The organism is Caulobacter sp. GW821-FHT09A05, from assembly GCF_059418465.1.
On sequence record NZ_JBWKPX010000002.1, the window covers coordinates 1 to 53,678 of the forward strand.

A 53,678-nucleotide genomic window follows, 5' to 3' on the forward strand; every position below is an offset into this window, starting at 1 on the left:
CCTTCGAGCCAGTCCGCCAATGATGATGTGTCAGCTATGTCCCCGAACACCCGTCAGGCATGTCCCCGGACTGAACACTTGTGCCCGGGACCCCTGGTTCAGCCGACGGTGAAGCAAAATGGCGCGCCGGCGCGCCACCCCTCTGCACCTGCGGCGGACAAAGGGGTCCCGGGCACAAGGCCCGGGATGACGGCTGAAAAAGGAAGCGGCTCACCGCCCCGCCTCCACCGCCGCGCGCATCTTGTCCATGCCCTCCGACAGGTCGGCGGCGATGGCCCGGCGCGCGCCCTCGGCGTCGCGGGCCTTCAGGGCCTCCATGGCCTCGGCGTGGCGGTCGGCGACCAGGCCGTCGGCGCCGACCCGGCCGAACACCACCCGCATGAACGGCCCGATCTGCAGCCACAGCCCGCCGGCCATGGCCAGCAGCACCTCGGCCCCCGCCCGCTGGTAGAGCGCGAAGTGGAAGTCGTGGTTGGCGGTCATGTAGGCGTCGACGTCGCCCAGCTTCAGGGCGTCGTCGATGGCGGCGTCCAGCTCGCGCAGGCGCTTGAGCAGGGCGGCGTCGGCGTGGGGCGCGGCCCGGGCGGCCAGCTCCGGCTCGACCCACAGCCGGGCCTGGGCCAGCTGGTCCAGCCGGTGGGCGGTCAGGGACGGGACGCTCAGGCGCTTGTTGACCGGATTGATCTCCAGCGCCCGCTCGGCCGACAGCCGCCGCACGGCGTCGCGCACCGGCATCGGCGACACGCCCAGCTCGGCCGCCAGGCTGCGCAGGGACACCCCGACCCCGGGCGCGATGCGGCCGGTGATCAGGGCCTGACGGATGGCCTCATAGACCTGGTCGTGGACGGCCAGGCTGTCGGCGAGGGGCTTGCGGGATCTTGTCTCAACCATCCGCGCCTCCTCTTTCAGCAGGGGTGGACAGGAGACCTCCAATTGCGATCACAATGCAAGGCCCTCCGGAGACCCGCCATGCCTGATTTCGGCCCGAACGACCTCGACGCCTTCTGGATGCCCTTCACCCCCAACCGGCGCTTCAAGGCCCAGCCCCGGATGCTGGCCCGCGCCGAGGGCATGCACTACGCCACGCCCGACGGCCGCCAGGTGCTGGACGCCACCTCGGGCCTGTGGTGCGTCAACGCCGGCCATAACCGCCCCAGGATCGTCGAGGCGATTCGCCGCCAGGCCGGCGAGATGGACTACGCCCCCAGCTTCAACATGGGCCACCCGGCGGCCTTCGCCTTCGCCAGCCGCATCGCCCAGATCACGCCCAAGGGCCTGGACCGCATCTTCTTCACCAATTCCGGCTCGGAGTCGGTCGATACCGCCCTGAAGATCGCCCTGGCCTATCACCGGGCCCGGGGCAAGGGGACCAAGACCCGGCTGATCGGCCGCGAGCGGGCCTATCACGGCGTCGGGTTCGGGGGGATCTCGGTGGGCGGCATCCCGACCAACCGCAAGTATTTCGGAAGCCTGCTGACCGGCGTCGACCACCTGCCCCACACCCACGGGGTGGCCGGCAACCTGTTCAGCCAGGGCCAGCCGAAGCACGGCGCCGAACTGGCCGACGCGCTGGAGGCCATCGTCGCCCTGCATGACGCCAGCAACATCGCCGCGGTGATCGTCGAACCCGTGGCGGGCTCGACCGGGGTGCTGGTCCCGCCCGAGGGCTACCTGCAGCGCCTGCGGGCCATCTGCGACAGGCACGACATCCTGCTGATCTTCGACGAGGTGATCACCGGCTTCGGCCGGGTCGGCGCGGCCTTCGCGGCCGAGCGGTTCGGGGTGGTCCCCGACATGATCTGCATGGCCAAGGGCCTGACCAACGCCGCCGTGCCGGCCGGCGCCGTGGCGGCCTCGGACGCGATCTACCAGGCGATGATGGACGGCGCCGACGCCGCGATCGAGCTGTTCCACGGCTACACCTATTCGGCCCACCCCCTGGCCTGCGCGGCCGGAATGGCGACGCTGGAGGTCTACCAGGAGGAGGGCCTGTTCCAGCGGGCCCTGGAGATAGAGCCCTACTGGCGGACGGCGATCCATTCGCTGAAGGACGCCCGCCACGTGGTCGACATCCGCGACTTCGGCCTGATCGCCGGCATCGAGCTGGAGCCGAGGCCCGGCGCGCCCACCGCCCGGGCGATGGCGGCGTTCGAGACGGCCTTCGACCAGGGCCTGCTGATCCGCGTGACGGGCGACATCATCGCCCTGTCGCCGCCGCTGATCATCGAGCAGGGCCAGGTGGACCAGGTGGTGGAGACGATCCGGGCGGTGTTGAGCAGGGTTGACTGACCCGGCGGTGGGACGCCCTCCGCCGCGTCGCCTCCCTCGAGCGGGGCTCTGAAAAAGCCTGTCATCCCGGACAAGCTCGGCGAAGCCGAGCGCCGATCCGGGACCGCCGGAAGCACTTGCGTTCACGCCCCGGTCCCGGATCTTCGCGCTACGCGCTCGTCCGGGATGACAATCGTTTCGAGACAGATGCGATGGCCCTCCCCCGCTGCGCTGGGGAGGAGAAGCTGTATAAGGGCCCATGGCCCTCACCGACACCCAGCTCGCCAAACCCGCCCCGATCAGCGCCAACGCCCTGATCCTGACGGGGATCTTCGCCGCCCTGACCTTCGCCCTGGCGCGGATGGACGCGCCGCCCGGCGTGCTGACCTTCGCCTTCGTGGTCGTCGGCTGGGTCCTCAGCGTGGTGGTGCACGAGTTCGCCCACGCCTTCGTGGCCTACAAGGCCGGCGACCACACGATCGCCCAGAAGGGCTACCTGACCCTGGACCCGCTGAAATACACCGACCTGGGGACCAGCCTGGTGCTGCCGCTGGTGGTGCTGGCGATGGGCGGGATCGGCTTTCCCGGCGGGGCGGTCTATCTGCGCGACGACCTGATGCGCAGCCGGCGCGGACGGGCCCTGGCCTCGCTGGCCGGGCCGCTGGGCACCCTGGCGGTTCTGGTCGGCCTGGCCGTCTGCCTGGGCGCGGACCGGGCGTTCGGCGTCGAGACCAGCCCGCTGTCGCGCGCCGCCGCCTTCCTGGCCTTCCTGCAAGGCTTCGCCCTGGTGCTGAACCTGCTGCCCCTGCCGGGCCTGGACGGCTTCGGCGTGATCCGGCCCTACCTGCCGCCGGCGGTCCAGCAGCAGGCCCAGAAGGTGGGCGGCCTGGTGTTCATCGGCCTGTTCCTGGCGATCTTCTTCATCCCCGGGGTCAACCACGCCCTGTTTCGCGTGGTGCTGACGATCACCGACCTGTTCGGAATCTCGCGGCCCGACATCGGCGCGGGGTATCGGGCGTTCCGGTTCTGGGAATGACCTGGTTCCTTGGCATTGTCAGCTTAACTTGGCCGGCGAAATCAAGCGCCCCGAGCGGCAACCTTCAGGCGGCAACGGCCTCATTCCAGATGCGCAGGGCTTCGCCGCGGAACTGGCGAAGAGTCTGGCGGCGGATCCGTTGAGGTTGGGTGTAGAAGGTGTTGTAGATCGCCGCATGGGTGGTGAGAAAGCGCTGGGCCGAGGCCTGTGATTTGAAGCCCTGCATCTTTCGCTCTCGTCGCCGGATCGGCAGATGGGAGTTTTCGGCTCGGTTGTTTTCGCGCAATCGGCCGGGACGGTGGAGGTCGGTCAACTCCAGCGCCTTCAACGCGGCGGCGTAGGAACTCAGCCCATCGGTGGTGATCGAGACAGGCTCTACGGGCTGATTTCGCAGCAAGCGCTTGAGCAGCTTCAGAGCGGCGTTCGTGTCGCGCCGATGCTGGATCACAAGGTCCAAGACCTCCCCCTCGTCATCGACCGCGCGCCAGAGATACATCCGACGGCCGCCAACCGAACAGACCATTTCATCCAGATGCCAACGCGGAGACGGCGCAGGGCGGCGACGCTTAAGGTTCCTGGCGATCTGCGGGCCAAACTTGATCGTCCAGCAGCGGATCGTCTCGTAGCTGGCCTCGATCCCGCGCTGGGCCAGCAGTTCCTCGACGTCCCGGAAGCTCAGGGTGAAGCGGAAGTAGAGCCACACGGCATAGCGGATGACCTCGGCCGGAAGTCGGTGACGTTTGAAGGATAAGGCGCGCATAACGCGCTCCTGCCCGCATCATCGCATCGCGTCCAGTCTCCGGCGCAGAACGGCGCGGCTAAGCTGACAACACCGCCTCCATCATCGCCGACGTCCCCGGCGGTCAATCCGCCAGTTCGATGATCGTCATCACGTTGGGATTGCGGCACAGACTCTGGATGGGAGACAATCCTTGCGCGATGTCGTCCCCCTGCTGTTCCAGATAGTAGGCCTTTGTCACGACATAGCCGTAAGCGGTGACCTTTCGCCCGCGAAGGGGCGCCGCCTCGCCGATCTTGCGCAGCGGGAACATGGTCGCGTCCATGCACTTGTTGCGGTCCCTGGCCTTCAACGCAGCCTTTGTCCTGTACAGCGTGATCGTCGTGCCAGCCACATCGAGATAGCCGACAACGGCGGTCCTCCCGGCGGCGCTTCCTTTCGCTGCGGCTCCTGCGTCGGCGCCCGGCATGGAACCGCCGATCGCCGCCAACGCGAAGGCCAACCACATCATGGACGTCGCTAGCATGGGTTCACCTTGGGCGCCGTCGGATTGTTCTTCGCATTGTACCTGTTGAGCGCGTTGCCCGCCAAGGCGCGATAGGCCTCGTTCGGCATGGAGCTCGCGTCGAAGCCCTGGGGGGTGAGTTTGTCGACGACGATCGTGCCTGGGATCAGGCCCGGTCGCACCACCGTCACCCCAATCTTGCTGATGGTGTAGTTGGGGATCTGCCGGAGCGCCACGGTGATGCCGTCCCCCGACCCGGGATAGGGGAAGTGAGCGCGGCCGGCGTCGATCTCCGACTGGATCGGGTTGCCTTCGTGGAGGTGCGTGATGAAGGCCAGCTGCTTGGTCGGATCGGGCTTGACCGTCGGGCCGGTCTTCGTGATCGGGCGGCCGCAGGTGTCCGTGGTGTCCACCGACTTGGCTTGGCTGTCCTGGACGCTGCCGTCGCCATAGCCGTAGTAGAGCGGCTCAAGCGGGTACTGATCGAAGTTGAACGCGCCGACGCCCTCGAAGCCGTTGTTGCGGAACGCCGTCACGACGATCGGGTCGAAGTAGAAGCTGTTGAAATACGCTGAGTTCAAGTACGCCTGGGCGGCATAGATCGCGCCTGGCGGAACCAGCAGGAAGGGGATCATGCCGCTTGGATCGCGGTTGTTGATCGGGTCGTTCAGCGAATAGGCGTACCAGTTCATGCCGGCGCTGTAGCCCAGGGGATCGGCCTGCATGAACCGCCCCAGTGACGGGGAGTAGATGCGGGCCTTGTAATAGGCGACGCCGTATTCGGGCAGCCAAGCCTGCCCCGTATATTGGAACCGGCCCCTGTTGCGGACGTCCGGGATGCCGAACTCGTCATACCGGTTCGTCGTGACGGCCGCGCCGCCGGCGTCGGTCATGGCCGTGATCGAGCCCCGCTCGGCTTGCACAGCTTCGAAAGCGATGGCCGCTTGCCGTTGCCCCAAACGCGGAAAGGCTAATGAAGAACCCTCGCCGCGGTGCAGCACGGTGAAGGCTATCGTCAAAGCCCGACTTCGCAAGTGTCCCGCCGAACCAAGCCAACGTGCCTCCAATAGCCAAAACGACTAGGCCAACGCCGATTGCGAGGGACGGGGTCATGCTGTGCATCGCCTTGCTCAATCGCATGTCGGGATAAAAGCGAAGCCTCTTCTCATAAGGCAACGCTTCCACAACTACACGGGGCGGACAAGGGGCATAGCCGGCAGGCTACGTTCTCCACCCTTCACCGACGTTGCGGACGCCTGCGGGAAACTCCAGGAATGCCCAAGAACGTCCGCGAAACGGCGCGCCGGATACGATTCGAACGGCTAGAGCGCGATTGAAGGCCTGTGTCGGTTGAGTGAAGTGTCCGCCCCCTCACCCGACCTCCTTCGGAGGCCACCCTCGCCCGCGGGGGGAGAGGGGTCCGGGGTCAGGCCGCCTTCACCCCCGGGCGAAACGTCGAGGCCGGCTTTTCCGCCTCCGCCGTCTGGACCAGGCAGCCGTACCAGCCCAGGCCCCCATAGGTCTCGTAGCCGGGGGTCAGGGCGTAGCCGATGGTGCGGTCGCCGTCGGCGTAGCTCCCCATGTCGCCGCCCGAGGTGTCGAGCTTGAAGGTCTCCTCCAGCACGCCCTTGCCGTCCGAGCTGGCCAGCACCCGGTGGTTCTGGTCCAGCAGCAGCACGCGCGAGCGGGCCCTCTCCTCCTCGGTCAGGCGCACGCCGTCGACCACCGCCTGGGCCTGGGGCTTCCAGTCGAAATGGACGCCCAGCACCCCCAGCACCCGGCCGTTGGCCTGGCCGCCCTCGCGGATGGCCGTGGCGTAGGTGGCGACCGGAGCGTCGTTCAGCGCCTTGACCCGCTCGATGTCGCAGACCGTGAAGTCGTCGCCCGACCGGGTGCGCAGGGCGTCGCGGAACCACGGCGCGTCGGCGACCGAGGCGTTGCGGGCGGCCGGATAGCGGTCGGGGCGGCCGCTGGCGATCACCCGGCCCGAGGGGTCGGCGATCCACAGGTCCAGATAGACGGTGTAGGCGTCGAGGATCACCTTCAGCCGCTGGCTGGCGTGGGTCGAGGCCTCGCGCGAGGGGGTGGCCACGCAGTCGACCACCGCGCTGTCGGTCGCCCACCAGCGCACGTCGCAGGTGCGCTCATAGAGGTTGCGGTCGATGATCTCGATGGCGTTCAGGGCCAGGTCGGCCAGGCGCTGTCCGCGCAGATGGCCCAGGATCGCGCCGCCGATCGCGGTCAGCTCGTCGAGGTCGGCGCGCACCTGGCTCTCCAGGGCGGCGGCCACCACGTCGATCTGGGTGGAAATGGTCTTGAACTCCTCGGCGACGATCGCGAAGCCGCGCCCCGCCTCGCCGGCCCGGGCGGCGACGATCAGGGCGTTGATCGCCAGCATCTTGGCCGAGCGGTTGACATAGGCGATCTCGCCGATCTTCTCGCCGGCCACCGCGCTCAGCCGTTCGCTGAGCTCCAGGATGCGTTCTGGACGGAGGCTGGCGTCGTCGCCCGCCGAAGGTCCTGCCATGATGGTTTCCCCCGAAACCGGCGGCGGGACCCGGAACAGCCGAATCACTCGCCAGACGAGCGAGAATGACACTGGTGTCAGCTTTCAGAACGGGGGTCGGACAATCCGTCGCGGTTTCTGACCGGCTCGGCGGCATGTGGCGCCGCGATTTGCCAGATTTGACGGCAATCCTTGCCTCATTAAGCATCACAGGCGACCACCTCTTTTGCCCGGCGATCGCCTCGAAGCCTTGCCACCGCCCGATGACACCGGTGGACAAGGGTTTTGGGACGAGGGATGCTGCCCCTATCAACCGCTCATCCCGGCGTTCGCCGGGATGAGCGGAACAAGAAAAATGGGGGGAACCGCATGCTTATCCGTACCGCCACCCTGGCAGCCGCCCTGGCCCTTTCCGCCACCGCCCAGGCCGCCCCGCGCGAGGTCGTCGCCTTCCCCGGGGCCGAGGGCGCGGGGCGGCTGGCGCTCGGCGGGCGCGGCGGGGCGGTGATCAGGGTGACCAACCTGGAGGACTCCGGCCCCGGCTCCCTGCGCGCCGCCGTCGAGGCCCAGGGCCCGCGCACGGTCGTCTTCGCGGTCGCCGGCACGATCCCGCTGAAGCGCGAACTGAAGATCGCCAACGGCCGGATCACCATCGCCGGCCAGACCGCGCCCGGCGGCGGGATCACCCTGCGCGACCACACCCTGGTGGTGGCCGCCGACGACGTGGTCATCCGCTTCATCCGCTCGCGCCTGGGCGACGAGAGCCGGACCGAGGGCGACGCGATCTGGATCAATTCCGGGCGGCGGATCATCCTGGACCACGTGTCGGCCAGTTGGTCGGTGGACGAGACCCTGTCGGCCAGCGCCCGCTACGACACGCCCGGTCAGGGCTTTTATGACCTCACGGTCCAATGGTCGATCATCGCCGAGAGCCTGCGCCATTCGATCCACGCCAAGGGCGACCACGGCTATGGCAGCCTGATCCGCGGCGGCGACGGCTCAAGGATCAGCTTCCACCACAACCTGTGGGCCAACCACCTGGCCCGCATGCCGCGTCCCGGCAACTACGAGGGGCCGGACAAGGACCCGGTCGGGGCGTTCTTCGAGTTCCGCTCCAACGTCTTCTACAACTGGGGCAAGGGCCATGCCGGCTACGACGCCGACAAGGCGGCCCTGGCGGCCTACAGCTTCGTCGACAACGCCTATGTCATGGGCCCCGACAGCGAAAAGCCCATCGCGTTCAACGAGAGCAACAGCCTGGCCAAGGCCTGGTTCGCCGGCAACAGCATGAACGGCGTCGTGCCCACCGATCCCTGGAGCCTGGTCAGCGGGCTGCAGGCCCCGGGCTGGCGCCAGGCCGGGCCGATCGACGTGGCGCCGGTCGAGGCCGACCCCGCCGCCACGGCCTATGAGCGGGTGCTGAAGGACGCGGGGGCCAGGGTGTTCCGCGACAGCGTCGACGCGCGGATCGTGGCCGGGGTGCGCGACAAGACCGGCCGGCTGATCGACAGCCAGGCCCAGGTCGGCGGCTGGCCGGCCCTGCCGGCGGGCGTCGCGGCGGTCGACACCGACGGCGACGGCATGCCGGACGCCTGGGAGACGGCGCACGGCTTCAACCCTAAACGGGCCGATGGGGCGCTGGACCGCGACGGCGACGGCTGGACGAACCTGGAGGACTATCTGGCCGAGGCGGCGAGGCGGCGGGGGTGACCTGTTCGGGCCCTCCTCGGGCGGAACCACCGCCCGAAACGGTTGTCATCCCGGAAAGCGCGGAGCGCTTGTCCGGGACCCAGGTGAGCCGCACCGCTTTGGCCCAGTCTCCTGGGTCCCGGACAGCCTCTGCGAGGCTTCCGGGATGACAACGGGTTACCCCGCCGATCCGCCCTAGCCGACCGGGCTCAGCACCTTGTAGGCGGGCTTGGCCTTGCTGGCGTCGCCGCTGGCGACGGTGAAGGAATAGTCGCTCCAGTAGATCTTCACGATGGCCGGCTGGCTGCTGTTGTACGACACCTCGTGCCATTCGCGCGTCGAGGAGAAGATGCTCAGATAGTAGACGTCGCCCGTCTGGTCCTCGAACGCCAGGTACATCGAGCCGCTGAAGGCGCCCTTGGGGCCCTGGGCGTCGACGCGGACCTGGTAGTTGTAGAGGCCGGCGATGGACTGTAGCTCGATCGCGAAGACCGTCCCGCCGTCATTGGCCACGACGCAGTTCTGGGGGGAATTGCCGTTGACCGTGGCCGACTGGTTGGGCTGCATGCCGCCCGTGGAGGTGGCGCTGTAGTAGCCGTTCGTGCACTCGCCGCAATCGCCGGTGAAGTTCGCTGTGCCGGTGGTCATGTCTCTTACTCCCTGTTTTGCCCGGCCATGCCGGGATGCTACCTCAAGTAACGACACCGAAAATAGTACTCTGGAGTTGCATCAAATGCAACCTTTGAGAGCTTAAGCATTAATTCTACTATAGGATGTAGTTAACGGCGAAGCATCCTGGGCGCCGCCCGGAAGGGGCGCCCTTGGCTTTGCCCCGTCCCGCGCTTTCCGCTACACCGCCCCCATGTCGCACAACACCTTCGGCCACCTGTTCCGCGTCACCACCTGGGGCGAAAGTCACGGCCCGGCCCTGGGCTGCGTGGTCGACGGCGTGCCGCCCGGCATCGCCATCACGGCCGAGCAGATCCAGGCCTTCCTCGACAAGCGCCGGCCGGGAAACGGCAAGTTCGTCACCCAGCGCCAGGAGCCGGACGCCGTGCGCATCCTGTCGGGCGTGTTCGAGGACGAGCGCACGGAGGGTCAACGCACGACCGGCACGCCGATCAGCCTGATGATCGACAACACCGACCAGCGCTCCAAGGACTATGGCGAGATCGCCCAGGCCTTCCGGCCCGGCCATGCCGACTATCCCTATTTCGCCAAGTACGGCGTGCGCGACTATCGCGGCGGCGGGCGCAGCTCGGCGCGCGAGACCGCCGCGCGGGTGGCGGCCGGCGCCATCGCCCGGCTGGTGATCCCCGGCGTCACGGTGCGCGCGGCCCTGGTCCAGATCGGCCCGCACGCCATCGACCGCGCGAACTGGGACTGGGACCAGGTCGAGCAGAACCCCTACTGGTCGCCGGACGCGGCGGTCATCCCGGTGTGGGAAGAGCACCTGGAGAAGGTCCGCAAGGCCGGCTCCTCGACCGGGGCGGTCGTCGAGGTGGAGGCGACCGGCGTGCCGGCCGGCTGGGGCGCGCCGCTGTACGGCAAGCTGGACGCCGAACTGGCCGCGGCCCTGATGTCGATCAACGCCGCCAAGGGCGTGGAGATCGGCGAGGGCTTCGCCAGCGCCGCCCTGTCGGGCGAGGAGAACGCCGACCAGATGCGGATGGGGAACGACGGCCCGGTGTTCCTGTCCAACCACGCCGGCGGCGTGCTGGGCGGCCTGTCGACCGGCCAGCCCGTGGTGGCCCGCGTGGCCTTCAAGCCGACCTCGTCGATCCTGACCCCGCGCGAGAGCGTCAACGAGGCGGGCGAAGAGATCGACCTGCGCACCAAGGGCCGCCACGACCCCTGCGTGGGCATCCGCGGCGTGCCGGTGGTCGAGGCGATGACCGCCTGCGTCCTGGCCGACGCCTTCCTGCGCCACCGGGCCCAGACCGGCGGCGGGGCGTTCGTTCCGGGGATGAGCGGGCGCTTCTAGCTCGCGCGCTCGGGGCCGAGACCCCGGCTAGGGTCCGGACTCAATTGGATCGTTGATTTTCAGTTGTCATCCCGGCCGAAGGTCCGCCTGGCGGACCGTAGGGCCGGGACCCAGGGGCGAGCGCACCGCGCCGGCCCCTGGGTCCCGGGATGACGACCAATTAGAGCGCCGATTTCGCTTGGGTGTCACCGACGCGCAATTGAGGACGGTCCCTAGGCCTTCTGGGCTTCCGGCCACTCTTCGGGCCGCAGGATCATCGTGGGACGCAGGAACGGCGAGCGGACGCGGTCGTAGTCCTGGATGTCCAGATTTCGGCAGATGATCTCAAGCAATTCCACCCCGCCCACCTCGGGCGGAGGCTCGTCATGCATCTGCTTCCAGAGCTCGAGAGCTTCGCGCTTGATGAGTTCGTCACGGGAGGCCATGTGGAATTCATATCCCTTCGGCGCATCAACTCTCGGCGGCGGGGTCTCGTTCCTAAGTTTTTCGTTGACAAAAGGTAACCAAGCGTCGCCGGCGTTAAGGATAGTCTGGCCCGAGGCGCGACGAAGACTCAGGGCCGGTCCGCTCGCCCGCGCCTTGGCCCGCTCCTTCGCCGCCGGCGCGTCACCTGGCGCGCACCTGGCCGAAATCCAACTTACGCTTGAAAACATTGAACTTTTCGGCGATTTCGATTGACCGTCCGCGCCAGCGCCGTAACGTTCGGGCGGCACGATCCGCTCGACGCGGCCGTCGAGCGAGCCAGCCGGGGGGCCCGTGCGCTTCGATCTCCTGAAGATCCTGCTGGTCGACGACAATCAGCACATGCGCCTGCTGCTGGCCGAGATCCTGCGGGCGCTGGGCGTGCGGCGGATCTTCGAGGCGCAGGACGGCGCCGAGGCGCTGCAGACGATGCGCGAGATCGAGATGGACCTGGTCATGACCGACCTGACCATGGGTCCGCTGGACGGCATCGACTTCGTCAACCTGCTGCGCAATTCGCCCGACAGCCCCAACCCGTTCGCGCCGGTCATCATGATCACCGGCCATTCCACGATGCGCCGGGTGGCCGAGGCGCGCGACGCCGGGGTCAACGAGTTCCTGGCCAAGCCGGTGACGGCGCGCGGCGTGATCCACCGCATCAACCTGCTGATCGAGCACCCCCGGCCGTTCATCCGCTGCGCCACCTATTTCGGCCCCGACCGCCGTCGCCGGCAGGACCCGGCCTTCACCGGCCCCTGGCGCCGCCAGGGGGATCCGGGGGTGGAGGATGTGTCGTACTGAACGGGCCTCCCCCATCCGGCCAGGGCTATCGCATATGGATTTGCTCTGAAAGAATCTGTCATCCCGGACAAGCTCGGCGGAGCCGGGCGCCGATCCGGGACCGCCGCAAGCCCTGAGCTCACGCCACGGTCCCGGATCTTCGCGCTGCGCGCTCGTCCGGGATGACAACCGTTTTGAGGCATATGCGATACCCCTGCCCATCCGGCCATACAGCGGCCATCGGACGCGGCGACCCTGGAGCCGTCCCGGGCTAGAACGCTCGCCCCACCTGCAGTGAGCTTGCCCCAATGTCGCGTCACATGTCCCCGCGTCGCCTGCCCCTCGTCCTGGCCCTGCTGGCCGTCGCCACCACCAGCCAGGGCTGCCTGGCCGTCGCCGCCGGCGGCGCCGTGGTCGGCGCGGGCGCGGCCGTGGTCGGAACCACCGGCAAGGTCGTGGTCGGCGCCGGCAAGGCGGTGATCCCCGGCGAAAGCAAGAAGGACCGCGAAGAGCGCGAGTTCAAGGAATGGAAGAAGTCGCAGCGGGACGGCTAGGGCCTCGCCCTCCGTCTACTGGTTCTTCACCGCCAGGCAGCGCTTGGCGCCGGCCTTGATCGTCAGGGTCTCGGCGATGGTCGAGGACTGGCCGCAGTAGTTGCTCAGGCGGGTCCGCGTGAAGTCGAAGACGATCGTGTCACTACGCCTGCGGGCTACCGCGACGTCGTCGTCGGTCAGCGGGAAGGTGGTGACGCCGTCCGGGCCGGCCACGGGCCCGCCCTCGGGGGCGAGGCTGCAGCTGGTGGCGTCGGACGCCCCCTTGGTCGAGGCCAGGTAGTCGAAGCCCGTCACCCGCTCGCCCTCGACCGTCGCCGACAGGTCGTGGGTCACCGGGCCCTTCCTGGCCGAGCACCGCCAGGTCTCGGCGCCGGCGACGGCGGGCGCGGCGGCCAGGACCAGGCCCAGCAGGACGGCGAAGACTCGATGGCGCATGGCTTCGACTTTCAGGCCTCCTCGGCCGCGATCGTCCCCGGCAGGTACAGCCGCATGGGCCGCACCTCGTAGGCCCCGCCGGGATTGGCCACGCCCAGCTCGCGGGCGACGGCCAGGGCCTCGTCCATGTCGGCGACGTCCAGCACGTAGAAGCCCAGGAACTGCTCCTTGGTCTCGGCGAACGGGCCGTCGACGACGAACGGGGTCTCGCTTTTGACCAGGGTCTTGGCGCTGGAGGTGCCCTGCAGCCGACCCGACGGCCCCAGCTTGCCCTCGGCGACCAACCGGTCATGGACGACCGACAGGCGCCCCATGACGGCGTCGTCCTGTTCCTGGGTCCAGCCCATGACCTCGGTCTCGTTGTTGTAGCACAGCAGCATGTACAGCATTCGCGGCCTTCCCCGGCGACATCGGCGGCGTAGGGATAAGGCAGGTCCGGGCAGGAAGGAAGACCGGTGTTTTCCGGAGGGTGGACGCCCCCTCCGTCGGCTTCGCCGCCACCTCCCCCGTTTCACGGGGGAGGAGAAGATCGGCCCGCTTCCTCCTCACCCGCAAGGCGGGGGAGGTGGCGCGATGCGGATACGCATCGTGACGGAGGGGGCGTCCGCGGCCTAGAGGCTCAGCGCGCAGCTCTCACCAATCGTCGGGCGGGAAACCACCACCCGCGACAGGCCCGGGAACTGGGGCGCCAGGCGCTCGGCGAAATAGAGGCAGATCCGCTCCAGGGTCGGGCTTTCCAGGCCGGGGCGGTCGTTCAGCAGGCCGTGGTCCAGCTCGGCGGCCACCGCCTTCAGCACGCCGTCCAGGCTGTCGAGGTCGGCCACCCAGCCGGCGTCCTGCATCGTCCCCCTGACGCTGGCCTCGACCTTGAACGAGTGGCCATGCAGCTTGCGGTAGCGATGGTCGGCGGGACCTTGCTCGATATAGTGGGCCGCGTCGAAATGCGCGGCCTTCGTGATCTCGAAGACGGGCTTCATCAGGGTACTTCTTTTGACAAGGCCTGGGAGGCTCTAGCGGCTCGACCCTGTCACCAGGTCGAGCGCCTTATCCGTCAGGGCAGGCCGAGATATTTGTGCGTCTGGACGCTTAAACGCCATTGTGGGTGCGAAAGGCAATAGGCGACGGCCAATTGCGTGTTGCGCTCGCGGTCCGGGCCGTCCATCGGCTGCAGGTAGAAGCGCTCGAAATCCAGGTCCGCGAAGCGCTCGGGAAGCGCCTTGTCCTGCGGATAGACCAGCTTCAGCTCCTGGCCCGAGGTCTGGACGACCGGGGCGTCGGCCTTGGGGCTGACGCAGACCCAGTCGATCCCCGCCGGCGCGACGACCGTGCCGTTGGTCTCCACCGCGATCATGAAGCCCCGCGCGTGCAGGGCGTCGATGGCCGCGGCGTCCAGCTGCAGCAGCGGCTCGCCGCCGGTGCAGACCACCAGCCGGTCGTCCGGCCCGCCGGTCCAGGCGGCCTCGACCGCGGCGGCCAGGGCGTCGGCCGTCGTGAACTTGCCGCCGCCCTCGCCGTCGGTCCCGACGAAGTCGGTGTCGCAGAAGGTGCAGACGGCCTTGTGGCGGTCCTGCTCGCGGCCGGTCCACAGGTTGCAGCCGGCGAACCGGCAGAACACCGCCGCCTTGCCCGCCTGCCCGCCCTCGCCCTGCAGGGTGAGGAAGATCTCCTTGACGGTGTAGGTCATTGGAACCCTCCCCTCTCTCCTTGCGGGAGAGGGTGGCGGTCCGGAGGACCGTCGGGTGAGGGGTTGAAAGCCAGGTCCGCCGCGTGGGGCGGAACGATCGCGTGCGGCGTCATCGGTTTGAGAGACCCCTCATCCGACGGCTTCGCCGCCACCTTCTCCCGCAAGGGGAGAAGGAAGGGGAGAGCGCCCCGCCGCGTCCCACTCCTCGTACCCGCGCTGGCGCAGCTCGCAGGCGGGGCATTCGCCGCAGCCGTGGCCCCAGGCGTGCAGTTCGCCGCGGTCGCCCTGGTAGCAGGTGTGGCTCTCGACCACGATCAGGTCGACCAGGTCCTCGCCGCCCAGGGTCTTGGCCAGGGCCCAGGTCTCCGCCTTGGTCAGCTTCATCAGCGGGGTCTCGATGACGAAGTCGCGGTCCATGCCCAGGTTCAGGGCGGCCTGCATGGCGTCCAGGGTGTCGCGGCGGCAGTCGGGATAGCCCGAGAAGTCGGTCTCGCACATGCCGCCGACCAGCGCCCCCAGGCCCCGGCGGTCGGCCAGGGCGGCGGCGTAGATCAGGAACACCAGGTTGCGGCCGGGCACGAAGGTCGAGGGCAGGCCGCGCTCGGTCATCTCGATGGCGACGTCGGCGGTCAGGGCGCTCTGGGCCACGGCGCCGAAGCCGGTCAGGTCCAGCACATGGTCCTCGCCCAGGCGCTCGGCCCAGTGGGGAAAACGCTGGGCCATCTGGCGGCGCACCGCCTGGCGGGCCTGCATCTCGATCACGTGGCGCTGGCCGTAGTCGAAGCCGACGGTCTCGACCCGGGCGTAGCGCTCCAGGGCCCAGGCCAGGCAGACGCTGCTGTCCTGGCCGCCGGAGAACAGCACCAGGGCGGCGTCGGCCCGCGAAACGCCGGACGCGGTGGAAATTTCAGGAGTGGACATGGCGTCTCTCTACACGAGGCGCGCGGACTTGACGACCGGGGCCGGGGACGCCCGCTCACCGCTCTTTGTTGTCATCCCACCGCGCGGCGGCCCGCGGACCCAGGACCCAGCACCACCGTAGTGCGCCGGCCCCTGGGTCCCGGACAGCCTCTGCGAGGCTTCCGGGATGACAACGAAATTATCGCTCCCCAAAGCGCTCGCCATGAGTGTGCGCCCCAGGCCTCACACCCGAACAATCGTTTCGAACGCTGATATTTGGGCTGTACCTTCGGCGCGAATGGGCGACTATGGGCCGCGCGCCTCTGGGGGTCGCACCAAGGTTTTTCGGCCTGAAATCACGCTTGACGCAACGTCACGCGCCGGACCACCTTTTCTAATTTCAATGAAAACTTGCGCCGACAGGTCAATACGCGCCGGCGTAAAGTGAAAACGTGTAACATATCAATGATCACATAGACTTTGGCCGGTTGACAGCCCAAGACGCCAAGTATGCAATCATCGGATGCTGCGAAGGGCCAGCCGTACGCCCGCGTAGTGCTCAAAAGTACGGCGCCGAGGAAACAACACGACGCCCGCAGGGTCCGCCATAAGGAACCGCGACGTCCAGGGAGGGAATAGAATGTCGCAATCTCTGCGTATGCGGAGCCTGCTGGCCATGGGCGCGTCCGTGACCGTGCTGGCCGCCGTCGCCGCCCCCGCCTTCGCCCAGACGGCCTCCGCCCCGTCCGCCCAGCAGGGTGGCGGCAACGTGCTGGAGGAACTGGTCGTCACCGCCCAGAAGAAGGAAGAGGCCCTGCAGGACGTGCCGATCGCGGTGTCGGCCTTCAGCCAGGACACCCTGGAGGCGCAGAAGATCGACGGCGGCCCCAACCTGCAGCAGGCCATCCCGAACGTCACCTTCGCCAAGGGCAACTTCACCAACAGCTTCAACTTCGCGATCCGCGGCATCGGCAACAAGGCCGTCGGCGTCTCGACCGACGGCGGCGTCGGCGTCCACGAGAACAACGCCCCGCTGCAGTCGGGCAATCTGTTCGACGCCGAGTTCTTCGACGTGGAGCGCGTCGAGGTGCTGCGCGGCCCGCAAGGCACGCTGTACGGCCGCAACGCCACCGGCGGCGTGGTCAACATCATCACCGCCAAGCCGACCGACACCTTCGAGGCCGAGATCACCGGCGAACTGGGCAACTACAACACCCAGAAGGTCCGCGGCATGATCAACCTGCCGATCCTGGGCGACAAGCTGGCGGTCCGCGTGGCCGGCAACTACCTCAAGCGCGACGGCTTCGTCACCAACACCTTCAACGACCACAAGGTCGACGACCGCGACCTGTACTCGACCCGCGTCTCGGTGATGTTCAACCCCATCGAGTCGCTGCGCACCAACTTCATGTGGGAGCATTTCAAAGAGGACGACAGCCGGGCCCGCGTGGGCAAGCAGCTGTGCACCAAGGACAACGGCCCGGCCACCGTCGGCGGCGTGCCCAGCGGCGCGGCCCGCGCCTTCCTGAGCCAGGGCTGCCTGCCCGCCTCGCTGTACGGGGACAGCGCCTACGGCACGGTCAACACCTCGGGCACCCTGACCGGCGAGCTGGGCAACATCTTCGGCTTCACCAGCGGCGACGCCAACGCCGGCGACACCACCAGCCGCGACCTGCGCGAAATCGAGTCGCTGTTCGACCCGATCTACCGCTCCAAATCCGACATCTACCAGTTCAACCTGGCCTACGACCTGACCGAGAACCTGACCTTCACGGCCATGACCTCGTACAGCAAGGGCAAGGTCTATACGAAGCTGGACTACAATCGGAACGTCTCGACCGTTCCGTTCAACAGCACGGGCCTCACGCCCGGCGGCTTCTTCAACGACCCGCAGGTGGGCAACACCAACAAGTTCACCACCCTGGACGTCTCCGCGGGCAACTCCAAGCAGTGGAGCCAGGAAGTCCGGCTGCAGTCGAACTTCGACGGCCCGCTGAACTTCAACTTCGGCGGCATCTATTTCGACTACAAGACCGTCACCGACTACTACGTGATCGGCAACTCGCTGACCCTGTCGGCCCTGGCCCTCAACTTCCAGCGGACCGGCAACCCCAACTGCAGCCCCACCGCCCTGCCGACCAGCTGCATCGGCATCGACCCCAACGCCACGCCGGACGGCAGCGGCCACAACTACTATGACAACCGCTCGCCCTATCACCTGAAGTCGAACGCCCTGTTCGGCGAACTGTACTGGCAGGCCAACGAGAAGCTGAAGTTCACCCTGGGCCTGCGCCGCACCCACGACGACAAGCGCCTGGACGTCTACGACACCGTGCTGCTGTCGCCGGGCATCGGCCTGAAGCAGAGCACCACCAACCCGCAGGAAAGGTCGGTCTTCAACGAGCTGACCGGCCGCTTCGGCTTCGACTACAAGCTGACCGACGACAACCTGCTCTACGCCTTCTATTCCAAGGGCTACAAGGGCGGCGGCTCGAACCCGCCGGCGGCGGCCGGCTCGGCCAGCGTCAAGCCGCAGTTCGACCCCGAATTCGTCAACGCGTTCGAGCTGGGATCGAAGAACACCCTGGCCGGCGGCAGCCTGATGCTGAACGCCACCGGCTTCTACTACGACTACCAGGGCTACCAGATCTCCAAGATCGTCAACCGCACCTCGGTCAACGAGAACGTCAACGCCACGGTCTACGGCCTGGAGCTGGAAACGGTCTGGTCGCCGGTCCGCAACCTCAAGCTCAACGCCAACCTCGGCTACCTGCACACCAAGATCGCCGACGGCGTGTCGTCGATCGACACCATGAACCGCACCCAGAGCAACCCGGCCTATACCGTGGTCAAGGCGGGCCCCAGCCTGCCCAACGTCGCGGTCGGTTCCAACTGCGTGCTGACCACGGCCGGGGTCGCCACCCTGATCGCGGCCGGGGCCGGCGCGACCGTGCCGTTCGCCTGCGGCGGCCCGCAGGTGTTCCAGGCCTTCCTGCAGACCCCGGCCGCGGCCGGCGGCGCGGGCCTGCCGGCGGGCACGGCCGCCTTCCTGGCCAACGCCACGGGCCTGTACAACTACGGGGCCGGCTACACGATCGAGGGCAAGGCCGCGGACCTGTCGGGCAACGAACTGCCCAACTCGCCGCACTGGACCACCTCGGTCGGCGCCCAGTACACCTGGGACTTCGCCGACGGCTGGTCGGCCACCCTGCGCGGCGACTACTACCGCCAGAGCAAGCAGTACACCCGCGTCTACAACACCGCCTACGACCAGCTGAAGTCGTGGGACAACGCCAACATCACCCTGAAGGTCGAAAAGCCCGAGTGGGGCTTGCAGATCGACGCCTACGTCAAGAACCTGGGCGACAAGACGCCGATCACCGACGCCTACACCACCGACGACAGCTCGGGCCTGTTCACCAACCTGATCACGCTGGAGCCCCGCACCTACGGCGTCAGCCTGACCAAGTCGTTCTAGCGCCCGCCTCGCCAGCGGACCCCCGGAAGGGCGGCGGAGCGATCCGCCGCCCTTTTGCGTCTGGACGCCGTCGCCGCCGCCGGACGTCCGAAGCGCCGGCGCGCGCCCTGCCCGGCTCTTCACCCTGCCGGCTTCCAGTCCCGTTATACGACCTTGCAGTCTACCTTGAGATGCATTAATGACATTGATGCAACTTCACGGGCGGGCGGGCGTTGCGACAGGAAGCGAATCATCACGGCGCGACGCCGCGTGCTCTTCTGACTTTCGCGATTTCCCGGCCCCCTGGCTTTCGCTCCGCGAGCCTCCGGTTTTCCGAAAGCCTGCCATGCCTGCTTCAATACCCAGCGCCGAAGATGTCGCCCTGAGCCTGACCTTGGCCGTGGTGACGTCTTCGCCCGCGCCCCTGGTGCTCCTGGACGACCAGCTGACGATCATCGCGGCCAGCACCTCGTTCTGCGCCGCCTTCGGTTTCCATCCAGGCGAACTCCCGGGCCAGGCGCTGTACGCCCTGGACGCCGGCGGCTGGGATGGTCCCGGCCTGCGATCCCTGATGACCGCGACCATCGCCGGCCACGGGAGCCTGGACGCCTGCGACATCTATCTGAAGCCCGCCCACCAACCGGTTCGTCACCTGGTCGTCCAGGCCAGGCGGCTGGACTATCTGGATCTGGGGCGGACACGCCTGCTGCTGGCGGTGTCCGACGTGACGGACGCGCGCGCCGACGCGGCGCTGCAGGAAAACGCCCAGCGCGAAGCCGGCGTGCTGCTGCGGGAGGTGCGCCACCGGGTCGCCAACAGCCTGCAGATCATCGCCAGCGTCCTTCTGCAGAACGCGCGCAGGACCGAGTCGGACGAGACGCGCGGCCACCTCAAGGACGCCCACCATCGCGTGATGTCCGTGGCCGCCCTGGAGCGCCTGCTGTCCACCTCCGAGGGCGACGGGGTCGAGATGCACGCCTATTTCACCAGCCTCTGCGAGATCATCTCGGCCTCGATCATCGGCGAACAGGACCATATCGCCCTGACGGTGGAGGGCGGCCGGGGGGTCGTGGAATCCAGGATTTCGGTGAGCCTGGGCCTGATCGTCACCGAACTGGTGATCAACGCGCTCAAGCACGCCTTTCCCGACGACCGGCCGGGGAAGATCGCCATCGACTACAGTTTCCATGGACCCAACTGGACCCTGTGCGTGCGCGACGACGGGGTCGGCATGCCGGCGACCGCGCGCAAAGGCCTGGGCTCGAGCATCGTCCAGGCCCTGGCTCGGCAGTTGAGCGCCACCGTCGAGACCACGCCACGGCATCCGGGCACCCTGGTTTCGATCGAGCACACCCAGGTCGCCCTCGTGCAGGACGACCCGGAGACGGCGAGCGCGCGGGCCGAGCGGGCCGACGCCGGAACCAGCGCCATCGGCGGTCGATAGGGATTGAATGATCATGACCGCTTTGTGGGACGGCCCAACCGGCAAGATCCTGATGATCGTCGAAGACGAGGTCCTGGTGGCGACCGTCCTGAAGGACGAACTGGAGGACGCCGGATACCGGGTCCTGGACCTCACGGACCGTCACGCCGAGGCGGTCGAGGTCGCCAAGGCGTGCAAGCCCGACCTGGCCCTGGTCAATATCCGGCTGGCCGGTCGCGACGACGGCGTGGAGCTCGCCGAACACCTGAAGGACCTGGGCATCCCGGTGCTGTTCATCAGCGGGCAGGTCAGTCGCGCGCGGTCGGCCCAGACGGTGGCGATCGCCTCGCTGCCCAAGCCCTACGACGCCGCGGACATGGTGCTGGCCGTCGCCCATCTCCTGGCCCGCCTGAAGGGCGACGCGTCGCTGCCGAAGCCGAGCCGGCTGGAGGTCTTCGAGGGCGACGGCTTCGACCTCGCGCCGGCGGCCTAGGGCGGATCGACATTCAGCCGAAGACCACCAAACTTTTCGTCATTCCCGCCCTAGGGTCCGTGGACCATTAGGCGTTTGGCGTCGAGGCCGCGCCCTCGTCCTTCGACAGGCTCAGGATGAGGGCTACTGGTAAGGCGGTTGAGTAGAATTCCTCATCCTGAGCTTGTCGAAGGACGAGGAATTCGGCCCAAGACCGTCAACTGTCCACAGACTCTAGCCCAGACATTCGGACGGCCGGCCGGCCCGTTGCAGGGTCGAGCTCGCCAAAGGACGGGGCCCGGACACGAAAACGCCCGCCCCTCGCGGAGCGGGCGTCCCGTCTAGCGCAAGCGGCTAGATCAGCAGCAGGGACCGCCGTTGCAGCAGGCCGCGCCGAGGGCGCAGCAAGCCTGGACGGCCTTGGTCACGGCGTCCGGCGCGGCGGCGTAGGCGGCCGTGGCGGAGGCCAGCAGCATGAAGGCTGCGGTCGAGACGATGCGTTTCATGATGATTTTCCGATTTCAGAAGGATGGGTTTTCGTCTGAACGCGGGGTCATCGGGGCGGCGGAAGCTCCGGCGCCAGGGCGCGGCCCGGGGGCGGCGGGGATCTCATGGGCCGGAGGGGCGCGGCGCCGATCTCGGCCGGTCCGACCACCGGGGCCTCGGGCGTCACCAGGACGTGGCAGGCCAGCACGCAGGCGTCGGGGCATGGCGCCGTCTTGCCCTGGTCGTGGTCATGGCCGCCCTCAGGGCAAGGCGCCTCGGCGCAGCAATCGCCCTTCAGCGTCGCGGCGGCGGCCGGCATGGCGGGGGCGGCGAACAGCAGGAGCGCGCACAGGAACATCAGTCCCCGCGCCCATCCGCCCGTTTTCGCGCGTCCGCCCATCATGCTCGCATCCTGCCCCAACCCTGGCGATCGGGGAAGCGACGACCGCATCTTACGTATCCAAGTCCCGAAGACGCCGCAGGGACAACCCGTCGCAGGTCAAGCTCGCCAAACACGCCGGCCATTTACGACTCCGCAACGCCAACCGGCGAAGGTGAGATCCCAACGACGCCTCGCCGAATGGCTGCATGGATACGCTCGCCCGCCTTATCGACCGCCGAGCCCCGATCGACCCCGCGACCCCGTGCGCCGAGGTCCGGGCGCTGTTCGACGCCGATGGCCACATGGCCGCCCTGGCCGTGGTCGTGGACGGCAAGCCCCTGGGCCTGGTCTATCGCGACGTGTTCCTGGGCCAGATGGCCGTCGCCCCCGACCTGGCGCGGCGCCCGATCGCCGAGGTCATGGACGCCAATCCGCGCCGGGTCGACGCCAAGCTCTGCGTCGCCGATTTCGTCGAACGCATCGCCCACAGCGCCACCCCCGTGTTCCGCAGCGCCTATGTCGCCGTCGACGAGGCCGGCGACTATGTCGGCGTCGGCGGGCTGAACTCGCTGCTCACCTCGCATCGTCGCCGCCAGCACGAGGCCGACGAGGCCATGGCCCTGGTCGAGCGCATGGCCCACGACATCGGCCGCCACCTGGAAGGCGTGCTGGCCTTCACCGACCGGCTGGAGCAGTCGCGGCTGACCCCCGACGCCAGCGCCTATGTCCGCGCCATCGGCGACACCAGCCGCGACATGAACCTGGTCCTGGGCCGGGCCATGGACCTGCGTCGCGCGGCGACCGGCGGCCTGACCCTGTCGCCCGCCCCCGCCCTGCTGCGCGACCTCAGCGACGCCGTCGAGGCCCGCTGGGCGCCCCGCGCCGCCGAGGGCGGCAGCACCCTGCTGTTCTCCTATGACGGCGATCCCGAGGCCGCCGCCCTGATCGACGCCGACCGGGTGCTGCAGGTGTTCGACGCCCTGATCGAGAGCGCCCTGGCCCATGGCCGCGGCGTGATCGAGGCCAGCCTCAAGGCCCGTCCCGTCGAGGGCGGCCTGAAGCTGGAGGCCCGGGTGCGCGACAACGCCGCGGGCTCGGCCAAGGTCCGCCTGGCCCGGGTGTTCGACCCGCTGGGCGCGGCCACCTTCGAGGATCGCAACGAGCTGGCCCTGGGCGTCGGCATGGCCCTGGCCCACGGCCTGACCCGGGCCATGGGCGGCCCGCTGCGGGCCGAGGCCAACCTGGGCGCCGGCCTGACCCTGCAGTTCACCCTGATCGTGCCGGAGGCCTCGCTGGCGGCGGAAGCCGACGAGGAGCCGATGATGGACGCCCGCTCGGCCCACATCCTGATCGTCGACGACAACGCCACCAACCGCATGGTCGCCGAGGCCCTGTGCGAGATGTTCGACTGCACGTCCGAGCAGGTGGTCGACGGCGTCGAGGCGGTCGAGGCCGCCAGGTCGGGCCGCTTCGACCTGATCCTGATGGACATCAAGATGCCGCGCATGGACGGCGTCAGCGCCACCCGCGCCATCCGCGAACTGCCCGGCCGGGCCGGCTCGGCGCCGATCGTCGCCCTGACCGCCAACGCCGACCCCAACGACGTGGCCACCTACATCGCCGCCGGCATGCAGGACGTGGTCGAAAAGCCCATCAAGCCCGAACGCCTGGCCGTGGTGCTGTCGGCCCTGCTGGGCGCCGACGAGGACGAGGACGCCGAGGCCGCGGCCTAGAGCCTCTTAGCCTCACATGGGCTCATGTGAGGCTAAGAGGCTCTAAATCAAACATTCAGAGCGTGGCAGGCGCCGAAACCGCTCACACTTTCGGCTGCCACGTCCTAGCCCGCGGCCTTGCCCTTGGCCGCCTCGGCCTCCATCCGGGCCAGCAGATCCCGCAAGGTCGCGCCGCCGCCGTGCGGGTCGTTGGCCAGAGGCCGCAGCAGCACCACCGCTCGCGCGTAGTCGCCTCGCATGGCCAGCGCCTGCACCGTCTGCAGCGTCACGTCCGCCACCTGCGGCGCCAGTTCGGCGGCCAGCAACAGGCCCTCCATCACGTTGTCGCTGGGATAGCCCGGCGACAGCGAGCGGCTGCGGGCGTAGGCCAGCAGGATCTGGTAGCGCGCGCCGTCGAGCTTGAAGGCCTGCCCCAACACCAGCGAGGCCTGCTTGTAGAGCGCCGGCTGCTGGGCGGGGTCGGCGTCGCCCATCGCCATCAGGGTCAAGGCCTTCAGTTCCAGCGCCTCGACGTCGTCCGGCGCGGCGGCCAGACGCCGCTCGATCACCGCCTGGGCCAGGGCGTAGTCCTCGGCCTGAAGCCGGGCCTGGGCCAGGGCCCGTTCCGCCAGGGGGTCGCCCGGATAGCGGGCGGCGCGCTTGCTGACGTCCTCGGCGAAGGTTTTGCGCGCCGCCGTGTCGCCGACCGGCGAAATCATCCGCACCGTCTCCAGCAGCAGGTCGTCGGCGGAGGCCGGCATGGCGGTCACGGTCACCTCGACCGGGCGGCTGCGCTTGCGGGTGAAGGCGCTGACCGGCAGCGGGGAGCGGGTGTAATCGCGCAGGTCCTTCTGCAGGACGGCCAGGGCCTTGCCGGTCGCCGCCTCCATCGCCTGGACCGACGACGCGCCGCCGCCGACCGCCTTCATATAGGCTTGGAGTTGGGCGTAGCGGGCCGGATCGCTCATCATGTAGTGGGTCAGCAGCCAGGCCTGCGGATAGTAGTTGACCCATTTCGGGTCGCCGACCCGGGGCCTCTCGCTGAGCAGCCTGTCCAGCGGGAGCCAATCGCTCTGCATCAGCCACGCGGCCCGGTTCGAATTGAACTTGCCAACGACGATGCTGTCGCCGCGGATGTCCGTCGTCATGAAGTACTCGGCGTAGCCCTCGACCAGCCATGGCGCATAGGCGTAGTTGAAGTACTGCTTCATGAAATGGTGCACGTACTCGTGCAGCATCACGTCGTCGTTCTCGACCTCCTTGGCCCGGCCGACGGTGGCGACGCAGGCGATGCCGGTCGCGTCGGCGACGTAGTAGCCGCGCAGGGTCTCGTCGGCGGCTGGCCTGGCCCGGCGCAGCATCGCCGCGCCGCGCACCAGATAGATGTCCAGCTTGCGCGGCGGCGCGGCGTTGATCGGCAAGCCGTGCATGGACCGCAGGACCATGTCGAAGTCCTCGAGCCGCGTGGCGTAGTCGCGCAGCACGTCCTCGCCGACCGGCCCATGGATCACGAACCGCGAGGTCTCCGCCCGGCGCCAGGAGCCGGTTGGCGCCGCCTTGGGCTGCGCCGTCTCGGCCCGCGCCCTGTTGCCCGCCGCGGACAGCGTCAGCAGCCCCAGCACCACGCTCCGCCGATCGGCCCCGTCGGCCGCCGCGCCCCACCTGACCATGTCCGCCCTCGAAGCCACTCGACCTGAGGTTAGTCCGGGGCCGCGCCGAAACTCAAGCGGCGAAGCGGGCCGACCGCCTGGCCTCGCGCTCGCTGTAGCGGTCGATCAGGTCGTCGGCCCCGTCGCGCGTCGGCAGGGCGGGAAACTCGGTCATCGACGCCACTCCGAAACATCGTCATTGATCCGTCTCATATTTCCATCATATTGGAAATATGGAATCGAAGGACGCCGTCGCCAGCCTGTCCGCCCTCGGCCACGAGGGGCGCCTGGCGATCTTTCGCCTGCTGGTGAAGGCCGGTCCGGGCGGCGTCGCGGCCGGAGAGATCGCGCGCCGGCTGGACAGCCTGCCCAACACCCTGTCGGCCAATCTCAACGTGCTGTCGCACGCCGGCCTGATCACCTCGCGCCGCGAAGGGCGCTCGATCCTCTATTCGGCCGACTTCGCGGCCATGAGCGCCCTGCTCGGCTTCCTGATGGCGGACTGCTGCGACGGCGCGCCGGAGATCTGCGCGCCGCTGGGCGACATCGCCGCCAGGGCCGCCGGCTGCGGCCCGGCCTGTCCGCCGCCGCGCGCGTCATGACCGCCTTCTCCCTGTCGCGCCGCCTGGCCGCCGAGGCGCTGGGTTCGGGCCTGCTGCTGGCCGTGGTGGTCGGCTCCGGAATCATGGGCCAGCGCCTGGCCAGCGGCAATGTCGCCCTGGCCCTGCTGGGCAACACCCTGGCCACCGGGGCGGCCCTGGTCGTGCTGGTCACGGTGTTCGGCCCGGTCTCGGGCGCCCACTTCAACCCGGCCGTGACCCTGGTGGCGGCGCTGCGGCGCGACCTGCCCTGGCGCGCGGCCCTGGCCTATCCGCCGGCCCAGTTGGCCGGCGCGATCCTCGGCGTCTGGTGCGCCCACGCCATGTTCGGCGAGGCGATCTGGCAGGTCTCGACCAAGCCGCGCCTCGGCGCCGCCCAGGCCTTCGCCGAGTTCGTCGCCACCTTCGGCCTGCTGGCGACCATCCTGGGAACCGTGCGGTTCCGTCCGGACTTCACCGCCGTGGCGGTGGGCCTCTACATCACCGCCGCCTACTGGTTCACGGCCTCGACGTCGTTCGCCAATCCGGCCGTGACCATCGCCCGCAGCCTCAGCGACACCTTCGCCGGCATCGCCCCCTCGGGCGTTCCGGCCTTCATCCTGGCCCAGACGGCCGGCGCGCTGGTCGCGGCGGCGGTCTTCGGCTGGCTCCTGAAAGACGAGCAGGCCCCATGACCGACGCCGACTTCCCCGTGACGATCTTCCACAACCCCGCCTGCGGCACCTCGCGCAACGTGGTGGCCATGGTCCAGGCCGCCGGCTATGCGCCGACGGTCGTGGACTATCTGAAGGCCGGCTGGACGGCCGACCAGCTGCGCGACCTGGCCGGCCGGGCGGGCCTGAGCATGCGGGACCTGCTGCGCGAGAAGGGAACGCCCGCCGCCGAGCTGGGCCTGCTGGACGACGGCGTCAGCGAGGACCGCCTGATCGAGGCCATGGTCGCCCACCCGATCCTGGTCAACCGGCCGCTGGTGGTCACGCCCAAGGGCGTGGCCCTGTGCCGGCCGTCCGAAAGGGTCCTCGACCTGCTGGACCGCAAGCCCGCCAGCTTCACCAAGGAGGACGGCGAGGTGGTGGTGCTGGGTTAGGGGCGTCCAGGTCCGGAAGCCGCGAGCACGACAAGACCGCCAATAGCGTTGTCATCCCGGACGAGCGCGCAGCGCGAAGATCCGGGACCGGCGCGTGAACGCGGCGCTTGCGGCGGTCCCGGATCGGCGCCCGGCGGTCGCCGGGCTTGTCCGGGATGACAAGCGCTTCTGTATTTCCAGTTCAGCCCTAGGGTGGGGGCATGCGCCCGACCCCGCTCCGCCGCCTGCGCCGATCCCTGACCGCCCTGCCCGACGCCCGCGGCTGGGCGCTGTGCGGCGGGGTCGCCGCGATCACCGGCGCCCTGATGGCCGCCATCGGCTTCTCGACCGGCCTCTACGCCGTGACCCCGGCGGTCCCGGGCCTGCCGCTGCGGCTGCTGACCGTGCTGTTCGTGCCGGCCCTGGGCGAGGAGATCCCGTTTCGCGGCTTGCTGGTCCCCGGCCGCGACGAGGACGCCCGGCCCTGGCCGGCCATCGCGCTCTCGACCGCGCTGTACGTCGCCTGGCATCCGCTGGAGGCCCTGACCTTCCTGCCCCGGGCGGCGATGTTCCTGCGCCCGGACTTCCTGGCCTGCACCGCGATCCTCGGCCTGGGCTGCGCGGTGATGCGCTGGCGCACCGGCTCGCTGTGGCCGGCGGTGATCCTGCACGGCGGCTTCGTGGTGGTCTGGCAGACCTGGCTGGGCGGGGTGCGGCTGTAGACGGGTCGGCCTCGACGGCCTTCTATCGTTGTCATCCCGGGCGAAGGGCCGCGCAGCGGACCGCAGACCCGGGACCCAGGGCCACCGTCGTGCGCCGGCCCCTGGGTCCCGGACAGCCTCTGCGAGGCTTCCGGGATGACAACGAAATCATGCCTCTGAAATCGCTACCCTATTCGGCGACCTCATCGCGCCCATCCCTAGAAGCTGAACGCCAGCTTGGCGCCGAGGAACTTGCCGTCGGGGTCGTAGCCGCGCGCCCGGCCGGCGCCGCTGTCGTCGGCGTTGGGCTTGAGGCCGCACAGCAGGCCGGCGCCCAACAGGGCGTCGCCGGCGACCTTGCCCTCGACCGAGGTCCGCGCCACGCCAGGCGGCAGCGGCGTCGGCGCGCGCGAATACAGCACCGGCAGGCCGGGCGCGGCCAGGTCCAGAGGCCTGGCCGGCGCCAGGGCCAGCCTGGGCGCGGCGGCGGGGGCCGCGACCTCGGCCGACGCCAGGTCCCCCAAAGCGACGGCGAGGGCGACGGCGGCGGCCAGGGCGGAAGCGGAAAAGCGAAGAGCGACCATCATGCCTCCAAGGTGGGGAGCCGGCGGCGAGCGCCAAGGCCAGCCCCCTAGTTCCCCTCCTCCAGCAGCCGCCGGGCGATGACCTGGGCCTGGATCTCGCCCGCGCCCTCGAAGATGTTCAGGATCCGCGCGTCGGCCAGCAGGCGGCTGGCGGCGTATTCCATGGCGAAGCCGTTGCCGCCGTGGATCTGCAAGGCGTTGTCGGCGGCGGCCCAGGCGACGCGGGCGGCGATCAGCTTGGCCATGCCGGCCTCCAGGTCACAGCGCTTGCCCTCGTCCTTCTGGCGGGCGGCGTAATAGGTCAGCTGGCGCACGCCCATGATCTCGGCGGCCATCATGGCCAGCTTGTTGTGGACGCGCGGGAACTCGAAGATCGCCTGGCCGAACTGCTGGCGGTCCAGGGCGTAGCCGAGGCCGGTCTCCAGCGCCGCCTGGGCCACGCCGACGGCGCGGGCCGCGGTCTGGATACGGGCGCTCTCGAAGGTGGCCATCAGCTGCTTGAAGCCCTGGCCCGGCACGCCGCCCAGCAGGTTGGCGGCCGGCACGGAAAAGCCGTCGAAGCCCAGCTCGTATTCCTTCATGCCGCGATAGCCGATCACCCCGATCTCGCCGCCGCTCATGCCCGGGGCGGGGAAGTCGTCGCCCGGGGCGCCGCGCGGCTTCTCGGCCAGCAGCATCGACAGGCCGCGATAGTCGGTGGTGGCCGGGTCGGTGCGGACCAGCAGGGTCATGACGTCGGCGCGGGCGGCGTGGGTGATCCAGGTCTTGGCGCCGGTCACCCGGTACTGGTCGCTGTTCAGCTCGGCCCGGGTGCGCAAGCTGCCCAGGTCCGAGCCGGTGTTGGGCTCGGTGAACACCGCGGTCGGCAGGATCGAGGCGTCGGCGATCCTCGGCAGCCAGTGTTGCTTCTGCGCCTCGGTCCCGCCGGTCAGGATCAGCTCGCCGGCGATCTCCGAGCGGGTGGCCAGCGAGCCGACGCCGATCCAGGCCCGCGACAGCTCCTCCGACACCACGCACATGGCGGTCTTGCCCAGGCCGCTGCCGCCGTAGTCCTCGGGGATGGTCAGGCCGAACACGCCCAGGGCGCCCAGCTCCTCGACCAGCTCGATCGGGATCAGCTGGTCCTTCAGGTGCCAGTCGTGGGCGAAGGGGGTGACCTTTTCCTCGGCGAAGGCGTGGAACTGGTCGCGGATCATCTCGAAGGTCTCGTCGAGGCCGGTGTGCTCCAGGGTCGGCCGGCCTCGGGCCTCGGCCAGGCGCCGGGCGAGGCGGGTCTTCACCGCCTGGGTTCCGCCCTCGACCACCAGCTTCATGATCCCGTTCGAGAACAGGCGGTTCATCACCGAGCGGTCGGTGACCAGGTGGGCGGGGCGGACGATCTCGCCCTGGTTCATCGGCACGCCGCCGATCAGCTGGGCGGCGTATTCGGAGAACAGCAGCTGGGCCAGCAGGGCCTCGACCTCGCCGAACCGACCCTCGGCCTCCAGCCGCTCGGCCCAGCCGGCCACCTGGTTCATCAGCTCGGCATAGGCGGCGTACCAGCCGTAGCCGTGGACCTGGTGCTGGTGCTCGTCGGCCAGGGCGCGGTCGATCCTGCCGTCCGGCCCGGCGATCGCCGCCTTCACCGCCGGCCTGGCCTCGGCCACGAACAGCTGGGCCGCGCCGGCCGCCTCGCGCAGCAGGACCGTCAGGCCGGGCAGGATCAGGGACTGAGGGGATTCCTGGGTGGCCGAACCCGTCATGGCTTGCTCCCGTGCGCCAAACAGTTGTTTTCTTTCACTGTGGAGCCTTTCGCAGCTGCGAGCAACGCCGCAGTGCAGCATAATCGGGCCCACCGGAGGAAACATGCTGGTCGTCCACCACCTCAACGAGTCGCGCTCGCAGCGGATCCTCTGGCTGCTGGAGGAGCTGGGCCTGCCTTACGAGATCCGCTTCTACGAGCGCGATCCCCAGACCCGCCTGGGGCCGCCGGCCCTGCTGCAGGTCCATCCGCTGGGCAAGTCGCCGGTGCTGACCGACCTGCGGGCCGATGGGGTGGCGACGATCATCGAGAGCGGGGCGATCACCGACTACGTCATCCGCCGCCACGCCGGCGGCCGGCTGGCGCCCGACCCGGCCAGCCCAGACTACGACGCCTACCAGCAGTGGCTGCACTATGCCGAGGGCTCGGCCATGCTGCCGATGCTGCTGCGGATGTATGTCGGCTTCCTGGGCGCGGCCGGCGCGCCGCTGCACCCGCGCATCGAGAGCGAGATCGCCAACCACCTGGCCTATGTCGACGCCGCCCTGGCCGGTCGCGACTTCTTCGTCGGCGAGGGCCTGACCGGCGCCGATATCCAGATGAGCTTCGTGGCCGAGGTCGCCAAGGCCCACGGCAAGCTGGCCGACTATCCGAACCTGGAAGCCTGGATCGGGCGGATGCACGCCCGGCCGGCCTGGCAGGCGGCGCTGGAGAAGAGCGGGCCGTACAAGCTGGGGGAGTAGGCGCCCCGTCCGCCGCGGCGCGAGGTTCGCCCCCGCCCCCGCGCCCGCTTGGAACAAAACACGAACATATAGACCTCCCTGCGTCCGATATTGGCGTAGCGAAGGCGCATTCTTCAGATCGGCGGCAACGGAGCCGTCGGTCAAACATACGCATAGCTCTCCATTGCCCGCCAATACCGGGAAGGTGGAGTGAATTTCAAATTTCAATATTCATATTCGGAGATATCACGATGCCTAACGTAAATGTTCTCGACTATATTCCGTCAGAACTGCACGCCGCAATCGCCGACCGGACCAATGACCTGGCGCTGCAAACCTATATCCAGTCGGCGATCAACGCCGCGGCCGCCAACGGCGGCGGCGAAGTCCTCTTCCCGCCGGGCGACTACAAGATCACCGCCGAACTGACCGTGCAGGACAACGCCGTCTATCTGCGGGGCTCGGGCCGGAGCAACACCCGCATCTACGGCTCGACCGCGATCAACGGCGTCCATTGGTCGGGCGCCGGCGCCAGCGTCTATCGCGGCAGCATCACCGACATGCAGCTGGACAACTTCAATCGCGCCGTCTGGCTGGATTTCGGCACCACCGCCATCGAGGTGGAAAGGCTGACCATCATTTCCTGCCTCACGTGCGTGCAGGTCAACGGCAAGTTCAACCAGGCCGTCCCGATGGACAGCTTCCTGCACACGATCAACGACCTGGAGCTGGCCGCCTTCACCAACAACGGCCTGTACTTCTACCACTGCGGCGACAACTACGTCTCCAACGTCAAGACCGCGTCCAGCATCGACACCTCGGCGACCGGCCTGATGGTCGACACGGGCGTCACCGCGCTGCACGTCTGGGACTGCAACTTCGCCGGCTGCCTGCGCGGCGTCCACATCCGCAACCTGCTGGGCATCTCGCCCAACCCCGTCGGGCTGGTCGAGCGTCCGGCCCAATGCTTCTTCACCAACGTTCTGGGCGACACCTGCCGGGACCATGGCTGGTATCTGCAAAGCGCCCAGCAGATGTCCTTCGTCGGCTGCTGGGGCGGCGGCGCCAACGCCGGCGCGGGCTTCGGCTTCTATATCGGCCCCGACGTCTACCAGCTGGACTTCACCAACACGCATTTGATCGGCAACTGGAAGGACGGCATGCGGATCGCCGGCCCCAATCCGGACGCCCGCATCACGGTCAATGGCGGCTACGCCTATGGCAACGGCTTCGCGACGGCCAACACCTATGACGGCGTCTCGATCGAGCCGGGCGTCAAGCACGTGAAGGTCGTCAACCTGCACGCCTATAACGACCATTACGGTCGTCGCGACTTCAGCGGGACGTGGGACCCGCCCGCGGTGGCGAGCGGCGCCTCGACCTCGACCGTGGTCAGCGTCCCGGGCGTTACGCCGGCCTGGATCCGCGTCACGGCCAACCTCAGCAGCCTCGCGGCGGGATGGACCTTGACCGCGGCGGTGACGGCCGCCGACCAGGTCACCGTCACCCTGACCAACAACACCGGGACGACGGGCAATCTCGGCTCGGGCGCGCTTTCGGTCTCGTGCCTGGATCCCAGGTCGAACGCCCTGGCGCCGACCCAGCGCTACGGTGTGTTCTTCTGGCCCGACCAGGCGAGCGGCTCGACGCCGGCGATCACCGGCGCCACCCAGGCCAATCCCGTGGTGGTCACGATCCCCAACCACGGGTTCATCAACGGCCAGGATGTAAAGATCACGGGCGTTGGGGGCATGACCAATCTGAACGGCAACGTCTATGTGGCGACGCTGATCGACAAGGACCACGTCTCGCTGGGCGTGGACGGCTCGGGCTTCGGCGCCTACACCAGCGGCGGCGTGGCGCAGCGGTTCGATAAGTCGGACTATCTGATCGTCGCCCTCAACGACCTGTCCGGTAATCTCGCGGCGGGCGTCGGCGGAACCGGCGGCCTGTCGGGAGCCAACAAGCAGATCACCCTGAACCTCTAGATCCTTTCCGCCGCGCGCCAGCCGGGGCGCGGCGGAACCTTGCATGGCGCGGTCCGGCCCGGCGGCCGGGCCGTCGCCGCCTCCCTCGCCCCAGAGTTACGCACAGCCGCGTGCTCACGCGCGCTTCACAAGCTTGACGATATCGGCTTAGGTGGACGCGCGGGATGGGGCCCGCGGGGGAGATACCTTTGAAACTGTTTTATAAAGCCGCCGTCGCGGCGCTGTTCGCCATGGCCGCGACGACCGTTCACGCCCAGACCGTCAAGGTGCCGGAAGGCACCGAGGTGGTGATCAGCGTCGACGACAAGCTGTCGTCGGACACCAGCCATGAGGGCGACCGCTTCTCGATCAGCCTGGCCGACGACATCGTCCTGGCCGACGGCACGAAGCTGCCGGCCGGCCTGAAGGGCGCGGGGGAAGTCACCCACGCCAAGAAGAAGGGCATGATGGGCAAGCCGGGCGAACTGAACGTCCGCTTCGACTATCTCAAGGCCGGCGACACCAAGATCAAGCTGCGCGGCCAGAAGGGCGCCGAGGGCGACGCCCGCTATGGCACCACGATCACCCTGACCGTGCTGTTCGGCCCGCTGGGCCTGATCAAGCACGGCAAGGACGTCGAGATCAAACCGGGCCAGCGCATGACCATCTTCACCGACAGCGACGCCTCGGTGGAGCTGCCGGGCGCCCCGGTGACCCCGGTCGCCGCGCCGGCCACGGCCGCGCCGGCCGCGGCGGCCGCGCCGGTGGGGACCGCCGGCTAGGCTTTCGGGTCTATAGAGACGACGAAGCCCCCTCCGCCGGAGGGGGCTTTTTCCTTGCGGCCTCTCCCTTTGGGGCGGGGCCATCGCCCATGGGATTGGCCGCCCGAAAGCTGTCATCCCGGACAAGCTCGGCGAAGCCGGGCGCGGATCCGGGACCGCCGCAAGCGCAGGCGTTCAGGCCCCGGTCCCGGATCTTCGCGCTACGCGCTCGTCCGGGATGACAATCTCTTTTCCCATGAGCGGCGCCCTCTCCCGTCCGGGAGAGGCCAAACCTCACGGCGCGTCGGCCACGGCCCACGAGAAGTCGGTGTGGGTGGTCAGGGTGGTGAAGTAGTTGGGGTCGGTGAAGAAGGCGATCGGCTTCTTGTAGTCGGCCGGGTAGGTCGCGTTCGGGCCGATCAGCGCCACGCCGTGGCAGCTGACGCAGTTGGAGGTGATCCCGGCCGGGATGCCCGGCGAGGTCTCCAGATAGGGGTTGAAGCAGACCGTCATGGTCGAGCCGCCCGAGGTGGTCGTCTGGGCGTAGGCGGTGCAGGCGGCGTAGTTGTTCCACGGCGCGCCCAGGCCGGCCGGCTGGCCCTGCTTGCTGCCCGGGAAGTTGTTGGGCGTGTCGCCGCCCGGCTGCCACCAGAAGGTCTGCCAGGTCCAGAACGGGATTTCCTTGGTGTTGACGTGCATGGCCAGCAGCACGCTGTAGTCGCCCGCCGCGGCCTGGACCGAACCGCCGCCGGTGGCCGCGTTGAAGCTCTGGGCCTCGGCGGCGTTCATCCGGTCGGCGTAGAAGGTGCTCAGCGGCGCCCACAGATAGGTCTTGCAGGCCAGGCTCTGGGCCTGGACGCTGGCGGCGACGCTGCTGATCTCGGAGGTCGTCGCGGGGCGGACCGCCCCGGTCGCGCCCGGCTGGACCAGCACGCAGGTCGTCCAGGTGTCGGGCGTGGGATTGGCGGCCTTGGTCGAGGCCGACGGCCCCTGCCACAGGGGCTGGACGGTCAGGCCGCTGGCCTTGACCAGGCCGAACACCGGCTTGGTCTCGATGGCCTGGACCGGGAACTCGTTGATGCCGCGGTCCTGGGGCGTGGTTCCGGCCGGCCAGGCGGCGTTCAGCTTGGTCAGGCTGGCGCCGCTGGCGTAGGAATAGGTCCCGCCGCCGGGCCCGGGCTGCGGGGCGCCGATGAAGCCGGCCGCCTGCGGGTCGAACCTGACGTCGACCGCCACCGGGAAGTTGGCGTGGACCGCCGTCGCCAGCGCCCGCAGCCGCGCGTCCCTGGTGTGACGGAACTGGGCCGGCGACTGGAACTTGCGATCCGTGCTCGGCCTGGCCGCCGCCTTGAGCGACGCGTCCTGGGCCTGGGGCTGGGCCTGGGGCTGGGGGAAGACGGTCGAGGCGTCGGCCCAGGTGTCCCAGATCGGCAGCGGCTGGTTGTTGACGGACTGGCCCGACGGGGCGGTCATGGCCTGCCACAGCCTCCAGGCGTGGCCCCGGATGGCGGCGTCGTCGTTGTTGGCGATCCAGCCGTTGATCGTGGCGGCCGGAACCGGGAAATTCGGCCCGACCGGCAGGGGCACGGGCGTCACCGTGGCGACCGCCGCCGGGGCCGCGTCCTTGCCGCCGTCCGCCGTCTTGGCCCCGTCGCAGGCTCCCACGGCCAGGACCGCCATCGCGGCCGCCGCCATCAGACCGATGTCGCGCATGTTGGTCCCAGCCCCTTCGTCCCCAACCCGACGGCGCCCGCATCGGACGCGCGCGAGGGTAGTAGTCGCCAGGAATCTACAATCGTCAATAGAAATGCCGCCAGATGCCCGGATGGCGCGACTGGACGGCGAACTGGGCGACGAAAACGGAAAGAAATCTTCACATGAACGAAATCTGTCATTCGCCCTGACGGCGCCGTTCAGCTTCGCCTTGGCATGGTGCGTCTCACGGGGCCGACGGCGCCGCAGACATCAAGGGACGAAGGACTAAGAAGACCATGACCATCATGACCGCCACCAAGACCATTTCGCTGAGCCTGGCCATGGCCGCCACCGCCCTGACCATGGTCGCGGCGCCCACCGCCGCCAGCGCCATGTCGCAGAAGCTGGGCGGGGTCGTCGGCTGCGACGCCTCGGGCGGCAAGCAGGAAGTCGGCGCCGTGCTCGGCGGCGTCCTGGGCGCCGTCGCCGGCAACAAGCTGGCCAAGAACGACCGCGGCACGGGCACCGCCATCGGCGCCGTGGTCGGCGCGGGCGCGGGCTCCTACGCCGGCTGCCAGATGCAGAAGAGCCGCGCGGCCAACAACGCCGGCGGGGTCTACACCAGCAACGGCATCCGTGTGGCCAGCGCGGTCGAGGCCGCCCCGATGACCAAGATCAAGGGCAAGTACGTCGCCCGCTCGAACCTGAACCTGCGGGCCGCCGCCAGCACCCGCGGCGAGGCCATCGGCTCGGTCCGGGCCGGCGAGACCTTCCAGGCCCTGGGCCGCACCGGCGACGGCAAGTGGATCCTGGTCGGCCAGGACGGCGTCGGCGTCGGCTACGTCTCCAGCGCCTACGTCTACCGGGCCTAAGGCTCGACGTAGACGGGGACGGGCCCACGGGCCTGTCCCCAAGCCAAGCCCGCCCGCGCTCCCCCGCAGGCGGGCTTGTTGCTGTCTGGAGCGTCGCGGAAAAAAGAACCCTCTCCCGGAGGGGAGAGGGAGGGGCCCAGGCGCAGCTTGGGAGGGTGAGGGGTGAAGGCGCTGGCCGGCGTGCCGGCACGGCGCTCAGAGAAACTTGTGAGGGCGTCACCCCTCACCCTCCCACGCCCTTCGGTCGCGGGCCCCTCCCTCTCCCCTCCGGGAGAGGGTTTTCGCGCCTTGCCCTCCCCCGACGGCTAGGCTTCAGTGCGCCCCTGACTATCACCGGGACGCCTCCATGATCGCCACGACCCGCCGCGCCGCCCTGCTGTCGGCCTTCGCCACCGTGGGGGCCGCGGCCCTGGCCAGGCCGGCCTTCGCGAGGCGGACGGGCACGGCGGGCGCCGCCGTCGACCAGTTCGCCCAGGCGGTGATGGCCGCCTTCCCCGACGAGCCGGGCCTGGGGATCACCGTCGTCGAGGACGGCGAGATCACCCTGGCCAAGGGCTATGGCGTGCGCCGCCTGGGCGGGACCGACAGGGTCACCGACTCCACCCTGTTCGGCGTGGCGTCCAACACCAAGGCCTTCACCGCCGCGGCCCTGGCCATGCTGGTCGAGGAGGGCCGGCTGGCCTGGGACGACCCGGTCACGAAGTATCTGCCGACCTTCGAGATGAGCGACCCGATCGTCACCAGGCTGATGACCGTGCGCGATCTCCTCTGCCACCGCTCGGGGCTGACCCTGGGGGCCGGCGACCTGATGATCTGGCCCGACCCGACCCATACGCGGGCCGAGATCGTGGCGGGTCTGAAGTACCTGCCGATCGGCGGCCAGTTCCGGGGCGGCTACGCCTATGACAACGTGCTGTACGTCGCGGCCGGCGAGGTGATCGCCGCCCTGACCGGCGCGCCGTGGGAGGTGTTCATCCAGAAGCGGATCCTGGACCCGCTGAAGATGACCGACAGCGTGCCCCTGCCGTCGCTGATCGGGAACCGGCCGCGGGCCGAGCCGCATGCGCGGATGGGGCCGCCGGTGCGCGGCCTGGGGCCACAGACCGTGCTGCCGTTCGACGGCAGCTTCGACTCGGCCGGCGCCGCCGGCGGCCTGAACGCCAGCCCGCGCGACATCGGCAAGTGGATGCAGGTCCAGCTGGGCCTGGGAACCGCGCCGGGCGGGGTGAAGCTGTGGACCGAGGCCTCGGGCCGCGAGATGTGGAAGCCCCAGACCATCACCGCCTGGTCCGACGGCCCGACCGCCGACAACCCCGTGCGCGCCAGCCTGCAGGCCTATGCGCTGGGCTGGTTCGTCAACGACCATCGCGGCGAGCGGATCGTCTGGCACACCGGCGGCCTGGCCGGCTTCATCTCCTATACCGGCCTGCTGCCGGGCCGGAAGTCGGGGATCATGGTGATGACCAACGCCGAGGAGGCGCCGGTCTTCCGCGCCCTCCGCTATGGCGGTCCCGACCGGCTGCAGGGCCGCAGCGACTTCGACTGGATCGCCTCCAGCAAGACGGTCCAGGCCGAGGCCGACGCCAAGCTGGTCAAGGACGCGGCCGAAGCCATGACCCCCAAGGGCGGCGGCCCAAATGGCGGGGCGGCCCCGACCCTGCCGCTGGCCGCCTATGCCGGGACCTACCGTGATCCCTGGTACGGCACGGTGACGGTGTCCGTCGCTGGCCCAGGCAAGGGCAAAGGGGGCAAGAAGGCGGCCCTGAAGATCGCCTTCGACAAGACCCCGGCCCTGAAGGGCGCCCTGGAGACCTTCGACGGCGACACCTTCAAGACCCGCTTCGACGACCGCGCGCAGGAGGACGCCTTCGTGGTGTTCACCGTCAAGGACGGCGCGGTGACCGGCGCCACCCTGCGCGCGGTCTCGCCGCTGGCGGATTTCTCGTACGACTATCAGGATTTGAGGTTGGTGAAGATCTAACCCTCTCCCGGAGGGGAGAGGGCGCCTTCTCCATCAGCCCGACAATTGCAGGTTGCGCGGCGTCAGTCCCGAAAGAGCACACGCCATGCCGCCCAGCCGTCGTCGCCGCCTTCGCGCCTTCGCCAGGACCGAGACCGGCGGCGCGGCCGTGGAGAACGCGCTGGTCCTCACCCTGACCGCGGTGATGATCTACGTCTTCAGGACGACCACCGGCGTCGCGGCCCTGCTCAAGCCCTTCCAGCAGGCGGCGGCTAGCCTTCTGCGCGCCTTGGGCTAGGCGCCCGCCACCCCTGGGCGATGAACTGGATCTGCTGGTCCATCATCGCCGAAAGCTCCGTCGCCGGGGCCTGGCGGCAGGCGGCCAGGCGGTAGTTCCAGGCGTAGGCGGCCTTGAGCACGTCGATGGCCAGCTGCGGGTCCAGGTCCGCGCGGACGTCGCCGCGGGCGATCCCCTCCTCCAGCACCTCGCGCAGCATCTGGGTCAGGCGCTCGTTGCGGCCGTACGGCGTCACGCCGGGGTCCTGGCGGGGGCTGTAGGAGGCGGCGATGTGGGCCAGGAACAGCTTCACCCGCCGGGTCTCGAACTCGTAGTGGATGGCGAAGATCGAGCACAGCCGATCCGCCGTCGAGCCGCGCAGGAACGGCACGACCCGGTCGAACTCGGCGTAGAGCTCGCCCAGGCGCTTGTCCATGACATGGCTGAGCACCTCCGCCTTGGAGGCGAAGGTGGTGAACACGCTGCCGACCGAGACGCCCGCCCGTTCGGCGATCGCCCGGATGGTGGTCTCTTCGTAGCCCGTCTCGTTGAACAGGTCGCGCGCCGCCTCGAGCACTTTTTCGCGCGTCGCCTGCTTCTGTTCGTCTCTAACCCCCACGCACCCTCCCCCCGGATGTCCGCGTCGCTTTTATTGTTCCGGGGACGGCCGCTCCGGCAAAGAGCGTCGCCCCCGGCCGTGATCTTATGCGCGCGCGCCCGCCAGAATGACTTTCAGTTGATCCGAAAGTCGCGACAGCAGTGCCTCGACCGACCAGGCGTCGAAAATCGCCCGGCGATAGTTGGCGACATACACGTCCCAGATGATCTCGGCGAGCAGCTTAACGTCCGCGTCGGTTTTCAGTTCACCGCGCTCGACGCCGCGGGTCAGAACGCCGTTCAGCAGGGCGAAGATGTGCTTGAGGTGACCACGATTGCGGCGCTCGGCGGTTTCGGAGCGCGTCCACGACACCGCGATGCTGGCCTGCAGCAGCGGCAGCTGCTCGACGTGGAAGCCGTAGGCGACGGCGAACATGCCGATCACGCCCTCCTCGACCGTGGCGGCGTTGACGCTGGCCTGCTTCATCTGGGCGTAGATGACTTCGTAGTCGGCGGTCAGGATCTCGTCGAACAGCTCGCTCTTGTCCGAGAAGCTGGCGAACACCGCGCCCGTCGACATGCCGGCGGCCTGGGCGATGTCGCGGATGGTCGCGCCTTCGTAGCCGCGCTCGGTGAACAGGCGGCGGGCGGCCGACAGGACGCGCTCGCGGGTGCGCTGCTTGGCCAGGGCCCGGCGCGTCAGCTTGACGGGCGCGTCGGTCGGCGACTCGATGTTCAGGGATACAAAGCTCATTCCACGGTCTCCAGGCGAGCAAGCGCGGCTTCGGCGCGCTTCTCGAATTCGAGGCAATATTCGTCGACGACGCTGGTCAGGACGTCGGCGTAGCGGCGCGCCAGGGCGCGCCCGTCCTGCGCCGCGTCGCGCAGGTCGGTGATCAGTTGGCGGACTTCAGCCATGGCGTCTTCGCGCTCGGACGCGGAGAAGTCGGCGGCGGCGATGCGAGCGCTCCGGGCCATTCTGGTTTCTCCTGCCTCCCCGCTGAAAAGGGCGCTGACATGACCTGCGGTGAGGAGTTGATCATGTTCAACGAACGCGCACTTGAATTGGAAGGTGGCGCGTTTATCCCGTGCTGCAAGGGCGCGCAACCCACAAACCGGACCAAAATCGATGAACAGCAACGTTTATCAGCAGTATGGTATCGTTAGCAGCTGGTCACTGCGACAAATGCGCTCAACGAACAGGGTCGTTGAATTGCGATATGGAACCCGACCACCGACTCTGAGTCGGACCCGTAGCGGAATTGAGGCGGCCGCTCTGGCCAAGCCTGGGGCGAGCGCCTAGGCTTGGCGGCCATGAGCCACCTGTTCGATTTCCTGGTCCCGATCGCGCTGGGCGCGGTTCTGATCACGCTTTGCCTTGGCATCTACGCCCTGTTCCGGGGCGGCGATTTCGGGCGTTCCTATTCCAACAAGCTGATGCGCCTTCGCGTGGCGCTGCAGTTCCTGGCCGTGCTGGTGCTGGTCGCCGCCTTCTGGTGGCGCACCCACTGAACGCTTTGGAAACCCCTTCTGAAACGCGACGACCGTTCGGCTTGCGGGGGGAACGGCCGTCGCGCCTAAGCTTCTGAACGCATAAGCTACTGAACGCCTAAGTCTCGGAGCGGCTAGGGGGGAGACGCTCCGGTAAGGCGAGTAGAGCGGGGCGGCGCACCAATAGCGATAGGACAACTTGTCCTGGGACAAGTTGTCATCCGACACCCTGGGGAGACCTGATCGATGGTGACGCTGAACCGCATCTACACCCGCACCGGCGACAAGGGCCTGACGCGGCTCTCGACCGGCCAGCCGGTCAGCAAGGCCAGCCTGCGGGTCGAGGCCTATGGCGCGGTCGACGAGACCAACGCCTTCATCGGCGTGGCCCGCCAGCACACGAAGGACGACGCCGAACTCGACGCCCTGCTCGAGCGCATCCAGAACGACCTGTTCGACCTGGGCGCCGACCTGGCCACCCCCGAGCAGAACGAAAAGCCCGACTGGGAGCCGTTGCGGGTGGTCGACAGCCAGGTCGAGCGGCTGGAGCGCGAGATCGACGCGATCAACGCGCGGCTCTCGCCCCTGACCTCGTTCGTCCTGCCGGCCGGCAGCCCGGCCTCGGCGGCGCTGCACGTGGCCCGCACGGTCTGCCGGCGGGCCGAGCGCCGGCTGGTGGACCTGATGGGCGTCGAGGGCGAGATCGTCGGCGAACCGGCCCTGCGCTACCTCAACCGCCTGTCGGACCTGCTGTTCGTCGCCGCCCGCCGGGCTAATGACGACGGCGCGGCCGACGTGCTGTGGAAGCCGGGCGCGACGCGGTAGGCGGCCTCCCGCGGGAGGTTGTCGCCTCTGGTTAAAACCGGTTGTCATCCCGGACGAGCGCGCAGCGCGACGATCCGGGACCGGGGCGTGAGCTCAGAGCTTCCGGCGGTCCCGGATCGGCGCTCGGCTTGGCCGAGCTTGTCCGGGATGACAACTTTTCAGGCCGGGAAAGGGCGCCGCCCCTACTTGGCCGGCCGGCTCGCCGACGGGCCGTCCATCTTCTTCGGATCGGTGTTGATCGGCGGCACGTTGAGCGGCCGGCGGGTCAGGGTCTCGATCGAATAGACCGTGCCGCACTTCATCCACTTCTCCGCCCACAGGAAGCCGGCGCCGCGCGCCAGGCAGCGCTGCTTGGGCCACACATAGAAGTAGTGGTAGCAGAAGACGCTGAGGGTCGCGCCGAGGAACACGGCGAGGAAGGTCTTCTGCAAGCGGGAGATGTTGCTCTTCATGCGCCGCCTCATACTGGCCCGCCGCGCGGCTGGCCAGAGGCTTGTGCGTCAGAGCCGCGGCGGTCAGTCGGACTCCTCCTTGGTCCGCTTGCGATAGGCCGTCGCCTCGCTCATCAGTGCGAAGCCGTACTCCCGCTTGGAGAAGCCGTCGTGGAACGAGGTGCTGAACCGGCCGACCTCGATGAGCAGGCCCGCCTTGGGGTCGTAGAAATAGGCAGGCTCGAGATCGACGGTGCAAAGGTCCGCGTAGCAGATCTCCGGCGCCCAGGTTGTAGAACCGTCCCTTCGATAGCTGGGCTTCGTTGGCGGCGACGCACCTGCGATCAGGGACGACCTGTAGAGCGACATCGAATACAGGCGATCCACGGTTTCGGGTCTCACCTCCCCTCGCGCGAAGCGGCCGTCGAAGGTCACCTTCATGCTGCCGAGATAGGTCCTGCAGGCCGTTTGCAGCGCCGGCGTGCACTCTTCCCAGACCAGGCACTTGTTCGGAACGGTCAGGATTTGGGGTTCATCGCCGCAGTCCACGCCGGCAGGCCCGCCCGAAAGCCTGTAGGCCTTGGCCGCCACGCCGCTGAACAGGCCGGGCTCCAGGGCGCTGACGACGTTGACCGGCGGCGTCTCCGCCGCCAGGGCGGTTAGTCCCGGAAAGCCCCTTTTCAAGCTGTCGGACCGCTTCTGTCGCCTGATGGCGAACGAGGCGTTCTGGATGCGGCCGTAGGCAGGGTCGAACAACTTGTCGGTGACCAGCACATCGACCTTGGTCGGCGCCGTTGCACTGTCGAAGACATAGGTGTCGCCGAAGAACATGTTGTCAGGCCCCCGCACCGGCGGCGGGCTAAGCGGCCCTTTCAGCCCCCGTTTCGGCCGGTCCGCCCATCGGCAGGGACGAAGGTCGCCGACGATCATGATCGACCCGTCAGCGCCTCGGCGCCAGAACGGGCTGCCCTCCTGCGCAAGCTCGATGGTCGGAATCAGGGAGTCGCTGGCGTCCAGGATCTTGCAGCGGTAGCGCTGCGTCTGGCGTTCCAGCGGACCACCCGGCGTGGCGAGATCCAAGGTGACGTAGGTCGAGTAGCTTTCGGGCGCCACCCAGGTGCGCAGGGTTCGCGGGCCGCACGCGGTCACGCCGACCGCGACCAAAAGCACGACCAACGCCATGCGGGCCAAGCCCCTTGGCGACAAGAAACGAAACATAGTGGAAGCCCCGATATTCTCGGCGACTCTAGTGGAACCAATCGCCGAAGGACAACTTTTAGGCGTTTACGGCGCGCAACTTAAGTGTGCAGCGCAGCAGACGCAGGGTCGGAAGTATCCTACGTTCGTTTGAACGCTCCTGCGATAACACATTACGCTTACGTCAGGGGAAACTTGCAAACCTGGGTGGACGCGGTAATGCCGTCGGCGCAGGCAGGAAAAACTAGCCAGGAGGCGGCGTAGACCGATGAAGGTTCTGGTCCCGGTCAAACGGGTTATCGATTACAATGTGAAGGTCCGGGTGAAGCCCGATCAGACCGGCGTCGACCTGGCGAACGTCAAGATGTCGATGAACCCCTTCTGCGAGATCGCGGTCGAGGAAGCCGTCCGCCTCAAGGAAAAGGGCGTCGCGACGGAAGTCGTGATCGTCTCGATCGGCCCGCAGCAGGCGCAGGAAACCATCCGCACGGCCCTGGCCATGGGTGGCGACCGCGGGATCCTGATCACCACCGACGCCGATCCCGAGCCGCTGGCCGTGGCCAAGCTGCTGGCCGCCGTGGTCGCTGAAGAAGCGCCTCAACTGGTGCTGATGGGCAAGCAGGCCATCGACGGCGACAACAACGCCGTGGGCCAGATGCTGTCGGCCCTGCTGGGCTGGCCGCAGGCCACCTACGCCTCGGCGATCGAGGTGTCGGGCGCGACCGCCAAGGTCACCCGCGAAGTCGACGGGGGCCTGCAGACCCTGGACGTCGACCTGCCGGCCATCGTCACCGCCGACCTGCGCCTGAACGAGCCGCGCTACGCGTCCTTGCCCAACATCATGAAGGCCAAGAAGAAAGAGATCGCCAGCAAGACCGTCGCCGACTACGGCGTCGACGTCGCCCCGCGCCTCAAGGTCGTCAAGGTCGCCGAACCGGCCAAGCGCTCGGCCGGCGTCAAGCTCGAGTCCGCGACCGACCTCGTCTCCAAGCTCAAAACCGCGGGGGTGCTGTAATGGCCGTTCTCGTCGTCGCCGATAACGACAACGCGCACCTGCGCGATGGCACCCACAAGACCGTCACCGCCGCCCTGAAGCTGTCGGGCGAGGTCGACATCCTGGTCCTCGGCCAGGGCGTGGCCGGCGTCGCCGCCGAGGCCGCCAAGATCGCCGGCGTCCGCAAGGTGCTGGTCTCCGAGAGCCCGGCCCTGGGCCACGGGATCGCCGAGGCCGAGGCCGACGCGGTGCTGGCCGTGGCCGGCGGCTATGACGCCATCCTGGTGCCGGCCACCTCGGGCGGCAAGAACTTCGCCCCGCGCGTCGCCGCCAAGCTGGACGTCGCCCCGATCAGCGACATCGTCGAGGTCGTCTCGGCCGACACCTTCACGCGCCCGATCTACGCCGGCAACGCGCTGGAGACCGTCCAGACCTCGGACGCCAAGAAGGTGATCACCGTGCGCCCGACCGCCTTCGCGGCGGCCGGCGATGGCGGCTCGGCTCCGGTCGAGACCGTCGGCGGCGCCGAGGCGGCCAAGACCCGCTTCGTCAGCGAGGAGATGGTCAAGTCGGACCGTCCGGAACTGGCCGCGGCCAAGATCGTCGTCTCGGGCGGCCGCGCCATGGGCTCGGCCGAGGAGTTCCAGAAGGTGATCGAGCCCCTGGCCGACAAGCTGGGCGCCGCCGTCGGCGCCTCGCGCGCCGCGGTCGACGCCGGCTACGCGCCCAACGACTACCAGGTCGGCCAGACCGGCAAGGTGGTCGCCCCGTCGCTGTACATCGCCATCGGCATCTCGGGCGCCATCCAGCACCTGGCCGGCATGAAGGACAGCAAGATCATCGTCGCGATCAACAAGGACGCCGACGCCCCGATCTTCCAGATCGCCGACTACGGCCTGGTGGCCGACTACAAGTCCGCCGTGCCGGACCTGATGGCCGCCCTGACGGCGGCCGGGAAGTAAGAAGACTTGAAACTGCCGGGCGGCGACAATGTGGAGATCGACCAGCGCAAGCTGATTGACTACGCCTTGTCGCCGACCCATCCGATCGGCAAGCACAAGGCTCGACTGTTCGCCCTGAAACTGGGCCTAACGCGAAACGACGCGCCTGTTCTGGTCCTCGCTCTTCGTGAGGCCGCGGCTTCGGAAGGCGCGATCGCCACGAAACACGACGCCTGGGGCCAGCGTTACAGTATCGAGTTCCTATTCCGCTTCGGCCAGCGTTCTGCGATAATCACCAGTGGCTGGATCGTTCCCGCCGACGGTTCACGCACTCATCTGACCTCGGTCTATATCGCGCGAGAAAAGTGATGCTGGACGAGCTTGATGTCGTCGCACTGCTGGTCGACCGACCCGATCTGGGCCTGGGCAAGGGGCAGACCGGCACGGTCGTCTGCGTCTACGGCGAACACGAGGCCTTCGAGGTGGAGTTCGTGGACAACGATGGCCTCACCTATGGCCTCGAAACCTTTCGCCCCGACGAACTTTTGAAGCTGCATTTTGGGGCCAAGGCCGCCTAACCGAGGCGCCTTCGCGAAAAAGGCCCGGGCGCGATCCCGGGCCTTTTTCATTCGTGGACCGGCGATCGTCCCAGTCGGTAGAACAGCGCGAGGATGAGGGGAGCCCCAATGGCCAAGCCCACGGCGATGCAAATGTACCTCCTAGGTCTGTTCCAGCTCGCGCGAATCTTCGGCCTGATATTCGCGGTCGGCTCCGTTCTGATCGCCGTCAGCAATGTCCCAAGGTTGATAAGGGCCGGCGATATTGGAGAGTGGGCGATCAACCTTGGAGCCGGGGCAGGTTTCCTGGCGATCGGAGTCCTTTTGCACATCGGGTCGGGCCGAGCGCTGAACCAGTATCGCGCCTATATCGCCGGCCAAACCGACTGAAACGGCGGCCTGAGCGCCGCGCTTCCGACAGCCCGAGCGCGAGCCTTCCCTCTCCTCACCCGCAACGCGGGGGAGGTGGCGCGATGCGGATAGGCATCGTGACGGAGGGGGCGTTCGGGCGCCGCAGGACGCCCCCTCCGTCTCGCCGCTGCGCGCCGAGCCACCTCCCCCGTTTCACGGGGAGGAGATCTCGTCATCGGCTCGGCCACGCCTTCCGCCAGACCCACCGCCCGGCCCAAGCCAGGGCCAGCAGGATCGTCAGCGGGCCGAACAGGTTGTTGCTGATCGCCTGGACCATCGGCCAATGGCCGAAGTAGCCGACGGCCGCGCCGATCCACCAGATCGCCCAGCACAGATAGAACGCGGCCTTCATGGGTTCTCCGCAGACGCCTTGCCCGGCAAAGCGCGGCAAGGCCGCCCGGCGTTCCTCCAGAACCGCTCATCCCGGCGTTCAGGGCCCTCACCGCGGGCTGTGGATCGGGGTGCTGGCGGCCCAAGGGGTCGCGGCGTCGGGCAGCGGGGCCGACAGCTTGTCGACCGAGGCGAACAGGAAGGACAGGACGGCGACGCCGGAGATCAGAAGCAGTTTCATCGGAGCACCTGTGAGCATGAGTTGCGGCCTCACCGGCCTTGCATGGGTAAGATGCCCCTATCGAACGCGCTTTACGAACGATGGTATCTGCGCGAGCTTGTCAGCCAGACTAACAAGCTGAGAGCGTCATGCGCCTGCCGCCGTTCCTGACCCTGACCGCCCTGGAGGCCGCCGCCCGCCACCGCAGCTACAGCCGCGCGGCCCGCGAGCTGTTCGTCACCCACGGCGCGGTCAGCCAGCAGATCCGCAAGCTGGAGGACGAGCTGGGGACCAAGCTGTTCGTCCGCCAGGGCAACGCCATGGTCCCCACCGCCACCGGCCAGCGCCTGGCCGGCCACCTGACCGAGGCCCTGGCCACGCTGCGCGCCGGCGTCGACGAGGCCCGGCTGGCGGCGAACGGTCCGCTGGTGATCAGCTCCAGCGCCGCCTTCGCGCGCGGCTGGCTGGTCACCCGCCTGGCCCGGCTGGCCCAGGAGGTGGACGAGCCCGACCTGATCGTCCGCGCCGAGGACCGGGTCGCCGACCTGACGACCGACGGCGTCGACATCGCCCTGCGCTTCGGCATGGGCGCCTGGCCGGGCGTCGAGGTCGCCACCCTGATGATCGAGCGGCTCTTCCCGGTGTGCAGTCCCGACTTCCTGGTCCGCCATCCGATCAGGAACCCGCGCGACCTGCTGGACGTGCCGCTGCTGCGCCATGTGGGCCTGCCCTGGTCGCTGTGGCTGACGGCCATGGGTGTCGACGAGGCGCCGCGCCAGCAGGGCCTGGGCTTCGAGGACACCGCCCTGATGCTGGACACCGCCGCCCACGGGGTGGGCGTGGCCCTGGCCCGCAGCGGCCTGGCCGAACGCGACCTGCGCGAGGGCCGCCTGGTCCGCCCCTTCCCCGGCGAGGTGGCGGTCGAGACCGGCAACCACTTCGTCTGGCGCGCCGACAGCCCCAAGCTGGCGCGGATCCTGAAGCTGCGCGACTGGTTCCTGGCCGAGACGGCGGGTCTGCGGGGGTAGGTCGGGGCGGCCAGCGCCGCCTTTCCGTTGTCATCCCGGAAGCCTCGCAGAGGCTGTCCGGGACCCAGGGGACTGGGCTGATGCGGTGCGGCTGTCCTGGGTCCCGGACAAGCGCTGCGCGCTTTCCGGGATGACAACGGCAGGGGTTACCCCCGCCCCTCCGTCACCTCGCCCATCCCGTCGGCGAACTTGCGCATCAGCCGCACCAGGTCGTCGAACTCGCCCTCGCTCCAGTCGCGGAACAGCGCCAGCGCCATCCGGCCGCGCGCCGCGTCGACCGCGTCGGTGGCCGCCTTGCCGGGCGGGGTGATCACCGCCTCTCGGACCCGGCGGTCGGCCTGGCCGGCCCGACGCTGGACCAGGCCCAGTTCCTCCAGCCGCGCCACCTGGCGGCTGACCGTGGTGTGATCGCGCCCGACGCGGCCGGCCAGGTCGACCACGCCGATGGGCCCCAGCCGCTCGACCAGGACCAGCAGCGGAAACAGAGCCCGCTCCAGCGACAGCCCCGCCTTGTCGAGCATGGCGGCGTCGTTCTCGGGCCGGTTCAGGGCGCTGGCGATGTCGATCAGCGACCGGTGCAGCCCGGGCAGGGACCGCAAGATATGTGTATCATGCACATTTTTTGTTGACATCGATTCCATCGCCCCGATATGTGTGCGAAATACACACATATCGGGGCGGCCATGAACACGCAAACTTCCATCGAGGTGCTGATCTGCGGCGCCGGCGCGGCCGGGCTGACCCTGGCCATCGACCTGGCTCGCCGCGGCGTGTCTCTGCGGCTGATCGACAGGCTCCCGGCCCCGTTCGCCGGCTCGCGCGGCAAGGGGATCCAGCCCCGCACCCAGGAGGTGCTGGAGGACCTGGGCGTCATAGATCGCATGGTCGCCGCCGGCGGGCTCTACCCGCCGCAACGGCTGCATCGCGCCGACGGGACCCAGCTCGACACCCAGGAGGTCGCCCTGGCCCCGCCGACGGTCGAGGAGCCCTACCGCATGCCCCTGATGGTCCCGCAGTTCCGTACCGAAGCGGTGCTGCGCGAGCGGCTGGCCGAGCTGGGCGGCGCGGTGGCGTACGGCCGCGAGCTGACCGGCTTCGACCAGGACGCCCAGGGCGTCACGGCCACGGTCGCCGGGCCGGACGGGATCGAGACGATCCGCTGCCGCTACCTGGTGGGCGGCGACGGCGGCCGCTCGTTCGTCCGCCATACGCTGGACATCGGCTTTCCCGGCCAGACCCTGGGCGTGCGGGCCATCGTCGCCGACCTCGGGCTGGACGGCCTGCCGCGCGACGCCTGGCATCGGGCCGGCGAGGGCGACATGGATCGGCAGATCGGCTTCTGCCCCCTGCCCGGCACGGACCTGTTCCAGCTGCAGGCGCCCATCCCCCTCGAGGGCGAGGTCGACCTGTCCGTCGCCGGCCTGCAGGCCTTCGTCGACGCGCGCTGGCCTGGGGGCGGCCTGACCGTGCGGGACGTCGCCTGGGCCTCGGCCTACGGCATGAACGCCCGCCTGGCCGATCGCTACCGCGCGGGCCGGGTGCTGCTGATGGGCGACGCCGCCCACATCCATCCGCCCACCGGCGGCCAGGGGCTGAACACCAGCCTGCAGGACGCCTACAATCTGGGCTGGAAGCTGGCGGCGGTGCTGGCCGGCGCGCCCGACACCCTGCTCGACACCTACGAGGAAGAGCGCCGCCCGATCGCGGCCGGCATGCTGGGCCTGGCCACGGGCCTGCTGGACAAGGCCCGGCAAGGCGACATGAAGCGCGGCCGCGAGGTGCACCAGCTGGACCTGGGCTACCGGTTCTCGTCGCTGACCCTGGGCGCGGACCGGCCCGACGGCGCCCTGCAACCGGGCGACCGCGCCCCCGACGGGCTGCTGCGCGGCGCGGCCGGGCGTCCGGTCCGGCTGTTCGACCTGCTGGCCGGCCCGCACTGGACGCTGATCGCCCGGGCGGCCGACCCGGCGCGCCTGCCCGCGCCACGTCCGGGGCTGCGCATCCACGCGGTCGGCGAAGACGGCCCGCTCCGGGACCCCGACGACGCCCTGGGCGCGACCTACGGCCTGGCCGACGGCGAGCTGGCGCTGGTCCGGCCCGACGGCTATGTGGCGGCCATCCTCGACGCGGCGGACGGCGCGCGGCTGGACGCCTATCTGGCCGGCGTGGGCCTGGGTCCGGCGCTGGCCTCGCGCGCCCGGGCGGCGTTCGGCGGAGCCGATGCGACGGTTCGAGACGGGGTGGCGGAGGGATACGGAGGCGCGGCTCGCCCCCAATCGTTGTCATCCCGGAAAGCGCGCAGCGCTTGTCCGGGACCCAGGTGAACCGCAACGCATCAGCCCAGTCCCCTGGGTCCCGGACAGCCTCTGCGAGGCTTCCGGGATGACAACGGATATCGAGTCCATCGGGGATGAGGAGGCGTTTGATCGCCCGGGCGGCGTGAACTTCGCGATGGCCCGGCCGGGGTTCCTGCGCTAGCGATCGCGCTCGAGCATCCCGCGGAGTCTTCGATGCCCTTCCCCAAACGGGGCCGCCAAGCGATTGCGCTACATCCTGGCGACCTCAAGCTCATGCGCGACAACGCATTCATCGATCGCGTCGGACAAGCCGCGAAGGAGGCGGACATTCCGGTCATCCTTTCAGGCTCGACGCTGGCGCATGCCTATTATCAGCTTCGTCTCATTGGCTGCGCCGTTGTGACTCCATCCAAGAAAGAGCGGTCCCGCATCCGGCGCACCGCCAACCTCGGCAAGCTTGTTCGGGACAAGATCCCCACCCGCATCGCCGCCCGCCAAGAATTTGAGGTGACCAAACAGGTCCCCGCCGCGCTGATTAAAGGCTTTCTGATCAGCAAGTTGCTGGAAGAAGCCTTGGAGGCCCGTGAGGCTATAAGCCCCGACCAGAAACGCGAGGAACTCGCCGATCTGTTTGAAGTCGTGAGGGCGCTCGCCAAGTCCGACGGGTTCGAGGTCACGGAGATTGAGGCGGCTGCCAACGGGAAGCGCGAGAAGGCCGGCGGTTTTGAACAAGGCCTCGTTCTGCTTCAGACCGGCATCACATCGAGCGATCGGAGTGCGCCGATCGACCCAGAGCGCCTGTTTGGCCACGTTCTGGCCGACCAGACGGCGGACGACACGGTTGAATTGCCCTTCTCCTTTTTTGGCTTCATGGAAATCGACCAGCCCCGGTCGATTTTGTTCGAGCACTTTGGTGTGCGGATCGATTTGGTGTTGCGACCAGACCGTATCGAACTTCGGGTTGTTCGCTCGTCGGAGCAACTCGCCCTAGAACTGGACGAGCCCCTTCCGTCGGCACCGATGTCGGCAGAATCCGGTGAATAACCTCCGTGCCCGCTACGGCCCTGAGTCAGCTTACCGGATATAGCGACGCAATAATTCCCAGAGCAGGTTCTGCAAACGTGAACGCTGGGGCAACGTTGGTTGTTGGCCCCGTCGCACCCTACCCGCCGATGAGCGGACCTTTCCTGAGTTCCGCCATGAGTCACACTCCGCCGCCCTTACCTACCCCTTGCGGAACCCCCGCAGCACATTGGCCTCGGTGCTCAGCTGCAGCCGGGCATAGTCGATGCGCGGCGTGTCGGAGAACAGCAGGTAGTAGTACTTCATCTGCTCGGACCACCAGTAGCCGGGGCAGTTGTCGCCCTGGGTCATGGGACGGGTGGTGATGTCCTTCAGGGCCGTGTAGCCGAAGGCCGCGCGGCTGGTCTTCTTCATCTCGACATAGTGGGCGTCAGCCAGCCGGCGATAGCGCGGATCGCGATCGATCAGCCACAGGTTCAGGCAGGCGTCGGGATATTCCGGGCGCAGGCCCGTGGCCTTGCGGCGCGGCTGGGCCGTGGTCACGTCGATGGACTCGGGGATCACGCCGAACTTCGCCTGCAGGTCGGTGAACGAGGCCAGGTAGTCGTCGCCCTGGGCCTTGCGGCCGACCTGGCCCAGCAGGCCGGCATAGTAGGCGGCCAGCTCGCTCTGGGCCGTGGAGGTCACCGCCCCGGTCTCGAAGTCGACCATCGGGAACCACAGCCGGCCGTCGTAGCGCTTGGCCTGGTGGGCCAGCTGGGCGTCGATGCATTCGACCGCCCAGCGCTTGCAGTCTTCGTCGCCGAACAGTTCCCAGGCGTCCCACAGGTACTCGTAAAAGCTGTCGGCATAGATATCGATGCTGGCGTTGCGGCTGGTGAAGTCGCCGGTCACGGCATGGAGGTTGGCGGCCATCAGGCCGATCTTCGAGCGGCGGTCCAGGGCGTGGCGCATGGCCCGCTTGGCCATGTCGAAGTACTTGCGGTCGCCGGTCAGCTGGCTCAGCACCCCGAATTCCGACAGGTAGGTGCCGATCTCGGCCAGGTTGGTCTCGGGATCGCTGACCGCCCCGGTGCGCAGGTTCACATAGCGCCAGGGCAGGCCGTGGGGCGAAGCCGCGAAGGCCTTGGCCAGGCGGTCGGCCAGGTCGCGGGCTTTCTCCAGCAGCACGGGATCGCCACAGGCCAGGTGGGCCGACAGCAGGCCGCCGACCAGGCGGATGTTGGTCTCGAAGACCTGGGCGGCGCCGTCGACGTCGAAGTCGAGGCTGGTCTTGACCCAGTCGACCCCGGCCTGGAACTCGGCGTCCAGCCCCATGATCCACAGGGTGTCCAGCGCCTCGACCAGCGACAGGCCCAGGTCGTGGCCCTCGACGAAGAACGACGACGACGTGCCGCTGACCGGATTGATCTCGTCCTTGCCCCAGGCCTTGGCGACATAGCCTTGCCAGGCCCACTGGAACTCGGCCCGGACGTCGGCGGCCAGGGCCTTCCAGTCTTCCGAAGGGGCGGGGTCGGCGGCGAAGGCCGGGGCGGCGGCGGCCGAGGCGACCAGGGCCAGGGCGTGGCGGCGGGAGAGGCGGGTGTTCATGCCGCGAGCTTAGGCGAAGACCGGCGCGGACCGCCAGGGCCGCCCCTCGACCTTGCGGTCGGCCGCGACTGTCGCTCGACTGCCATATGCTCCCGCTAAGGAGCATCGCCAGTCCCCTTCCCGTCTCCGGAATCGCGCCATGCCTTCCATCGACCGCCGCGGTTTCCTGCTCAGCGCCGCCGCCGCCCTGTCCCTGCCGCCGGCCCTGGCCAAGGCGGCCGCGATCGACGCCGACGTCCGCTCCGGCACGCTGGCCGACGTCGAGCACGTGGTGATCTTCATGCAGGAGAACCGCTCGTTCGATCACTATTTCGGGGCGATGAACGGCGTGCGCGGCTTCGCCGACCGCTTCCCGATCCCGCTGCCGGGCGACGACCGCAGGACGGTGTGGACCCAGGGCAACGACACGGCCAAGGGCGGCCCGGCCCGGCTGGCGCCGTTCCCGCTGAACACCGTCCAGACCTTCGCCCACATGCGGGTGGAGGGCACGCCGCACAACTGGCCCGACGCCCAGGCCGCCTGGGACCTGGGCCGGATGAGCCGCTGGCCGGCGGCCAAGACCGAGCGGGCCATGGGCTATTACCGCCGGGAGGACATCCCCTTCCAGTACGCCCTGGCCGACGCCTTCACGCTGTGCGACGCCTATCACTGCTCGGTCCAGACCGGCACCAACACCAACCGCCTGTTCCTGTGGACCGGGACCAACGATCCCTCGGGCCAGTTCGGCGGGCCGTCGATCTCCAACTCCCACGACCGGTTCGTGGCCCAGGGCGGGGCGGCCGACTCCTATCGCTGGACCACCTATGCCGAGCGGCTGCTGGCGGCCGGCGTCAGCTGGCGCATCTACCAGGACATGGCCGACAACTTCACCGACAACCCCACGGCCGGGTTCAAGACCTTCCGCGACAGCCACGATGGCCTGGCCGGCTCGGACCCGCGCCTGGCCGCCCTGGGCCTGTCGACCCGCAAGCTGGACGGCCTGCGCGAGGACGTGCTGGCCGGGACCCTGCCGCAGGTGTCGTACATCGTCGCCCCGGCCGCCGATTCCGAGCATCCCATCCCGTCCAGCCCGGCCCAGGGCGCGGACTACACCGCCCGGGTGATCGACGCCCTGACCGCCGATCCCAAGGTCTGGGCCCGCACGGTGCTGCTGGTGATGTTCGACGAGAACGACGGCTTCTTCGACCACATGCCGCCGCCGGCCCCGCCCGCCCTCGGGCCCGACGGCCAGGTCCTGGGCGCCTCGACGGTCGACACGGCCGGCGAGCACCACCTGGTGCGCAACCCGACCGAGGCCAAGGCCGAGCGCGACGAATTCATGGGCCGCCCCTACGGCCTGGGCCCGCGCGTGCCGCTGTACGTGCTGTCCCCCTGGAGCCGGGGCGGCTGGGTCAATTCCCAGGTCTTCGACCACACCTCGGTGATCCGCTTCCTGGAGAAGCGGTTCGGGGTGATGGAGCCGAACATCTCGCCCTGGCGGCGAGCGGTGTGCGGCGACCTGACCAGCGCCTTCGACTTCCGAACCCCCAACGACGCCCCGTTCGCCAGGGCCTTGCCCGACACCGGCCCCCTGGCCGCCCGCGCCGCCGCCCTGAAGGGCCGCACGACCCCACCGACGCCCGTCGCGCCGGCCGCGCCGGTCCAGGCCGCCGGGCCTCGCCCGTCGCGCGCCCTGCCC

The 53,678-nt window shown here is 68.8% G+C and carries 58 protein-coding genes and 1 pseudogene (1 of these 59 running past the window's edge); 31 read left to right on the forward strand and 28 right to left on the reverse strand.

Features of this window, described 5'->3' with window-relative positions; genetic code table 11:
* Positions 1-210 precede the first annotated feature (210 nt).
* Complete coding sequence (locus AC07NX_RS01845; protein ID WP_494638608.1) at positions 211-891, reverse strand: GntR family transcriptional regulator; 681 nt, start codon at positions 889-891, stop codon at positions 211-213.
* Between the two features lie 78 nt (positions 892-969).
* On the opposite strand from AC07NX_RS01845, the gene aptA reads away from it, so the two are divergent.
* Positions 970-2,289, forward strand: a complete 1,320-nt coding sequence (gene aptA, locus AC07NX_RS01850; RefSeq protein ID WP_494638610.1) for an omega-aminotransferase AptA — start codon at positions 970-972, stop codon at positions 2,287-2,289.
* Positions 2,290-2,527: 238 nt separating this feature from the next.
* A complete protein-coding gene (locus AC07NX_RS01855; protein ID WP_494638612.1) occupies positions 2,528-3,304 on the forward strand; it encodes a site-2 protease family protein in 777 nt (258 codons plus the stop codon).
* A 64-nt stretch (positions 3,305-3,368) separates the two neighbouring features.
* On the opposite strand, the gene AC07NX_RS01860 is transcribed toward AC07NX_RS01855, so the two are convergent.
* The 4 genes from AC07NX_RS01860 to AC07NX_RS01875 form a co-directional block, all read right to left on the reverse strand.
* Positions 3,369-4,064, reverse strand: coding sequence for an IS6 family transposase (locus AC07NX_RS01860; RefSeq protein WP_494638614.1), 696 nt, complete (start codon positions 4,062-4,064; stop codon positions 3,369-3,371).
* Between the two features lie 103 nt (positions 4,065-4,167).
* Complete coding sequence (locus AC07NX_RS01865; protein ID WP_494638616.1) at positions 4,168-4,554, reverse strand: hypothetical protein; 387 nt, start codon at positions 4,552-4,554, stop codon at positions 4,168-4,170.
* An 8-nt stretch (positions 4,555-4,562) separates the two neighbouring features.
* The gene (locus tag AC07NX_RS01870) at positions 4,563-5,567 is read right to left on the reverse strand and encodes an RHS repeat-associated core domain-containing protein (protein ID WP_494638618.1); all 1,005 of its coding nucleotides are present in this window, start codon (positions 5,565-5,567) and stop codon (positions 4,563-4,565) included.
* A gap of 407 nt (positions 5,568-5,974) precedes the next feature.
* The gene (locus AC07NX_RS01875) at positions 5,975-7,075 is read right to left on the reverse strand and encodes a cache domain-containing protein (protein ID WP_494638619.1); all 1,101 of its coding nucleotides are present in this window, start codon (positions 7,073-7,075) and stop codon (positions 5,975-5,977) included.
* Positions 7,076-7,423: 348 nt separating this feature from the next.
* On the opposite strand from AC07NX_RS01875, the gene AC07NX_RS01880 reads away from it, so the two are divergent.
* Positions 7,424-8,764, forward strand: coding sequence for a pectate lyase (locus tag AC07NX_RS01880; RefSeq protein WP_494638621.1), 1,341 nt, complete (start codon positions 7,424-7,426; stop codon positions 8,762-8,764).
* Positions 8,765-8,938: 174 nt separating this feature from the next.
* Here the strand turns inward: AC07NX_RS01880 and AC07NX_RS01885 are convergent, their stop codons facing one another.
* Complete coding sequence (locus AC07NX_RS01885) at positions 8,939-9,391, reverse strand: hypothetical protein (RefSeq protein ID WP_494638623.1); 453 nt, start codon at positions 9,389-9,391, stop codon at positions 8,939-8,941.
* Between the two features lie 214 nt (positions 9,392-9,605).
* On the opposite strand from AC07NX_RS01885, the gene aroC reads away from it, so the two are divergent.
* Complete coding sequence (gene aroC / locus AC07NX_RS01890) at positions 9,606-10,727, forward strand: chorismate synthase (protein ID WP_494638625.1); 1,122 nt, start codon at positions 9,606-9,608, stop codon at positions 10,725-10,727.
* 212 nt (positions 10,728-10,939) lie between these two features.
* Here the strand turns inward: aroC and AC07NX_RS01895 are convergent, their stop codons facing one another.
* A complete protein-coding gene (locus AC07NX_RS01895; protein ID WP_494638626.1) occupies positions 10,940-11,152 on the reverse strand; it encodes a hypothetical protein in 213 nt (70 codons plus the stop codon).
* A gap of 331 nt (positions 11,153-11,483) precedes the next feature.
* On the opposite strand from AC07NX_RS01895, the gene AC07NX_RS01900 reads away from it, so the two are divergent.
* Positions 11,484-11,990: a response regulator gene (locus tag AC07NX_RS01900; protein ID WP_494638628.1), complete on the forward strand. Its 507-nt coding sequence runs from the start codon at positions 11,484-11,486 to the stop codon at positions 11,988-11,990.
* A gap of 299 nt (positions 11,991-12,289) precedes the next feature.
* Positions 12,290-12,523, forward strand: a complete 234-nt coding sequence (locus AC07NX_RS01905) for a hypothetical protein (protein ID WP_494638630.1) — start codon at positions 12,290-12,292, stop codon at positions 12,521-12,523.
* A 15-nt stretch (positions 12,524-12,538) separates the two neighbouring features.
* Here the strand turns inward: AC07NX_RS01905 and AC07NX_RS01910 are convergent, their stop codons facing one another.
* The 5 genes from AC07NX_RS01910 to queC form a co-directional block, all read right to left on the reverse strand.
* Positions 12,539-12,958 (reverse strand): hypothetical protein, encoded by a 420-nt coding sequence (locus tag AC07NX_RS01910; RefSeq protein ID WP_494638632.1) that lies wholly within the window; start codon positions 12,956-12,958, stop codon positions 12,539-12,541.
* 11 nt (positions 12,959-12,969) lie between these two features.
* Positions 12,970-13,347, reverse strand: a complete 378-nt coding sequence (locus AC07NX_RS01915) for a YciI family protein (protein WP_494638634.1) — start codon at positions 13,345-13,347, stop codon at positions 12,970-12,972.
* 222 nt (positions 13,348-13,569) lie between these two features.
* Positions 13,570-13,935 carry a 6-pyruvoyl trahydropterin synthase family protein gene (locus AC07NX_RS01920; protein ID WP_494638636.1) on the reverse strand — a complete coding sequence of 122 codons (366 nt, stop codon included), beginning with the start codon at positions 13,933-13,935 and terminating at the stop codon, positions 13,570-13,572.
* 74 nt (positions 13,936-14,009) lie between these two features.
* Entirely contained in the window at positions 14,010-14,642 is a 633-nt protein-coding gene (queE, locus tag AC07NX_RS01925) for a 7-carboxy-7-deazaguanine synthase (protein ID WP_494638638.1), read from the reverse strand.
* A 129-nt stretch (positions 14,643-14,771) separates the two neighbouring features.
* The gene (gene queC / locus AC07NX_RS01930; RefSeq protein ID WP_494638640.1) at positions 14,772-15,563 is read right to left on the reverse strand and encodes a 7-cyano-7-deazaguanine synthase QueC; all 792 of its coding nucleotides are present in this window, start codon (positions 15,561-15,563) and stop codon (positions 14,772-14,774) included.
* 619 nt (positions 15,564-16,182) lie between these two features.
* On the opposite strand from queC, the gene AC07NX_RS01935 reads away from it, so the two are divergent.
* The 3 genes from AC07NX_RS01935 to AC07NX_RS01945 all read left to right on the forward strand — a co-directional run bounded on the left by AC07NX_RS01935 (position 16,183) and on the right by AC07NX_RS01945 (position 20,915).
* Complete coding sequence (locus tag AC07NX_RS01935; RefSeq protein ID WP_494638642.1) at positions 16,183-19,020, forward strand: TonB-dependent receptor; 2,838 nt, start codon at positions 16,183-16,185, stop codon at positions 19,018-19,020.
* A 325-nt stretch (positions 19,021-19,345) separates the two neighbouring features.
* Complete coding sequence (locus AC07NX_RS01940) at positions 19,346-20,443, forward strand: sensor histidine kinase (RefSeq protein WP_494638644.1); 1,098 nt, start codon at positions 19,346-19,348, stop codon at positions 20,441-20,443.
* A gap of 13 nt (positions 20,444-20,456) precedes the next feature.
* Complete coding sequence (locus tag AC07NX_RS01945; protein ID WP_494638646.1) at positions 20,457-20,915, forward strand: response regulator; 459 nt, start codon at positions 20,457-20,459, stop codon at positions 20,913-20,915.
* Between the two features lie 338 nt (positions 20,916-21,253).
* On the opposite strand, the gene AC07NX_RS01950 is transcribed toward AC07NX_RS01945, so the two are convergent.
* Both AC07NX_RS01950 and AC07NX_RS01955 read right to left on the reverse strand, forming a co-directional pair.
* Positions 21,254-21,400: a hypothetical protein gene (locus AC07NX_RS01950; protein ID WP_494638648.1), complete on the reverse strand. Its 147-nt coding sequence runs from the start codon at positions 21,398-21,400 to the stop codon at positions 21,254-21,256.
* A gap of 47 nt (positions 21,401-21,447) precedes the next feature.
* A complete protein-coding gene (locus tag AC07NX_RS01955; protein WP_494638649.1) occupies positions 21,448-21,783 on the reverse strand; it encodes a hypothetical protein in 336 nt (111 codons plus the stop codon).
* Positions 21,784-21,968: 185 nt separating this feature from the next.
* Between AC07NX_RS01955 and AC07NX_RS01960 the strand changes: the two genes are divergently transcribed.
* Positions 21,969-23,495 carry a response regulator gene (locus AC07NX_RS01960; protein WP_494638651.1) on the forward strand — a complete coding sequence of 509 codons (1,527 nt, stop codon included), beginning with the start codon at positions 21,969-21,971 and terminating at the stop codon, positions 23,493-23,495.
* A gap of 104 nt (positions 23,496-23,599) precedes the next feature.
* On the opposite strand, the gene AC07NX_RS01965 is transcribed toward AC07NX_RS01960, so the two are convergent.
* Positions 23,600-25,144: a tetratricopeptide repeat protein gene (locus tag AC07NX_RS01965; RefSeq protein WP_494638653.1), complete on the reverse strand. Its 1,545-nt coding sequence runs from the start codon at positions 25,142-25,144 to the stop codon at positions 23,600-23,602.
* Positions 25,145-25,356: 212 nt separating this feature from the next.
* On the opposite strand from AC07NX_RS01965, the gene AC07NX_RS01970 reads away from it, so the two are divergent.
* The 4 genes from AC07NX_RS01970 to AC07NX_RS01985 all read left to right on the forward strand — a co-directional run bounded on the left by AC07NX_RS01970 (position 25,357) and on the right by AC07NX_RS01985 (position 27,510).
* A complete protein-coding gene (locus AC07NX_RS01970; RefSeq protein ID WP_494638655.1) occupies positions 25,357-25,725 on the forward strand; it encodes an ArsR/SmtB family transcription factor in 369 nt (122 codons plus the stop codon).
* On the forward strand, positions 25,722-26,396 hold the full coding sequence (locus tag AC07NX_RS01975) for an MIP/aquaporin family protein (protein WP_494638657.1): 675 nt from the start codon (positions 25,722-25,724) through the stop codon (positions 26,394-26,396). The genes AC07NX_RS01970 and AC07NX_RS01975 overlap by 4 nt, the downstream gene beginning before the upstream one ends.
* A complete protein-coding gene (arsC, locus tag AC07NX_RS01980) occupies positions 26,393-26,809 on the forward strand; it encodes an arsenate reductase (glutaredoxin) (protein WP_494638659.1) in 417 nt (138 codons plus the stop codon). The genes AC07NX_RS01975 and arsC overlap by 4 nt, the downstream gene beginning before the upstream one ends.
* A gap of 200 nt (positions 26,810-27,009) precedes the next feature.
* The gene (locus AC07NX_RS01985; protein WP_494638661.1) at positions 27,010-27,510 is read left to right on the forward strand and encodes a CPBP family glutamic-type intramembrane protease; all 501 of its coding nucleotides are present in this window, start codon (positions 27,010-27,012) and stop codon (positions 27,508-27,510) included.
* Between the two features lie 197 nt (positions 27,511-27,707).
* Here the strand turns inward: AC07NX_RS01985 and AC07NX_RS01990 are convergent, their stop codons facing one another.
* Both AC07NX_RS01990 and AC07NX_RS01995 read right to left on the reverse strand, forming a co-directional pair.
* Positions 27,708-28,073 carry a hypothetical protein gene (locus AC07NX_RS01990; RefSeq protein ID WP_494638663.1) on the reverse strand — a complete coding sequence of 122 codons (366 nt, stop codon included), beginning with the start codon at positions 28,071-28,073 and terminating at the stop codon, positions 27,708-27,710.
* 47 nt (positions 28,074-28,120) lie between these two features.
* A complete protein-coding gene (locus tag AC07NX_RS01995) occupies positions 28,121-29,815 on the reverse strand; it encodes an acyl-CoA dehydrogenase family protein (RefSeq protein ID WP_494638665.1) in 1,695 nt (564 codons plus the stop codon).
* Positions 29,816-29,918: 103 nt separating this feature from the next.
* Between AC07NX_RS01995 and AC07NX_RS02000 the strand changes: the two genes are divergently transcribed.
* From AC07NX_RS02000 to AC07NX_RS02010, 3 genes are all read left to right on the forward strand, one after another.
* A complete protein-coding gene (locus tag AC07NX_RS02000; protein ID WP_494638667.1) occupies positions 29,919-30,557 on the forward strand; it encodes a glutathione S-transferase family protein in 639 nt (212 codons plus the stop codon).
* Between the two features lie 230 nt (positions 30,558-30,787).
* Positions 30,788-32,524, forward strand: coding sequence for a ubiquitin-activating E1 FCCH domain-containing protein (locus AC07NX_RS02005; RefSeq protein WP_494638669.1), 1,737 nt, complete (start codon positions 30,788-30,790; stop codon positions 32,522-32,524).
* Positions 32,525-32,712: 188 nt separating this feature from the next.
* Complete coding sequence (locus AC07NX_RS02010; protein WP_494638671.1) at positions 32,713-33,285, forward strand: hypothetical protein; 573 nt, start codon at positions 32,713-32,715, stop codon at positions 33,283-33,285.
* A 273-nt stretch (positions 33,286-33,558) separates the two neighbouring features.
* Here the strand turns inward: AC07NX_RS02010 and AC07NX_RS02015 are convergent, their stop codons facing one another.
* Positions 33,559-34,977: a hypothetical protein gene (locus AC07NX_RS02015; protein ID WP_494638672.1), complete on the reverse strand. Its 1,419-nt coding sequence runs from the start codon at positions 34,975-34,977 to the stop codon at positions 33,559-33,561.
* A gap of 278 nt (positions 34,978-35,255) precedes the next feature.
* Between AC07NX_RS02015 and AC07NX_RS02020 the strand changes: the two genes are divergently transcribed.
* The 3 genes from AC07NX_RS02020 (at position 35,256) to AC07NX_RS02030 (ending at position 38,089) form a co-directional block, all read left to right on the forward strand.
* Complete coding sequence (locus tag AC07NX_RS02020; protein ID WP_494638674.1) at positions 35,256-35,831, forward strand: SH3 domain-containing protein; 576 nt, start codon at positions 35,256-35,258, stop codon at positions 35,829-35,831.
* Positions 35,832-36,177: 346 nt separating this feature from the next.
* On the forward strand, positions 36,178-37,812 hold the full coding sequence (locus AC07NX_RS02025; RefSeq protein ID WP_494638675.1) for a serine hydrolase: 1,635 nt from the start codon (positions 36,178-36,180) through the stop codon (positions 37,810-37,812).
* An 85-nt stretch (positions 37,813-37,897) separates the two neighbouring features.
* On the forward strand, positions 37,898-38,089 hold the full coding sequence (locus tag AC07NX_RS02030) for a hypothetical protein (RefSeq protein ID WP_494638677.1): 192 nt from the start codon (positions 37,898-37,900) through the stop codon (positions 38,087-38,089).
* On the opposite strand, the gene AC07NX_RS02035 is transcribed toward AC07NX_RS02030, so the two are convergent.
* From AC07NX_RS02035 to AC07NX_RS02045, 3 genes are all read right to left on the reverse strand, one after another.
* Complete coding sequence (locus AC07NX_RS02035; RefSeq protein ID WP_494638678.1) at positions 38,064-38,687, reverse strand: TetR/AcrR family transcriptional regulator; 624 nt, start codon at positions 38,685-38,687, stop codon at positions 38,064-38,066. The genes AC07NX_RS02030 and AC07NX_RS02035 overlap by 26 nt on opposite strands.
* An 84-nt stretch (positions 38,688-38,771) precedes the next feature.
* Positions 38,772-39,419 carry a TetR/AcrR family transcriptional regulator gene (locus AC07NX_RS02040; RefSeq protein ID WP_494638679.1) on the reverse strand — a complete coding sequence of 216 codons (648 nt, stop codon included), beginning with the start codon at positions 39,417-39,419 and terminating at the stop codon, positions 38,772-38,774.
* On the reverse strand, positions 39,416-39,643 hold the full coding sequence (locus tag AC07NX_RS02045; RefSeq protein WP_019848868.1) for a CC0731 family SpdR-regulated protein: 228 nt from the start codon (positions 39,641-39,643) through the stop codon (positions 39,416-39,418). Before AC07NX_RS02045 ends, AC07NX_RS02040 begins: the two co-directional genes overlap by 4 nt.
* A gap of 336 nt (positions 39,644-39,979) precedes the next feature.
* Between AC07NX_RS02045 and AC07NX_RS02050 the strand changes: the two genes are divergently transcribed.
* A complete protein-coding gene (locus AC07NX_RS02050; protein ID WP_019848867.1) occupies positions 39,980-40,177 on the forward strand; it encodes a twin transmembrane helix small protein in 198 nt (65 codons plus the stop codon).
* Between the two features lie 225 nt (positions 40,178-40,402).
* On the forward strand, positions 40,403-40,981 hold the full coding sequence (locus AC07NX_RS02055) for a cob(I)yrinic acid a,c-diamide adenosyltransferase (RefSeq protein WP_494638681.1): 579 nt from the start codon (positions 40,403-40,405) through the stop codon (positions 40,979-40,981).
* A gap of 182 nt (positions 40,982-41,163) precedes the next feature.
* Here AC07NX_RS02055 and AC07NX_RS02060 read toward each other — a convergent pair whose 3' ends face one another.
* Together AC07NX_RS02060 and AC07NX_RS02065 are read right to left on the reverse strand one after the other, a co-directional pair.
* The gene (locus tag AC07NX_RS02060; protein WP_494638682.1) at positions 41,164-41,433 is read right to left on the reverse strand and encodes a hypothetical protein; all 270 of its coding nucleotides are present in this window, start codon (positions 41,431-41,433) and stop codon (positions 41,164-41,166) included.
* 63 nt (positions 41,434-41,496) lie between these two features.
* Positions 41,497-42,594 carry a hypothetical protein gene (locus AC07NX_RS02065; protein ID WP_494638683.1) on the reverse strand — a complete coding sequence of 366 codons (1,098 nt, stop codon included), beginning with the start codon at positions 42,592-42,594 and terminating at the stop codon, positions 41,497-41,499.
* A 283-nt stretch (positions 42,595-42,877) separates the two neighbouring features.
* Between AC07NX_RS02065 and AC07NX_RS02070 the strand changes: the two genes are divergently transcribed.
* From AC07NX_RS02070 to AC07NX_RS02090, 5 genes are all read left to right on the forward strand, one after another.
* Positions 42,878-43,624, forward strand: coding sequence for an electron transfer flavoprotein subunit beta/FixA family protein (locus tag AC07NX_RS02070; RefSeq protein ID WP_494638685.1), 747 nt, complete (start codon positions 42,878-42,880; stop codon positions 43,622-43,624).
* Complete coding sequence (locus AC07NX_RS02075) at positions 43,624-44,565, forward strand: electron transfer flavoprotein subunit alpha/FixB family protein (RefSeq protein WP_494638686.1); 942 nt, start codon at positions 43,624-43,626, stop codon at positions 44,563-44,565. Before AC07NX_RS02070 ends, AC07NX_RS02075 begins: the two co-directional genes overlap by 1 nt.
* A 6-nt stretch (positions 44,566-44,571) precedes the next feature.
* Positions 44,572-44,913 carry a DUF6883 domain-containing protein gene (locus tag AC07NX_RS02080; protein WP_494638687.1) on the forward strand — a complete coding sequence of 114 codons (342 nt, stop codon included), beginning with the start codon at positions 44,572-44,574 and terminating at the stop codon, positions 44,911-44,913.
* On the forward strand, positions 44,913-45,122 hold the full coding sequence (locus tag AC07NX_RS02085) for a DUF4926 domain-containing protein (RefSeq protein ID WP_145684999.1): 210 nt from the start codon (positions 44,913-44,915) through the stop codon (positions 45,120-45,122). Before AC07NX_RS02080 ends, AC07NX_RS02085 begins: the two co-directional genes overlap by 1 nt.
* A 108-nt stretch (positions 45,123-45,230) precedes the next feature.
* Positions 45,231-45,491, forward strand: coding sequence for a hypothetical protein (locus tag AC07NX_RS02090; protein ID WP_494638688.1), 261 nt, complete (start codon positions 45,231-45,233; stop codon positions 45,489-45,491).
* 50 nt (positions 45,492-45,541) lie between these two features.
* Here AC07NX_RS02090 and AC07NX_RS02095 read toward each other — a convergent pair.
* The 3 genes and pseudogenes from AC07NX_RS02095 to AC07NX_RS02105 form a co-directional block, all read right to left on the reverse strand.
* A pseudogene (locus AC07NX_RS02095) lies at positions 45,542-45,613 on the reverse strand (hypothetical protein); the annotation flags it as partial.
* 71 nt (positions 45,614-45,684) lie between these two features.
* The gene (locus AC07NX_RS02100; protein ID WP_494638690.1) at positions 45,685-45,864 is read right to left on the reverse strand and encodes a hypothetical protein; all 180 of its coding nucleotides are present in this window, start codon (positions 45,862-45,864) and stop codon (positions 45,685-45,687) included.
* An 87-nt stretch (positions 45,865-45,951) separates the two neighbouring features.
* Positions 45,952-46,083, reverse strand: a complete 132-nt coding sequence (locus AC07NX_RS02105; RefSeq protein ID WP_494638692.1) for a hypothetical protein — start codon at positions 46,081-46,083, stop codon at positions 45,952-45,954.
* 128 nt (positions 46,084-46,211) lie between these two features.
* On the opposite strand from AC07NX_RS02105, the gene AC07NX_RS02110 reads away from it, so the two are divergent.
* Positions 46,212-47,090 (forward strand): LysR substrate-binding domain-containing protein, encoded by an 879-nt coding sequence (locus tag AC07NX_RS02110; protein ID WP_494638693.1) that lies wholly within the window; start codon positions 46,212-46,214, stop codon positions 47,088-47,090.
* A 146-nt stretch (positions 47,091-47,236) separates the two neighbouring features.
* Here the strand turns inward: AC07NX_RS02110 and AC07NX_RS02115 are convergent, their stop codons facing one another.
* On the reverse strand, positions 47,237-47,689 hold the full coding sequence (locus AC07NX_RS02115) for a MarR family winged helix-turn-helix transcriptional regulator (RefSeq protein WP_494638694.1): 453 nt from the start codon (positions 47,687-47,689) through the stop codon (positions 47,237-47,239).
* An 84-nt stretch (positions 47,690-47,773) separates the two neighbouring features.
* Here AC07NX_RS02115 and AC07NX_RS02120 point away from each other — a divergent pair, with 84 nt between their 5' ends.
* Together AC07NX_RS02120 and AC07NX_RS02125 are read left to right on the forward strand one after the other, a co-directional pair.
* Positions 47,774-49,414 (forward strand): FAD-dependent oxidoreductase, encoded by a 1,641-nt coding sequence (locus tag AC07NX_RS02120; RefSeq protein WP_494638696.1) that lies wholly within the window; start codon positions 47,774-47,776, stop codon positions 49,412-49,414.
* A gap of 186 nt (positions 49,415-49,600) precedes the next feature.
* Positions 49,601-50,431 carry a nucleoside triphosphate pyrophosphohydrolase gene (locus AC07NX_RS02125; protein WP_494638697.1) on the forward strand — a complete coding sequence of 277 codons (831 nt, stop codon included), beginning with the start codon at positions 49,601-49,603 and terminating at the stop codon, positions 50,429-50,431.
* Between the two features lie 180 nt (positions 50,432-50,611).
* Here the strand turns inward: AC07NX_RS02125 and AC07NX_RS02130 are convergent, their stop codons facing one another.
* The gene (locus tag AC07NX_RS02130) at positions 50,612-52,000 is read right to left on the reverse strand and encodes a glycoside hydrolase family 47 protein (RefSeq protein ID WP_494638698.1); all 1,389 of its coding nucleotides are present in this window, start codon (positions 51,998-52,000) and stop codon (positions 50,612-50,614) included.
* Between the two features lie 139 nt (positions 52,001-52,139).
* On the opposite strand from AC07NX_RS02130, the gene AC07NX_RS02135 reads away from it, so the two are divergent.
* Positions 52,140-53,678, forward strand: the 5' portion of a protein-coding gene (locus AC07NX_RS02135) for a phosphocholine-specific phospholipase C (RefSeq protein ID WP_494638700.1). 567 nt of this gene lie beyond the right edge of the window; 1,539 of the gene's 2,106 nt are visible here — the first part of the coding sequence; the start codon lies at positions 52,140-52,142; its stop codon lies beyond the right edge, outside the window.

Coding starts and splice junctions, on each gene's coding strand:
- AC07NX_RS01845 (WP_494638608.1), bottom strand. CDS start 891: ATGGTTGAGACAAGATCCCGCAAGCCCCTCGCCGACAGCCTGGCCGTC.
- aptA (WP_494638610.1), top strand. CDS start 970: ATGCCTGATTTCGGCCCGAACGACCTCGACGCCTTCTGGATGCCCTTC.
- AC07NX_RS01855 (WP_494638612.1), top strand. CDS start 2,528: ATGGCCCTCACCGACACCCAGCTCGCCAAACCCGCCCCGATCAGCGCC.
- AC07NX_RS01860 (WP_494638614.1), bottom strand. CDS start 4,064: ATGCGCGCCTTATCCTTCAAACGTCACCGACTTCCGGCCGAGGTCATC.
- AC07NX_RS01865 (WP_494638616.1), bottom strand. CDS start 4,554: ATGATGTGGTTGGCCTTCGCGTTGGCGGCGATCGGCGGTTCCATGCCG.
- AC07NX_RS01875 (WP_494638619.1), bottom strand. CDS start 7,075: ATGGCAGGACCTTCGGCGGGCGACGACGCCAGCCTCCGTCCAGAACGC.
- AC07NX_RS01880 (WP_494638621.1), top strand. CDS start 7,424: ATGCTTATCCGTACCGCCACCCTGGCAGCCGCCCTGGCCCTTTCCGCC.
- AC07NX_RS01885 (WP_494638623.1), bottom strand. CDS start 9,391: ATGACCACCGGCACAGCGAACTTCACCGGCGATTGCGGCGAGTGCACG.
- aroC (WP_494638625.1), top strand. CDS start 9,606: ATGTCGCACAACACCTTCGGCCACCTGTTCCGCGTCACCACCTGGGGC.
- AC07NX_RS01895 (WP_494638626.1), bottom strand. CDS start 11,152: ATGGCCTCCCGTGACGAACTCATCAAGCGCGAAGCTCTCGAGCTCTGG.
- AC07NX_RS01905 (WP_494638630.1), top strand. CDS start 12,290: ATGTCCCCGCGTCGCCTGCCCCTCGTCCTGGCCCTGCTGGCCGTCGCC.
- AC07NX_RS01910 (WP_494638632.1), bottom strand. CDS start 12,958: ATGCGCCATCGAGTCTTCGCCGTCCTGCTGGGCCTGGTCCTGGCCGCC.
- AC07NX_RS01915 (WP_494638634.1), bottom strand. CDS start 13,347: ATGCTGTACATGCTGCTGTGCTACAACAACGAGACCGAGGTCATGGGC.
- AC07NX_RS01920 (WP_494638636.1), bottom strand. CDS start 13,935: ATGAAGCCCGTCTTCGAGATCACGAAGGCCGCGCATTTCGACGCGGCC.
- queE (WP_494638638.1), bottom strand. CDS start 14,642: ATGACCTACACCGTCAAGGAGATCTTCCTCACCCTGCAGGGCGAGGGC.
- queC (WP_494638640.1), bottom strand. CDS start 15,563: ATGTCCACTCCTGAAATTTCCACCGCGTCCGGCGTTTCGCGGGCCGAC.
- AC07NX_RS01935 (WP_494638642.1), top strand. CDS start 16,183: ATGTCGCAATCTCTGCGTATGCGGAGCCTGCTGGCCATGGGCGCGTCC.
- AC07NX_RS01940 (WP_494638644.1), top strand. CDS start 19,346: ATGCCTGCTTCAATACCCAGCGCCGAAGATGTCGCCCTGAGCCTGACC.
- AC07NX_RS01945 (WP_494638646.1), top strand. CDS start 20,457: ATGACCGCTTTGTGGGACGGCCCAACCGGCAAGATCCTGATGATCGTC.
- AC07NX_RS01950 (WP_494638648.1), bottom strand. CDS start 21,400: ATGAAACGCATCGTCTCGACCGCAGCCTTCATGCTGCTGGCCTCCGCC.
- AC07NX_RS01955 (WP_494638649.1), bottom strand. CDS start 21,783: ATGATGGGCGGACGCGCGAAAACGGGCGGATGGGCGCGGGGACTGATG.
- AC07NX_RS01960 (WP_494638651.1), top strand. CDS start 21,969: ATGGATACGCTCGCCCGCCTTATCGACCGCCGAGCCCCGATCGACCCC.
- AC07NX_RS01965 (WP_494638653.1), bottom strand. CDS start 25,144: ATGGTCAGGTGGGGCGCGGCGGCCGACGGGGCCGATCGGCGGAGCGTG.
- AC07NX_RS01970 (WP_494638655.1), top strand. CDS start 25,357: ATGGAATCGAAGGACGCCGTCGCCAGCCTGTCCGCCCTCGGCCACGAG.
- AC07NX_RS01975 (WP_494638657.1), top strand. CDS start 25,722: ATGACCGCCTTCTCCCTGTCGCGCCGCCTGGCCGCCGAGGCGCTGGGT.
- arsC (WP_494638659.1), top strand. CDS start 26,393: ATGACCGACGCCGACTTCCCCGTGACGATCTTCCACAACCCCGCCTGC.
- AC07NX_RS01985 (WP_494638661.1), top strand. CDS start 27,010: ATGCGCCCGACCCCGCTCCGCCGCCTGCGCCGATCCCTGACCGCCCTG.
- AC07NX_RS01990 (WP_494638663.1), bottom strand. CDS start 28,073: ATGGTCGCTCTTCGCTTTTCCGCTTCCGCCCTGGCCGCCGCCGTCGCC.
- AC07NX_RS01995 (WP_494638665.1), bottom strand. CDS start 29,815: ATGACGGGTTCGGCCACCCAGGAATCCCCTCAGTCCCTGATCCTGCCC.
- AC07NX_RS02000 (WP_494638667.1), top strand. CDS start 29,919: ATGCTGGTCGTCCACCACCTCAACGAGTCGCGCTCGCAGCGGATCCTC.
- AC07NX_RS02005 (WP_494638669.1), top strand. CDS start 30,788: ATGCCTAACGTAAATGTTCTCGACTATATTCCGTCAGAACTGCACGCC.
- AC07NX_RS02015 (WP_494638672.1), bottom strand. CDS start 34,977: ATGCGCGACATCGGTCTGATGGCGGCGGCCGCGATGGCGGTCCTGGCC.
- AC07NX_RS02020 (WP_494638674.1), top strand. CDS start 35,256: ATGACCATCATGACCGCCACCAAGACCATTTCGCTGAGCCTGGCCATG.
- AC07NX_RS02025 (WP_494638675.1), top strand. CDS start 36,178: ATGATCGCCACGACCCGCCGCGCCGCCCTGCTGTCGGCCTTCGCCACC.
- AC07NX_RS02030 (WP_494638677.1), top strand. CDS start 37,898: ATGCCGCCCAGCCGTCGTCGCCGCCTTCGCGCCTTCGCCAGGACCGAG.
- AC07NX_RS02040 (WP_494638679.1), bottom strand. CDS start 39,419: ATGAGCTTTGTATCCCTGAACATCGAGTCGCCGACCGACGCGCCCGTC.
- AC07NX_RS02045 (WP_019848868.1), bottom strand. CDS start 39,643: ATGGCCCGGAGCGCTCGCATCGCCGCCGCCGACTTCTCCGCGTCCGAG.
- AC07NX_RS02050 (WP_019848867.1), top strand. CDS start 39,980: ATGAGCCACCTGTTCGATTTCCTGGTCCCGATCGCGCTGGGCGCGGTT.
- AC07NX_RS02055 (WP_494638681.1), top strand. CDS start 40,403: ATGGTGACGCTGAACCGCATCTACACCCGCACCGGCGACAAGGGCCTG.
- AC07NX_RS02060 (WP_494638682.1), bottom strand. CDS start 41,433: ATGAAGAGCAACATCTCCCGCTTGCAGAAGACCTTCCTCGCCGTGTTC.
- AC07NX_RS02065 (WP_494638683.1), bottom strand. CDS start 42,594: ATGGCGTTGGTCGTGCTTTTGGTCGCGGTCGGCGTGACCGCGTGCGGC.
- AC07NX_RS02070 (WP_494638685.1), top strand. CDS start 42,878: ATGAAGGTTCTGGTCCCGGTCAAACGGGTTATCGATTACAATGTGAAG.
- AC07NX_RS02075 (WP_494638686.1), top strand. CDS start 43,624: ATGGCCGTTCTCGTCGTCGCCGATAACGACAACGCGCACCTGCGCGAT.
- AC07NX_RS02085 (WP_145684999.1), top strand. CDS start 44,913: ATGCTGGACGAGCTTGATGTCGTCGCACTGCTGGTCGACCGACCCGAT.
- AC07NX_RS02090 (WP_494638688.1), top strand. CDS start 45,231: ATGGCCAAGCCCACGGCGATGCAAATGTACCTCCTAGGTCTGTTCCAG.
- AC07NX_RS02100 (WP_494638690.1), bottom strand. CDS start 45,864: ATGAAGGCCGCGTTCTATCTGTGCTGGGCGATCTGGTGGATCGGCGCG.
- AC07NX_RS02105 (WP_494638692.1), bottom strand. CDS start 46,083: ATGAAACTGCTTCTGATCTCCGGCGTCGCCGTCCTGTCCTTCCTGTTC.
- AC07NX_RS02110 (WP_494638693.1), top strand. CDS start 46,212: ATGCGCCTGCCGCCGTTCCTGACCCTGACCGCCCTGGAGGCCGCCGCC.
- AC07NX_RS02120 (WP_494638696.1), top strand. CDS start 47,774: ATGAACACGCAAACTTCCATCGAGGTGCTGATCTGCGGCGCCGGCGCG.
- AC07NX_RS02125 (WP_494638697.1), top strand. CDS start 49,601: ATGCCCTTCCCCAAACGGGGCCGCCAAGCGATTGCGCTACATCCTGGC.
- AC07NX_RS02130 (WP_494638698.1), bottom strand. CDS start 52,000: ATGAACACCCGCCTCTCCCGCCGCCACGCCCTGGCCCTGGTCGCCTCG.